Raw genomic sequence first — 57,671 nt, forward strand, 5'->3', positions numbered from 1 at the left:
TTTTTTTGTTTTTTATAAAAATGTTTTTTTTTTCCTTCATTAAAATATGGGTGCCCGCCCCCTTTTGGGGTTGCTTGCCACCAACACTATAAGCGTTGTTTATTTAATTAAATCCTCTGGTAAAAAAGCGCCAGGTAAAATCTCACTAACGGTTGTTTCTTTAATGTCACCATTCATGTTTGATAAATAAATGATCATGTTTGGATCACACAGTTCTGCAATTACTTGTCGGCAAGCGCCACAAGGAGGAACAGGTCTCTTTGTATCCGCAACAACTGCTAATGCAACAAATTCTCTTTCTCCCTTAGCATATGCACTAAACAATGCTGTACGCTCTCCACAATTACACATACTATATGCCGCATTTTCAATATTACAGCCATGAAAAACCTCGCCACTTTTAGTTAGCAATGCTGCACCAACGCCAAACTTTGAATAGGGAACATACGCCTTTTCTCTTGCAAGCTTCGCTTCATGAATTAACTGTTCTTTCTTCATATCTCGCTCACACCTTCGCATTTTTTAAAATTCATTATAGTTAGATACAATATTCTTTACTAGCTTAATAAATTTTGGTTTTGCGCGATTAGCCACTTCGACAACTTCCTCATGAGTAATCCCTTCAATTTCTTCACCGATTGCCATGTCTGTTATACATGAGATGCCAATAACTTTCATATCTGCATGACGGGCAACAATTACTTCAGGAACAGTTGACATCCCAACAACGTCTCCACCAAGCTTACGAAGCATGATCAACTCTGCACCTGACATATAAGTTGGCCCGGTTACTCCAGCATATACACCTTTTTGCAGATTAAGCTCAAGCTTAGATCCTATTTGCTCTACGTATGTAACCAGTTCTGGAGTGTAAGCATGGCTCATATCTGGAAAACGTGGTCCAAAACTTTCGATGTTAGGACCAATAAGTGGGTTATCTCCTGTCATGTTTAAATGATCCGTAATGATCATTAAGTCACCAGGTTGAAAGCTCTTGTTCATGCCGCCACATGCATTCGTAACTACCATTAGATCAACACCAAGTTCTTTCATAACTCGGACTGGGAAGGTTACTTCTTGCATTGAGTAACCTTCATAATAGTGAAAGCGTCCTTGCATGGCCACTACACGCTTACCATCTAAATCACCTATTACAAGCTGGCCTGCATGACCTACTACCGTAGAAACTGGAAAATGCGGTATATCACCATAAGGTATCTTTACAGCATTCTGAACTTCATCTGCCAGTTCACCTAACCCTGATCCTAAGATTAGACCAATTTCAGGTTTTACCTCGATCTTCTCCGCAATAAAAGCTGCTGACTCTTTGATTTTTTGATACATATCTTGCATATTAAACCACTCCATTCCCTTTTAATATGAACTAACTATCCTAGACCAACTAAAATTTATGAAAAAAGCTTAACCGCTTGGGTAAAGATTAGTCCGCCAAGGAAAATTCCGACTATCCCCATAATACCAGCCAAAACAGGTGGTGCAGGTAAAGGTAACTTTAAACTTTTAAATACAATTCCAATGATTACCCCAGCAACTAAACTTAATATAATCTCTTTCATTTTTAACAACCTCTTTTATTTTAGTATGTTGACGTTGACGTTTCGCCTTTAATAATAGAAACACCAGAACTAGCTCCTATGCGAGTAGCACCTGCAGCAATCATTGCTTGTGCATCGGCTAAACTTCTTACTCCACCTGAAGCTTTTACACCAACATTAGGACCAACGGCTTTTCTCATTAATGCAATGTCTTCTACTGTTGCGCCACCCGTAGAAAAACCAGTAGATGTCTTTACAAAGTCAGCGCCAGCTTGAACAGATAAACGACAAGCACGCTCAATTTCTTCCTTTGTTAAAAGACATGTTTCGAAAATAACCTTCGTCAAAGCTTTCCCTTTAGCTGCTTCTACGACAGCGCGAATATCTCGCTCTACTAATTCATCATCGCCTGCTTTTAATGCTGCAACATTAATGACCATATCAACCTCAGTCGCACCATTGTTAATTGCGTCATGAGTTTCAAAAGCTTTTGTTTCAGGCGTGTTTGCTCCTAAAGGAAAACCGATGACGGTACAAATATCAACTCCAGTATCTTTCAAAAGTTCTGCAGCTGTTTTAACCCATGTCGGATTTACGCATACAGAAGCAAAGTTGTACTCCTTAGCTTCCGCACATAGTGCCTCAATTTGTGCTTTAGTAGTATCTGCTTTTAATGCTGTGTGATCGATCATTTTTGCTAAATTTGTCATCGTTATATTATCCTCTCTTTTATAAAATTTCTTTGTAGATTAGTGATGGAGCTTTTACTTGATGTTCAACGATTGAATATGCTTCATAAATTCGCTTCTTAGCATCTCCAACATTTTCACTATTACTATGGATGGTCACTAGCGATTCACCAACTTTTACAAAATCACCGACTTTTTTATTTAAGACAAGACCAACCGCTAAATCAATGATGGAATCTTTCGTAGCACGACCGGCACCAAGAACCATTGCTGCTGTTCCAATTTTATCTGCAATAATTTCCGATACATATCCTTCCTTTTGCGCCTTTACTTCTATTATATAGGTTGCCGTTGGAAGTCTCAAAGGATCATCAATGACAGTTGCATCCCCACCTTGAGAAGCTAAAAATACTTTAAACGTTTCTAACGCCTTGCCATTTTCCATAACTTCTACTAACATTTGACGTGCTTCTTCTATCGTTTTTGCCTTTTGGGCAAGAACAACCATATGACTACCTAATACTAAACATAGCTCTTGTAAATCTTCAGGTCCTTTTCCGACTAATGTGTCGATGGCCTCTTTCACCTCAAGTGCGTTTCCAATTGCAAATCCAAGTGGTTGACTCATATCAGATATAACCGCCATTGTTCTTCGGCCAACACCATTTCCGATTTCAACCATCGCCTTTGCAAGATCAACTGCATCATCAAGTTCTTTCATAAAGGCACCGTTACCTGTTTTTACGTCTAACACTATTGCATCAGCTCCAGATGCAATTTTTTTACTCATGATCGAGCTAGCTATAAGTGGTATTGAATTAACCGTTGCTGTAACATCACGTAAACCGTATAACTTTTTGTCTGCTGGTGTTAAGTTTGCACTTTGTCCAATTACAGCGATTTTATTATCATTAACAAGTTTTATAAACTCTTCATTGCTTATTTCCACATGAAAGCCTGGAACAGCTTCTAGCTTATCAATCGTACCACCGGTGTGACCTAAACCTCTACCAGACATTTTTGCTACTGGTACACCCACGGCTGCTACAAGAGGTGCAAGTACAAGAGTCGTCGTGTCACCTACTCCACCAGTACTATGCTTATCAACTTTAATGCCTTTAATGCCCGATAAGTCAATTTGATCTCCCGAGTTCACCATCGCTTCAGTTAAATACACCCGCTCTTGTTGAGTCATTCCCTGAAAGAAGATAGCCATTGCAAAAGCTGACATTTGATAATCTGGAATCGTATTATTCGTGTAGCCCTCGATTAGAAATTGAATCTCTTCCATACTTAATTCATGTCCATCTCTTTTCTTTTCTATTACATCTACCATTCTCATCATTGACAACTCCCTACTTTATATTATTAGAATAACATTCCTGCAATCGATGCACTTAGTAGTGATGCTAACATCCCCGCGATTACAGCTCTAACACCTAATTTTGCGATATCTGGTCGGCGATTAGGAGCAAGGTTACCTAACCCACCTAGTAATATACCCATGGATGATACGTTAGCGAAGCCACATAATGCAAAACTTATAACTGCTACTGTTTTTGGTGAAAGTTGTTCAATTTGTGGTGCAAATGCATAGTAAGCTACAAATTCGTTTAAAATCAATTTTTGCCCAATATATCCACCTGCTTGAACTGCCTCTGACCAAGGTACTCCGATTGCAAAGGCAATTGGTGCGAATAAAACACCAAGAATCATTTCTAATGTTAGTCCTTCAAAGTTGAATACCCCACCAATTAATCCTAATAAACCATTTATTAGTGCAATTAGAGCAATAAACGCAAGTAACATCGCGCCGATATTCAGTGCTAATTGTAAACCAGTACTTGCTCCTCTGGCTGCTGCATCAATAACATTTACCGATTCAGTATCCTTCTCGAGATGTAAGTCGTCTGACGTCTGAGAATGTTCAGTTTCCGGGATCATAATTTTTGCAATGATTAACCCTGCTGGAGCTGCCATAAAGCTTGCTGCAAGTAAATATTCTAAAGGTACCCCAAGCAATGAATATCCAATTAACACAGACCCTGCTACTGACGCTAATCCCCCAGTCATTACAGCGAAAAGTTCTGACCTCGTCATTTTCTCTAAATACGGCTTTACAACTAAAGGTGCCTCTGTTTGTCCAACAAAAATGTTAGCTGCAGCCGATAGTGACTCAGCCTTACTTGTTCCTAATAATTTTGAAAGTCCACCACCTAAGAATTTAATGACAATTTGCATAATTCCTAAGTAATAAAGAACGGATATTAAAGCTGAAAAGAAAATAACAACCGGTAATACTTGAAATGCAAAAATAAAACCGACATTATCTGCAATGAAAACTCCTCCAAATAAGAAGTTAATTCCTTCGTTTGCATAATTGACAATTTCATTAACACCTAATGCTAGTTGTGCTAATTTTTCTTTCCCAAACTCCCACTTCAATACGATAAATGCGAATGATAGCTGAATTGCTAATCCACCTAAGACTGTTCTTGGTTTAATAGCCTTACGATTGCTTGAAAATAAAAACGCAAGAAAAAACACAGTAAAAATCCCAAAAATTCCCCATATGATGTTCATGTTAGCCACCTCTTGTTGTTTTAATTGATTAGTTTTTAACAAATTGAATCTAATGCTTTTGGAAACGATTTCATTTTTCCTATAAAATTAATAAATTTATGTTTGTAAAGATCATGATCGGTACAGAATTAATATACCAGACTTAAGGAACAAATGTAAACTACCAATTGAACATTTGTAAAAAATAATAAAAATGTTCAAAACTACGACAAAATTGTATCACAAATTTAAAGTGTGACAGCAATAATAAAAATAAAAAACGAGGCTATCCAAAAGGAAAGCATCAGTCACCAATGAAAGTTCACTTTCACCAACACGGATGTAATTAAAGGTGCACTGATACTTATGGGACAACCTCGCTAAGAAAATCATTTATCTAGTAAAAACTTTGCAGTATACTGATCCGTTACTAATACATTTGCATACTCACCTTTTAATGCACCGTAAATCCCTTCGATTTTATGGGCACCTCCAGCTACTAATACAGCAAACTCCTTTTGCTTTAGTTCCTCCAACTCAATTCCTAACGTTCGCGCATTCAATTGTTCATTACATATCTCACCATTACGGTCGAAAAAACGTGAACATATATCACCAACGGCCTTTGAGTGTATCGCGTTCATTTCATCGTCAGTAAAATAGCCTAGCTGGAATAATAATGACTCTGACTTTATTGGACCTATTGTGAAAACAGCAATATTCGCTTGTTTTCCAAGTTCTAATATTCGTTTTATGTGACGGTCCGCTTCCATTGCTTGCTTGACAACAACATGATCTACTATCGCAGGCAACGGCAGATGATGTGGCGCTGTATTAAAAGCTTTCCCAAATAAATAGAGAATTTCATTCATATGGGTGTTCGTTTCCGAGTGACTAACTCCACCCTTTAACTGAACAACTTTTACATCCTTTACTGCTTTCTGTTCTAATTCGACCGCAGTATGATATAATGTCGTCCCCCACGTCACACCAATGGTATCACCGTCTTTTACAACCTCGTGCAAAAACTTTGCTGCCATTTCACCGAGAAACGTTTTAATCACATGATCCTCATATTGGGGGATATGAGTGACAATTGCCTTTTTTAAATTGAACCTTTGTTCAAGTGCATACGATAAATTTTCGATATCCTCGGTAGGGTCAATTATTTTAATTTGGACGATCCCCTCTTCCTTAGCCAGTTGAAGAAGTCGCGAAACAGTTGGTCTTGAAACACCTAATTCCTTGGCAATATCATTTTGATTATAATCCAATAAATAGTAGAGCTTTGCCGCTTCTATAACCTTTAGTAACTTATCATGTTCCATATCATCACCTATGTTTTGAAATTATGTTCTATTGTAACAAACATTATTATCGTTTACATCTAGAAAATAACTCAATCGGTGAAATTTCGTTAAACAGTTTCCGATATTTTGTTCCGTCTAGTTGATTTACGTCGAAATAGTCGATTTAAGCCTTTTTTTACATCCTCAAATAATAAGTAAACTGAAGGTATGAGGATTAGTGTAATTAATGTTGCAAATAGTAAGCCTGATATAATCACAATGGCTAGCGGTGACTGATAGTTACTAGCTGTTCCTGATGAAATAGCAAGCGGCAGCATTCCAGCAACGGTTGTTAATGTTGTCATGAAAATTGGTCGTAAGCGATTTTTCCCGGCTTCTACAATCGCTTCACTCGTTTCATAACCTAAACCTCTTAGCTGTTTTGTACGATCTATTAACAATATCGCATTATTTAGCACAATCCCTATTAAAAACACCATTCCCATTCCTGACATAATACTTAATTCAGACTGGGTTATTAATAGACCAAACAAAGCTCCTGTAATTGTCATCGGGATAATCGACATAACGATAATCGGATGAATAAAGCTATTAAATTGAACTGTCATTACTAAATACACTAGAAAAACAGCAATTCCTAATATCATCATCATATCTTGTTGCAGCTCTTTTTGTTCTTCTAAGCTACCTCCCGTTTTAATTGTATAGCCAATTGGCGCCTCAAATTTGCTTAGTAACTCTTCAACATCGCGATTTATCGAACCTAAATCGCGACCTTCAATGTCAGCCATTACAGTAAGGATTCGTTCACCATCTTTTCTAGTAATTTCGGTAGGTACCTCTACTTTGGATAAGTCAATGAACTTCGCTAATTTTTTTGCCCCATTGATCGTTAAAATTTCTTGTTTTAGCAAGTCGTCCTTCTTATTGATGTTCACGTTCGTTGTTACGAATATCGGAGTTGTCTCCTCATCCTTTAACTCGCCAACTGGTAGTCGTACTGACCACTCTTGTAATTGCGCAAATAACATTAAAGGAGTAACCCCATCATCTTCCATTTGTTTCATTTTAAAAGTGATTTGTTCTTCTACCACTCTTTTTGTTGCAGATGAAGTAATGCCAACGATACCATCAACAGTCGCTAATTCATCCATGATATCTTTTGAGATAAGGCTAAGTGTTTCCAAATTGTCGCCTTTAATCTCAATTGCAACTGGAAGCGAAGGTCCTGAGAAATCGGCTGTGCCTACACTAATTATTGGATAATCTTCTTCTAAATCACGGATACTTTTATTCAATGCTTCATTAACTTCGCTTTGTTCCATCGTTGCACTTTCTTCTGGTGTCATATTAACAAGAAGATAGAACGCTCCAATATTATCCAAAATTAAATTATTATCAACATCATCTATCTTGGAGATCGTTTCATTAATTTTAACCGCAATTTCTTCACGTTCGGCAGGAGTTAAACCACTCTCGAGTTGAACCATTACTTCCGCATAACGATTAAGGACATCCGGCATCACTGTCATTGGTATTTTCGTCACAAGCAATATGGAACTAATAAATATTGCTGCAAATAGTGCTATCATTCCATAACGATTTCGTTTTTTCTTCGTTATCCAAGTAACTAACTTCCCGTACCTATTTATAATGGATCCTTCTTCCTTATCACCCTTCCTAGCCTTAAGTTTTAAGAAATTCTCACTTAACGTTGGAATTAACGTAAATGCAACTATTACGGAGCTGACTAAAGTAATAACGACAATCATTGAAAGAATAATCATAAATTGCCCCATCTCGCCACCAAGAAGTCCGATTGGAACAAAGACAACAATCGTTGTCAGCATTGACGCCAGGACCGCTGTTGCCACTTCTTTAACTCCAGCTAAAACAGCTTCTAGCTTCTTATAGCCCTCTTCTTTCTTACGATAGATTGACTCTAATATAACAATCGAAGAATCAACCATCATACCAATCCCTAGCCCTAATCCAATCAGCGTAAGCATGTTAAAGCTATAATCAAAGAAGTACATCGTTACAAATGTCAATAAAATCGATAATGGAATTGATAACCCAATTATGATTGTTGCACGTATATTCCTTAAAAATAAGATAAGAATGATTAGTGCAAATATCCCTCCAATAATTACGTTACTACTGACTCCATTGATCGAGTTCGTAACATAATCTGCTTGTGCGACTAATTCTTCAAACTGAAAATCTTTGACAAGACCTTCCGCTTTGATTTTTTCAATTTCCTTACGGACGGCTGCTGCCATCTCTACTTGAGTTACTTCTTTAACACGACCAATTTGCACAAAAATAAAGTCTCTCGTTCCATTATTCCAACCTACTGATGATTCCATAGTCTTTTCTTCATACACTTTTGCGACTTCATCGATTTTTTTCATACCTATAGCTGATTGCAATTCAATCTGCTTAATATCATCGACACTTGTAATTGAAGTCGTCCATCTGACAATTGGTTTCCCTACTTCGGACTCTAGTGTTGCCACTGAAGTATCAACATTTAACTGCTGAATGCTCTGAATGACTTGCTGATGAGGAAGTCCCGCTTCTTTTAGCTTTTCTAGATCCAACTCAACGATAATTTCTGTCTTTTCAATTCCCTCAAGACCAACTTCACGAACTTCTGGCAGTGCTTCGAGGCGTGGTTTAACAACTTTCTCGGCAAATTCAGACATCGCCTGCATTTGACCGTCGGTAATTGTCATATAAAACTCATAAGGCTGATCCGTAGATATTTGTTGCGCGGCAATGTAGTTAACTCCTGAGAGTTGATTTTCCAATCCTTTCACCGCTGATTCAATTTCTTTAAATACCTCTTCTCCTAACCCATCTTCAGCTTGAACCATAATGGAACTAACACCAATTAATGAAGAGCTAGTATATGTTTTTATACCCTTTATATTTTGTAATACTTGCTCAATTGGTTTTGTCACTTGCTCTTCAACGTCTATTGTCGCCATTTGCCCTGCATTTGCATAAATGACCGCTCCATCAAAAGAAATTGACGGAAAAAGCTCCCGATCAAGTTTGCCAGCAGAGTAAATACCAATCATAAAAATAAATAAAACCATTAATAAGACCAGTTTCTTTCTCGCAATCAAAAAACGTAATATACTCATTTGTTTCCCTCCCATTATTACAAACAATTTAATTATATACATAAAAGGAATATTTTAGGTGAATTAATTATTTTTTAATTGTTAAATTCCTGAAGTATCCCCTTCACAAACATAATCATATCGAAAGTAAAACTTTTCCATAATGATCCACAGGCTGATTTCAACTAGGTCTTGAGGCGTAGTTAACCTTAGTTGAATTTTAAGGATAAAAAAAACCACAATTAGAATTTTACTAAAAGTGGTTTTAATTTCTATTTAATTCAATGAATTTCATAATTCATTATTTTCGCTACTAAGTTCTAAATGTAGTTGCGTTAAAACCATTCGCCACTACATTTAGTTTGAAATAGCTCGATTAAGGTAATTATGAAATTCACTCAATTGATAAAGCATTTTTTCTTTTACAAAAAAATTCTAAGATAAACTGGTAACATTTTGAATATCTCGATCTTTCTTGAATTTCAAAATTTGTAAGACTGCTACTAATGCTATTAGTCCAGCACCGATCAAGTCGGTATGTCCATCTGGATAAATTAACAATAATCCTCCAATACCACCTATTAATCTTTCAATAACACTCATATGACGCAATAAATAACCAGTTACCGCCGAACCAATGGCGATCATTCCGATTAATGACGTCATAATTACGATTGTACCTTTTACAAACGTCGTGTCGATCAAAAATAAATCAGGTGATAGCACGAAAATATATGGAATTAGAAATGCTGCAATAGCCAGTTTTGATGCTTCAAAACCTGTTTTGATTGGTTTACCTCTTGATATCCCACAGGCGGCAAAAGCGGCAAGCGCCACAGGTGGTGTAATATCTGCCACAATTCCAAAATAAAAGGCGAACATATGGGCAGACAAGAGAATGGATGTTGTTATTTCAGTTGCTCCTGAATCAGTCAGAAGTAAAATAATCGCAGGTGCTGCCATCGTTGATGTAATGATATAGTTAGCTGTTGTTGGCGACCCCATTCCGAGAATAATCGAAGCAACCATTGTAAAGAACAAGGTTAACAATAAAATACCGTTTGATAAATCGATTAATCCATTGGCAAATTTTAAACCTAGTCCAGTCAGCGTCACAACTCCAACAATCATCCCTGCACACGCTGTTGCAGCAGCAACACCTAGAGCTGTCCGCGCCCCATTTTCAAGTGCTTCAAATATATCTTTAATAGATAAGCGTGTTTCTTTACGAATTGCTCCAACTATAATAACACTTAAAATTCCAAATAAAGCAGCTTTAATTGGTGAAGAGCCCGTCATTAGTAAACCGATAATGACAAAAATCGGAAGAAGTAAATAAAGCTTTTTCAGCACATCTTTTTTATTCGGTATTTCTTCGTTTGTCAGACCTCTAAGCCCAATTCGCTTTGCTTCTAAATGTACCATAATCCATATACCCGTAAAATAAAGAATTGCTGGAACAGCAGCGGCTTTGGCAATTTGCCAATACGAGATCCCCGTAAACTCTGCCATAAGAAAGGCAGCCGCCCCCATAATTGGCGGCATTAATTGTCCACCTGTAGATGCAGCAGCCTCGACCCCCCCTGCAAATTCTTTACTATATCCAGTTTTTTTCATCATCGGAATTGTAAAAGAACCTGATGTTACAACGTTAGCAACTGAACTTCCACTTATTGTTCCTTGTAAGGCACTAGAGAAAACGGCTACTTTAGCAGGACCACCAACTTGTTTACCTGCTATTAAAAGAGCAAGGTCGTTAAAATACTGACCAACTCCTGTTTTCACTAAAAAAGCACCGAATAGCAAAAATAAGAAAATAAATGTTGCTGATACAGCTAATGGTGTTCCTAAAATCCCATCTAATGTAAAATACATATGGCTGATCAAACGCTCGAGACTAACTCCTCGATGCTCTAAAAATCCCGGCATATAGCTACCATATAATGAATAAAGTAAAAATGTAACTGCTATTATAACAATCGGTAATCCAACGACACGTCTCGCTGCTTCTAGAACTAGTAGAATAGCAAGTCCACCAATGACCAAATCTATTGAATTATACATCCCGGCCCGTTGGACAAGATTGCTATATTCAAACGTCCAATAAAGACCAACAACTATACTTATAACAGATAGTATGCCATCATAGATGGGTAATTGATTTTTCTTTGCATTTTTTGTAAGCGGATAAAGTAAGAATATTAATGCGAGCGCAAATGTTAAATGAACCGATCGTTGCAGCTGTGATGCTAATGTTCCAAATATTGCCGTGTATAGTTGGAAACATGAAAAGGAAATTGCGCCACCCTTAATAATCCATTTTAATATCCCTGTAAAGTTTCGGAAATTAGATTCTTTATCGTATTTTGTTAGAAGCTCTTGTTGTTGAGCTTCCGCTTCTTTTGTAAGCTTCTCTTTCATGAATATCCCTCCTAACTTGTATAAAACAAAATTCAACTAACCATCAGTTAAAAGAGGAGAACTGGTGGTTAGTTCAATTTTTTATTAACTATATATATCTGAGTTTCTTAAAGCAAATTATCTATTACTCTATTAAACTGTAACTTAAGTTTGATATTAACTAAAAAATCCGAGCCAGGAAGTAGATTTACCACCTCGCTCGGACTTTTCAAAAAGAACAAGATAATTACTTTAAACCATTCTCTTTATAAAATCTTAACGCTCCAGGGTGAATATCTAAAAGTAACCCTTCAACTGCATTCTCTTTTGTAATACTTTCTGCTCTTTGGTTAATTGCAACTAAATGATTCGTATTTTCGAATAAGGCTTTTGTCACATCATATACAAAATCTTCTGGAAGGTCTTTTGAAACGGCTAACATCGCTTTTACAGCAACTGTTGTCGTTTCAGCAGTACCAGGGTATGTTTCGGCTGGAATCGTTTCTTTAAGATAGAAAGGATACTTAGCAATTAAAGCATCAATCATGTCAGCCTCAAGACTAATTAGTTTTACACCCTTTGTAGCTGATAATTCAGTAACTGCTGCTGTTGGAGCACCTGCAGTTACGAAGGCAGCATCTAAGTTACCATCTTGAATTTTAGAAACTGAGTCACCAAAAGAAAGATGTTCCGCTTTTAAATCATCGAACGTTAACCCATAAACCTCAAGCACTTGTAGCGCATTAGCTTCTACACCGCTACCTGGAGCACCTACAGAAACTTTCTTGCCTGCTAAGTCAGCAACACTTGAAATTGCACTATCAGCTGGAACAACGATATGAACCGTTTCATTGTATAAAGATGCAAGCCCTTGTAAGTTTTCAACTTTGGTGCCTTCAAACATAAATGTCCCATTAAATGCATAATCAGCAATATCACTTTGTACAAATGCTAATTCAACTTCTTTTGCACCTAGTAGACGCATGTTTTCGACAGATCCACCAGTTGTCTGTGCTGTTGCACTCACTTGAGTATTATCAGTAATAATTTTTGCGATACCACCACCAAGTGGGTAATATGTACCCGAAGTTCCACCAGTTGCAATCACTAATTGATTAGGTAAATATTCTCCAGTATCTTCTTTAGTGCCACAAGCAGTAGCAACTAACATAAGTACTAAGACTAATGTGAACGACAATAACTTTTTCATTTATTTAATCCCCCTAATTTGATTTGTACTCTGTATTATACAATAAATTAGTGAAATTAGTAACAAAAAACAACAAAAAAACCCTTCTTATTTTCAAAATATTTTTACAAAAGTGAAAAAACTGTCATTTTCGATCGCTTTTTTGATCCATTACGTTATCTATAGGTGAACCGTAAAACATGGGAGAAGGCCACGTATATCGTTTTCTATTTGAAAATCTTCATTCTCCAAATAATTGTTGATATTGCAACAGCTGATATTTCTTGTAAAACTCATCACTTATTTCATTTATTCCATTGTTCGCTGAGATGATTGGCCTGTCATTCTTTCTAACTTCATTTAGAAATTTCATAAATGGTGGTTGCTGAAGGGCATATTGGTCTAACACATAAGCACCAAGAAAAGACGAGTTCATGTAAAGTTCTGACTGTTTCTCTTGTTGAAAGTTGTCCCAGACAACAAAGGGTACAGAATACATTTTCTGATACTCTTCAATCGACCAATGTTTTGGATTTATATCATTAATATAGTTTGACTCTGTATATAGATCTCCTAATAGTGGTAAGTGGTCACCAAAAAAGACAATCACCGTCGGGTCTTCGATCTTTTCGAAGTAATCTACTAATAGCTTTAAGGAATCATCAGCATCTTTAACCCCAGTACTATATGTACTCATTTTTTTCTCTAATGTACTAGAGAAAGGCCCGGTAACCTTAATTCGATCTTCATCATATTGGTTTAGATCAAATGGACTGTGATTTTGCATCGTTACTGCAAAAATAAATAGCGGTTCCTCTGAGCTTTGGTGTTCTTTCATAATTCTCCTCGACATCTCCATATCTGCGATAAAACCTCTACGGTACTCCGGGTTAATAAAATTCTCAAGACTAAAAAATTGTTCAAATCCAAATTGTTCATAAACAACATCTCTTTGATAAAACCAGTCGAGATACGTATGAATTGCTACGGCTCTATAACCTTCCTCACTTAAAATTGAAGCAAGTGATGGCTGACTTCCCCTTATAAAATGTGCATACGCTAACGTTCCATGCGGTAAAAGATGCATGCTACTTCCTGTTAAAACCTCAAATTCAGTATTCGCTGTACTCCCACCGAAAACAGGTGCTAAGAGATTTCCAGATGTATAGTTTTGTTGTAGCTCCCTGAAAAATGGTAAAGGATCTTCATTGAATTTCACATTTGTCAGCCTCATCGGATCCCAAAAAGCCTCATTCATGATAAAAATAATGTTAGGCTTTTTTCCTAGACTTGACTCAACTTTAGAAAATTGTTCCCTTAATTCATTAATCGTAGTTTCTGAATAGCCATCCGGCTCATTAATTCTCATTTCTTTTATTGCCTGAATAAAACCACCTTGAACTCCATTAACTTGATAGCTTATACTCTGATGCCAGTGGACTTGTCCATTCATAGAATTAACGTAAAAAAGTATAATTAATAACATTGAAAGAAGCACCATCACTCCTCCCATTTTTGCTTCCAACTTCTGATTACTAAAAGCAAAAGGAACGAGAATAAAAAAGAGAGCAAGGAGAAATAAAAAAGTCACATCTCCTATTGAAACTAAATTAAAGTATTCTCCGATTTTTGCAGCTTCTTTTCCTAACGAGAAATCCCAAGGTAAAAATGGTTCTCCTTTCAAATTCAACTTAATCCTACTTATCGTAAAGAACGTTAACATACTAAGAGATAGTACCCATAAAGCAACACGAATGCGTCTCGTTAGTAATTTCAATACTAAGAAAAATAAATATAACAGTAGTAAATTGAAAAAGAATAAGATCGGTTTATCTCCAAGCCACTTAAAGACATCTATTATATTAGAGCGATGCCAAGCTTCAAGTAAAATAAGTAAACTCAAAAAGTAAAAGCATAATATGATCGGTCTTCTTTGAAACATGTCTTTACCCATGGACACTTCATCCTTACTAAAACATCATTGTCGTTATCCATCAGTATATGTGATTACCGAAGTTTTATAAGCTTCAGTGATGTTCAATTTCCTCTATACAGAACTTTCATGATTTACCACTCTCAACCCTGATGAAAATTTCGGCCGACTTCTTTCGCTTCGTAGTTATCCAGTTAAGTATAAGGGGCTCACTCAAGAACACTGCCAATTTTTTTACAGTACACTCAAATGGCTGCGAAAAACCTGCCGCAACCATTTCCCAAAATAGTCTCCTCTCTCTTCGCTGTAAAACTCTATCGAATTTTAGAGGCTCGTTCAAGGAAATCCAACGACATCTACTAAAAGTAAGTTTTATGTCATATTTTATTAACGATAAAAGTTAATGCTCACTACTTAATTTTTATACAAAAAAAGTCCCACTAACAGCGTTAGTAAAGACTTCTTTTTCCACCTAGACGGCTACTTTATTTTTTCCGCTTTCTTTCGCTTCATAAAGCAAGGCATCCGCTCGTTTAAAGAAATCACTTTTTTTCATTCCAAAATCATAGTTCTTTAAACCAATACTAACGGTCACTAGTCTGTTCTGAATTTCTTGGTGGTGCAATGCAGCAACCTTCACTCTAATCGCTTCAGTAATCTCATAGGCTTCATCAAAGCTCTTTTCCGTAAACAAAATAGCAAACTCCTCACCGCCATAGCGTGCAACAATATCGTGCTCTGATACACTTTTCAGTATCGTATCTGCGACACATTTCAAGACTGTATCCCCTACACTATGCCCAAAGTCATCATTAATTTTTTTAAAGTCGTCAATGTCCACTATGGCTAGTTGAAGTGGTAAATTGTACTTTTCACTTTGTTCCGCAAGATAGTCCATATATTCATGAAATGTCTTATGATTGTATAAGCCAGTTAAGGCATCTGTCTTAGATAATCTTTCCATCAATGCACTCTTTACAATAAGTTCCTTTTCCTTTTCTGACGTTTTCCTTAGAACTTCAATTACTTCGTTTCCTCTTTGGAGGATCGCTAAATATAGAGTGAAACCGGCACATAAAGAGAAAAAATAAGAAAAATACTCATACTCTGATGTAGCCATTCTAATCGGTGGAAATCCTATATGTACTACTGTCAGCCCAGTAAGATTTACAACAAAACTAAACACTAATTTACTCTTTTCAAAATATATTAATGCCACCACCATCGGTAATAGCAATGTTACTTGTAAACCTGGTACAGTCGGGTTTATCACAATATTTACGAGAGCGATTAGTGTCCCAGCAATAATCAATAATCTAGAATGATATGCCTTCTTAATTTTTATCAAATATTCGCAACCTAACATGATCAATAAATGCATGCTCATTTGGGGAATGACTTTCCATAAGAAAAATTTTAGAATATGTTCAGGAAAGTAAAAATAAGTAACAATTAATCCTACAAATTGGCCCAAAATCGAGATGCTCACCAACAACCAATAAAAATTGACAATTTTCTTTGACCATAGTTCATAATCAAATCCTGATAAATTATCTTTCTCCATGGGGTAGCCCCCCTTTCCGATAAAACTTTTAAATACCCTATATCTTTATTATACAGAAACAATAGGACAAAATGATAGATTGAAAGATAAAAAAACCTTACCTACAAGTCCGTAAGTAAGGTTCTCATTTAGATCAATGGCGTAGCCACTTCAAAATTTCTTATTTCTGTAGGAGTTAACGAGGAAGAATGAGTTAAAGGTCTAAAATTGAAACCTTTTTACAATTATTTCCGTACTAATTAGAGAAGTTGTAAAGAGGTGATGATATGAACATATTAGAAGTGAATATAGAACATGCTGGTTATCTCGAGAAAAAGAGCACTATTGAAGATATTTCTTTCGAGCTAGCTGAAAATGAACTTGTCGGGTTAATTGGACCAAATGGTGCTGGTAAAAGTACAATTTTAAAAGCGATTTTAGGCTTACTCGAAGAAATGAGAGGCAAAACCGTTATAAAAGGGAAATATGCTTATATCCCTGAACAACCTACTTATTATGAAGAATTAACTTTATGGGAACATATTACTCTAGTTAAAGCAGTGAGCGAGGATGATGATGATAACTTTTTCAATCGGGCCAATGAGTTAATAGCTATTTTTAGATTACAAGATGCAAAACACCATTTTCCTAGTTCCTTTTCAAAAGGAATGCAGCAAAAGCTAATGATTATTATTGCGATCTTGAATAAACCAAAGCTATATATTGTCGATGAACCTTTTATTGGCTTGGACCCTAAAGCAATCAAAGATTTTCTACTTATATTAGAAAAAGAGCGAAAACGCGGTGCTGCTATTTTAATGTGTACCCATGTGTTAGATACAGCTGAAAAAATATGTGATCGATTTTTACTTATGAACAATGGAAAAATGATTGCCAAAGGGACACTCTCAGAAATTAGAATACAAAGCGATACCGATGGCTCTTTAATGGATTGCTTCTATAAGTTTATGGAGAGAGACCAATGAACAATCCATATCAGTTGTTTTTGCATCGTGTAAAAAAAGAGTGGAATTACCATTATAGTGTATGGAAAACAGCTATTGATTGGATTGTCTGGTTGTATGTATTGCTTCCAATTTTGGCCGTTTTTTGTCATCAATATTATTTTATATGGAGTGGCCAAGCACAGTGGCTTCATTCCTTCCCTACTGAATTTAGCTGGTTTATCTTTTTCTTCCTTAGTACTAAAGGAACAGTGCGCTTATTCCTACAAGAGGCTGATTTACTTTTTTTAAGACAAAACAAGCATTGGCTTGAGACAGTGATGCGTTTTGGAATCACTTATTCTCTTTTCCTAAATGCACTTCAAATTCTTATTTTATCGGCAGTTTTCTTTCCAGTCTGGTATATCTACGAAGGAGCAACTTTCTCTAAAATTATTACATTCATCAGTTTTGTTTATTTCTTTCGGTTAAGTCTTCAATTTACAAAACAAATGCTTACTGTGACCTTTCAAAACTGGAAGTTGTTGCTCATAAATATCACGTTAATTCTGATATCATTTTTCATCTTTATAACCTATCTATTAGTATCATTACCTATCCAATTGATCATCAATGTCCTATTCATTATTGCTGTACTCATTCTTTATAAAGTGAGGCTGAACATGAAGTGGTGTTTCAACGAAGATTGCTTGAGAGAAACTCAAGAACGATTAAAATTAACTTCCCTTTTTATAGCAGCTAGTGGCTATAAGGTTGAAAAAGGTAAACAGAAGCGAAAAAAGCCATTGATCTTATTTTCGAATTCGGCGTACCTCTTTAGTAATCGAACAAATTCAAACCTAATTACTGAAACCTATATTAAGTTTGTCCTCCGAAATAAAGCGACAATGATCTTATTATTTCAAATAACTATGATATCTTTAATTGCTATTGTTCTTGTTCCATTCTCGGTTAAATGGTTGTTAGTATTCATTTGTTCCTTTAGTGTCAACCACCTTATTAAATCTAGTTGGAAAGAAGTAAAAGGGCATTCCTTTTTTAAGCTTTTACCACATGACGATCATGATATGGTTATCATTGCTGTAAAAAAAGCTATTTTTCTATTGGCATCACCTAGCATATTCCTGTTTGGTTTTTATACTGGGTGGTCTGTATTTTCTCCTTTCATCGGTTTATTAGTAGGGATTTTGATCGTGATTTTAAATTATATTCAAACGAAAAGAACCATATGGTTAGACTAGCTTATACTTTACGTCTGCAACAGAAGCACCTACTAACTTCTATATGAAAGTTAAACATTATGCTACCGAAAAATCCCGCTGAATATTCTCAGCGGGGATACTATTTATTCATTTCAGTAGCCAACCCCATGTCCATGATTGGTGACCGGATTAAGCCATCCAGTTCATAACTAAGATGAGACACCTATTTCGTTATATACACCTGTGTATGTTCAATAATCTCATTAAGCGTTGCTCCTGAAATTGAAGGCGTTTCAGCCTCTTTCATCGGACGAACAAAATAACCGTTTTCTTGTTGGACAACCTGTGTTGGTTCGATCTCTGGCGAATGTATCTTTACGCTAACATGATCATCCTCAACCGTCTTTGTAACCTTTACCGTTGCAACACCACCTATATCAGTGTAGTCAAAGTTCTGTCCTGAAAAGAAATTACCTAAAGAGTAAAAGACGACCGTTTCATGTCCGTTTTCAAGCTTAAGCGCTTCGATTGGCTGTAACACATGAGGATGATGACCAAACACAACATCAACACCTGCCTCAGCTAATTGCAAGGCTAACTCACGCTGCTCTTGATTAGGCTCTCGTTCATACTCGGCGCCCCAATGCATATGAACGACTAAAATATCGACTTTTTCACGAAGCTTTTTAACGTCTTTCGCAATTTTTTCCGAGTCAATTAAAGCGACAACATACTCGTGCCCTTTTGGCACCGGGATTCCATTTGTGCCATATGAATATGCGAGCACGCCAATAGAAATATCCTCTACTGTAACTATTCTATCAGTATCTCTATCTTCAGAGCTACGGTATTTACCGACGTATGCCATTCCTATTTCTTCATAGAAGTCAATCGCGCTTTCAACTGCACGTAACCCGCGGTCAAGAGTATGATTATTTGCGCCAACTAGCATATCTACACCTAAAGTCTGAAGATTACTGACAATCTCATGTGGACTATTAAACGAGGGGTATGTCGATAATCCTAGCTCAACACCACCTGGGATCGATTCCATATTTGCCATTAAGAAGTCTGGTGCTTCTAATAGGGCTGCAACTCGTTGTAACATTGGCAAGAAATCGTAACTTCCATCACTAGTTTTCGCTGGAGCATAGACCCGTTCATGCAGCAAGATATCTCCAATTGCTCCTATCGTAATTGTCGTTTCTTGTTTCTGTGTTTCGACAACTATTTCTTCCTCTTTTGCCTGTGTCTCAACGTCACTGGCTTCTGTTGACTGTCCCGTAATTTCCTCATTTTCTAAATCTTCTAGTTGCTGGCAACCTACAAAAAAAATTAACAGTAATGCTAAAAATAAACTTCTAAGTATTTTCACGAGTTCCCCCCTCAAAAAAACAAATGAACCATATATCGACATAATATCTATATTTCACCATAAAAACAATTATTAAATTTAGACACAAAATTATAAAACCCTTATCGGTAATCATACCATGATAAGGGTTTTTATAAATTTTGCCTTCAAATTAATACTGTACCTTTTGAATACGTTCTTCAATACTATAGGTAAATGGCTGCGGTAATGTGCGAATATAGTCAACAAGAGCATCGAGATCAACAGGTCCTGTTTCCCGGTTTGTGCCGTCTCGGAACACTGTAAAACTGTCTCCTCCTCCTGCAAGAAAGCTATTGGCTACTACTGAATATGTTTGATTTGGATCTAATTCTGATCCGTCTGGTAAAAAGATGCTCAACACTTTTTCTCCTCGAGGTTGAAGAGCATCCCAATGATAGGATAGCCCAGAAATTTGTAGCATCCTCGTAGTGTTCGGCTGCCATTGTTGATTGAGTAATTGACGAATTTGCTGTCCAGTTAGGTTCATTTTAACAAGTGTATTATTGAATGGTTGGACGGTATAGACGTTCCCCCATGTTACTTTTCCCATGTCAATATCGGCACGAATTCCGCCAGGGTTCATAAAAGCAAAATCAGTATTCATTGTTTGTCGTTGGGCGTCGGCAATTAAATTTCCTAAAGCTGATTCGCCGTGTTCGTTTTGTTGTGCCCGTAACCTAGTTTCTGCTGTTCCAACAATTCGGTTTACGATAGGTTCAACAAGCTGTTCATAATGAGCGATCCACTCTGTAAATTCTGGATCTGGGTCAATATCTTCTTGGAAAACGTTGACGATTTCAGCACTTTTACTAACAATATCTTTTGTCCTAGGATCAATTTCGATATCGACATCAGAGAATGCAGTAGCAAATGAATATGATTGGATTAACAGTTTGTTGTCAACAACTGTATTCATATACGCATGATTATGCCCACCGTAAATAATGTCGACTTCATCATCGACCCCGTTAGCGATATCCACCAATATTCCTCTTGCTTGTTCTCCATTCATATTTGAACTACCTGGATTGTGGGCAAGAACAACAATTGCTCTGACGCCTCGCCTTTTTAGTTCAGCAACTGCCTTATTGATTGCTTCAACTTCATTTATAAACTTAAGTCCCGCAACACCACTTGGAATGACAATATTAGGGGTATCCGTCGTTACCACGCCAATAAATCCAATGTCCATTCCATCGACTTTTATGATTTTATATGGCGGCAGAATTGGATTGCCTGTCTTTTCACTAATAACATTTGCCGCCAACCATGTAAAATCAGACCCACGAAAATCACCGGTCTCCTCATGTGCCCCACCATGAGCGATGCGAAGTAGTTCACCAGATCCACGATCAAATTCATGGTTACCTACAGCTCCAATATCAAAATTCATTTTATTTAAAAATTCGATTGTTGGTTCATCTCGTAATAAAGCCGAAATAGGTGGACTAGCCCCAATCATATCACCGGCATGTACATAAATTGTATTTTTATTTTCGGCTGCACGTTGCTTTAAATAGGCGGCTAAATAATCAACCCGACCTACAGGTCTACCATTTACGCGACGAGTTACATTTAATTGCCCGTGTAAATCGTTAATTCCCAGCAATTGAATTTGTTTAAAGCGAGGATTAGTCGTTTTCTTTTTTTCTTTCTTCTCTTTTGTTGGTCGCTTGTCTATATGACCATGTTCATTGTTAGAAAGACCTTGTTCATTCCAACGGTCTTCATTTTGTCTAGTTTGCCCGCGTAGTTCTCCTCCTTGTTCAATCCGGTTGTCTTCATCTCGTCTATGAAGCAGCCCCGTTTGCCCTTGTTTATTTTGGGCTGTATGCGTGTTATTAAACGGCTGCAAGTGGGCAGTATCAGAATCAAGAACATTTCTCTCTTGATCCATATAGCCTTGTTGCATATTTTGCGCTCCTTCATTTCCAACGTTGCAACCAATTAAGCTAACTAATAAGAGCATCACAAACGAAGTAATGAGTAATTTTTTCATCGTATTCCCTCCTTATAAAGTTATACGATGATATTTTTTCTTATAAATGAAATAGTTATCCAAATTTCAAAATGTTTATTTCCTATTAAATAAAACCCTATCGATGCTATGATAAAAATAATTTGATCGTACTAGTCTTTGAACGAAGAAAAACCTCACAACAGGGAGTTGAGGTTTTCTTCGTTAGAACTATTTTATCTATCTTTTTCTTTTTCTTTGCCTTTATTATTTTTTGGAACTGTTACTGTTGCTGTAACTTTGATTGTATTGCCAGCATAGTCTGTTGCTAAATACGTTACTGTATATACTCTACCATTACCGTTACCATTTCTAGATGCACGTAGACTAAATTCAGTATCATTCGTACCATAGTTTGCAGACTGAATGTCTTCAGAGGAATGCTCCTCATTTACAGTTATAGATTCAAGTACGACCGCGGCAATACCAGATAATTCATCATTACTATCAATCGTCACATTGATTGTTTCTAATTTATTATTCGGCGGTGATAATACCGGTTTATCAACTGTAATCGTTAGAGTTGGTGCCGTCTGATCTACTTTTACCTCAATTGAACTTACAGCTTCCTCATTGTTAAAGCTATCAACACTATAAAATTCGATCGAATGCACTCCATCTTCTGTGATCGTAATTGGCTGAGAATATGTTTGCCATGCTCCATCAGCAACTCGATAATATGTTTCCAGTACATCAGAGTCAGCATCAGTTGCTGTTAGTGTAATAGTTACATCAGATGTATACCAACCATTTTTACCTGATACGCCATTAACAGAGGCACTCGTTACTGGTGCTTCTGTATCTACTCGTGTAATTGTCAATTCTTTTTCAGCACTGTTTTGTGCTTCATCTACGACAGTAAGTTTTACTGTATTATCACCAAGGGCTAGACCTTCTACAGAAACATTAAAGGTACCATCTTGGTTAAGTGTAAGTGGGTACGTTCCTACCTCTTCACCTTGGCTATTTGTAATTTCATAACTAACAGTCAACTTTTCATTTACATCATAATCTAGACCAAAGACATTTTTTACCGTTGGCGCAAAATCAATATATTTATCATCAATTTGTCCAGAGAGTTCATAAGCCGCTGAATTTGTAGTGGCTAAATCAGCTGTTAAAATCTCTGGTGCTGAATATTTAATATACAGTGGTCCAGTCCAACCCGAGGTGACAATCGCTGTACCCAAAAAATTTAATGTCGTTATGTCAACTGTATAAACACCTTCTGGTACCATTGCTCTTGTTGAGCCTCCCCATGGTATATAAGTTCCATCGAAATTGTAAGTTTTTGGACCTACTGTTGTTGAAGCCTGATTTACTAACCAGCCAATATAACCATCTCCATAAAATCCACCATTTGGATTGGCAGCATCCCATAGCTCAATATATGTTCTTCGTTGCGCATTCCAGAATTCATAACGGAGGGTTGTGCTATCTAGCTTCCCATCACCGTTTGGTGAAAGATCATAGTGATCAAGCGTTAAGCTCTTTAATCCTGTTGGCGGAGCAAAGTTCGCTGCAAATGGTAAAATTAAGCTTGTTGCTCCATTTGTAATGTGTACATAGCCTAATATCTCAGTTGAAGCAGACCCAGCCGGAACATTTAATGTTACTTTTAACGTTTTCTCATCTGTTAGTGTGAAACTTGATTGATCAACGGTTACATGAGTACCCGCTAAATTTCCAGTAGCGGCTTTTGTCACCTGAACTGAAACATCATAATTACTTGCATATCCAGTTAAATTTTTAACAACTACATCTCTTGTAACTGTCGTAGCTGAACCTGTTGGAACATTTCCAAACGTAATAGTTCCTTTCACATTCTCATATGTTTTACCTGAAAATGCCGTTGTATCCTTTGCGTAAGCTAACGCTTCTGTTGTTGCCGCTTTTAACGGTTGAACTCTTCCCGGTCCCTGTGCAAATACATCAAATCTAGCTGTATCTAATTGTTTAGCAGTATTTGAGATAGCTACTTTAATATCAAATGGTGTCCAGCTCGGATGCTGTGATTTTAATAAGGCAGCAATTCCAGCTACATGTGGTGTAGCCATGCTAGTTCCAGTATAACGATCAAATGCTTCTGTATAATCTGCATCTGGAAAGTCTTTCTTGTACGCAGGAACAGTTGATAGGATATTCGTTCCAGGTGCTGTTACATCTGGCTTAATATCAAATACTGGATTAGACGGTCCACGCGAACTAGAGTTGTTAACCTCGTCACCAGGCGTTTTATCATAATTAAAACTAGCAAAACTAACTTGACCTTGACCTTCATTCGTATTCAACGCATTTACTAGAGCTAAGCCCTCTTCACGTGCCATATCAAAGGCCGGGATAAATGCTAACGAATCACCAAGTCCGATGTTTATATGTCCAGCAGCATTATTATAAATTATTATTGCCTTTGCACCTGCAGCTTTTGCAGCAGCAATTTTATCAACAAAAGGTGTTGTTCCTCGAGTAACTACTACCACTTTTCCTTCAACATCTTTTCCTACATAATCCTTCGGTTCACCCCAACCACCAATAGCAACTAAATCTAGTGATCCCTGAAGAATATTTTCTGCTTTTTGCCCTAATTTCCACCCCATTAGCTTTAGATTGCTTGTTATTGTAGATTCACCAACAATTGTAGTACCTTGAGCAGTGATGACATCTTCTGGAACAGTCGTATTTCCAACTGATATTGCAAACGCAGCTGTAGCAGGATTTCCAATCGTGCCACGACCTGATCCACTGTTACCTGTAGCAATGACAGCTGTTACCCCAGCAAGGGTTGCATTATTAATCGCAATTGAATCAGCTGCGATTTGGCTATTACTACTCCCACCTAATGAGAGATTAATAATATCCATTCCTTCTTCAACGGATTTATCGATACCAGCGATAATACCAGAAGTCGCTCCACTTCCGTATGCTCCTAAAACGCGATATGCATATAAATCGATTTTTGGAGCTAAACCAATCATTCCGTAAGCATTTTTACCTTGGGCTGCAATTGTTCCGGCCACATGCGTTCCATGTGTTGTATAGAATGAACTACCGTTTGCATTAAATTCCCCTCTATTAGAAGGTCGATCTAAAGGTGAAGTTTCATACGGATCATCAAACGCTCGTGCTCTTGCATAATCTGATCCCGTATGTGGAACGAAGTTAAATCCACCTTTGTATACCCCTTCAAAATCTGGATGATGATAGTCTATACCAGTATCTAGAACAGCTACTTTTACATTTTCTCCTTCATAACCCAAATCCCAAACAGCTGGGACATCTAAATGCGTAACACTATTAATATATTCAACTCCATCATTAGATACAGTTGGATTTGCTAAAGCAACTACTTCTAAATCAGGCTCGACTAGTAATACACCCTCTAATTCTAGCAATTTATGTACTTCACTAGCCTTCACTTTCACCGCCATACCATTAATTGCATGACTGTACGTAAAACCTTTTTTAGCTTTTACCCCTTTTTTACTTAAATCCTTCTCAAACTTTCTTTGTTGGTTATTAACTTTATCCTTTACTTTCTTCTCATCAGCTTTTGAGAAACCTTTACCTGCAACTTTCCTCTTACCTTTTTCAAAACCTACAGGTGGTTCAGAAAGTTGTACTATAACCGATATCTCTTCATCTCCGGTAAGGTTTTGTAAATCAGGATGTAATACAGGATCGTTACTTAAGGCAGCTTTTTGCTGTGCAATTAGGTCTTTCATTTGTACTAAAGCCTCATTACTTAACTGATCCTTTAGAGATAGTCCCCCACCATTTGTAGTTGCTGCTGCTCCAAATGCCGGAAAAATTAGTGTGAAAATAAGTGTAAATACTAGTAAACTATTGAACAATTTGCGGTAACCTTTTAAACTCATCTACAATTCCCCTTCCAAATTAACTAACTTAGCACTACACTTAACAAATTTCTTTAACCTCCTAATTCTTTTCTAAATAGTTTGATAATTTTGATTATATTAGTTTCCTACAATAATTGATATAAAAAACGATCGACAAATTTTACATTTTAAATTTGGTATATGCTAGTTGATCAGTACAATAAAATTCTCCTACTAAGTTTCATCTAGTTGAAAATCGTTTAACTAAACTAAATGCATTATTTTAGTTGCGCTAAATAATATTAAATAACTAAAAAATCCTTCTGCCAAGGCTTTTCTTGAACAGTAAGGATTTCTAGGAAAAACTATTTTTTTTGATTACTGTAACTAGTAGAGTCTTCGAGTTAATTTGGTTACAAAATTCCTAGCTTCTGCTGCTTTATCACTAATTGCTTACGATCTATTTCGTCTAAAACTTCTCTATTAAATTTGTTAATCACATATTGGGCATACGTTTTAATTTCAACCTTTATTTTATGATTACTATATTGATTAACTTCGATTAGTGTATCTAATATCGCTAAAAGAATTGATATATCTTGCTTTCCGTAATAACTAATTTGGTAAAAGGTTGTATATAGTAACTGCTCTGTACTTTCCTTTTTCTTTATTAATCGTGGCATTTGTTTCTCGTCAAAAAACAAAATATATCTACCACCATTATTTAAGGCCTCTGTTAAAGGTGTTCTTAAAAATCGAATACAATCAATGGCTGTATTGGGATCATTAATCCCTGGTGAGATAGCTCTCAAGGCGATCTCTACCATTTTTATCAAGCAAAATTCAATATCTTGAATTGATGTTCTCTCATCACCAATTGTTATAAAATCACTAACTTTCAGCTGAAAATCGTCATCTTTTTTATAATAAATTGTTAACAATTTACTTTTGTTTGTCACGTAGTGTCCTATATATTGATTTACTTCAATTAGCCAGTTTTTCTCTTTCGCTAATGAAAACAGACTTGGATAATCAATTAATTGGATATAACCATATTCTTTTCCGGTAATCTCTCTAACTTTATCAAATTCACGTGGTAGTTCTGGCTCTTCATCAACGGTCTTAGTTTTAAATTTTTTTAAAGCATCTTGCTCACGCTTAGTCGTTTTTAGCGCATCATTTGCTAGTTCGTATATAACGTTACTTACTTGAATTGATGTCGCGACGTTGTGAATAAAATAGGCGAAAAATGCAAGGCAAACAAAAGCTACTAATACTCCTACTGTAGCTGAAAGCACATGATCATCGACGGTTGCCTTTCTCATAAATAATAAAGAAAGAATCGAATAAATAAATCCACCTAAAAAAATTCCCAACACTCTCATTGTAGAAGATTTTGTAATGAAGCCTTTTAATATTCTTGGCGAAAACTGTGAGGAATACGTTGTCAAAACAACCATAATCGTTGAGAACGTAATCGTCGTCATCGTTACTAAGGCTGCAGCAATTGTCCCTAAGATGATTTGTGCTAATTCTACACTTGTCATTAAGTATCCAGGAAGATGTTTGTTCAGAAATTCATTTAACGATATATCTACATATATAACAAGAATTGATAAAAGCAATGATATAACACAATAAATACTTGGTATCAGCCATATATTATCCTTTACTTTCAAAAAAGTCTTTTTCACCTAAACTCCCCTTTCCTAATAAAAATTAGGAACATTAATACACCATTATTGCCCTTTCTAAAGCAAAAAATTCTACAACGACTATTTTTAATAGTAAGGATTGATTTTAAGCGGCAAATGCCTCTGTCACACATATAATTTTTTGAGTAGCATAATGTGGAGCAAAGAAACAAAAAAGGTACCCACCTTGAGGTACCTTAAGAAATTTCCTATTTAGATGCTGGTGCTAGAGAAGATTCAGGTGCTGTTACTTTGTCATAAAAATCAATAAACTTATCACGTTCATCACTTGCCCGGTAGGCCATTGCGACACGAGGGTGTTCATTAAGCGTACCAGAAATCATGTAAGGAATGATATATCCCCACTCCCACCTTTGACGCATTTCTAGCATATGCTTTTCAATCACTCCAAGAACAGGCTTTAATTCATAGCTCGGTTTTTGGATATGACTTACGAGTAGCTCTGTGTTACAGTTACCAGCCGCACGCCCCATACCGTAAACAGATGAATCAAGGAACGTAACTCCATTTCGTAGCGCCACTAACGTGTTCGCAAATGCTAACTGCATGTTATTATGTGTATGAATCCCAAGCTCTTTATTTGGGATCATCGCTTTAAACTTTTTCACTTGATGTTCAATATCTGCAGGATCTAGGCTACCAAAAGAGTCAACGATATAAACGACATCTACAGGGCATTCATTCACTAACTTAAAGGCCTCAATAAGTTGATGTTCTGGTACATTTGAGAGCGCCATGATGTTAAGAGATGTTTCATAGCCCATATCATGAAACATCTGAACAAGTTCTATCCCCTTATCTACTTCTCGAATATAACATGCCACTCGGATCATATCTAGAACACTTTCTTCACGTGGCAATATATCATTGGGATCTACTCGGCCAATATCCACAAGCGCAGATAATTTCGTAAACTTTTTTTCAGGGATAATTTCTTTTAGAAAGTGATCATCTAGAAATCTCCACGGATTAGGTTCCGTTGCATTAAGAAGCTTGGCTGAATTTTTATAGCCAATCTCCATGTATTCAACCCCTGCAGCACTAAGACCGTTATACAAGTCTTGAACAAATTCAACACTGAAGTCCCAATTATTTATTAATCCTCCATCACGAATGGTACAGTCCAAAATTTTACAATTATCTCCCACGGTAAAAACTCCCCCCTATTTTTAGTATTCACTGTTCCCTCAGAACACTTTCGTACTTTTAAGCGCTAAATTATCTTATAACGGTTTTATCATAAATTGTTCGCAATTGTCAATCTTTTTCCGGAAATAACTCATTATTTCTTAATAAGTATTATTGCCAGACAATAGGCAAAAAACAAAATCGGTAAAAAAACAGTTTAAATACTTGCCAGTTCATTAATGGAGGTAGATTAAGCCTATGAAGAAAGTCTTAGAGAACGATTTCTCTAAGACTTTTCAATGTACTTTATCAGAAATCTTAGTTGAAGCGCACCTACTCGTGAAGGACTTTTTAGATTATAAGCCTATTACCCTGTAATATCTCGTTTGTTATATCCTAAAAACCCGATTAATACGAAAAGAATAGCAATACCAGTTAGTGTTGACACTTTTAATAAGTCAAAGTCTTCTACTGGTAGTTTTGGAATATGGCCGAATGGTGATAATTTCCCCATCCACTCTGGAAATTGAAGAAACCCTCCTAAATAAACGACAAAGAACGAGTAACCTAAATACAACCAGGCGAAGCCTGTCATAGAAGGGAAAATTCCAATTAGTAACACCGCTACCGCAATCATCATCCACATTGCTGGTAAATAAACCATGGCTGCTTGAAAGATTGAAACAAATGATAGCGGGTCATCCATCGAGGCAGCTGCCGCTGACCACAATCCAACTACTGAAAGAAATAGCATGACAAATCCAAAGAACATAGACAAAAAATAATAGCTTCCCATCACTCGAGTTCGTGAAATGGCACGAGCAAGTATATGTTCAATATGACTCCGTTTTTCTTCCCCTTTTAACTTCAATATTATTAATAAAACTGGGACTGTACAAATCATTGAAATAATCGCCATCAGCATCGTAATATATTGCTCGGTTAACGATAAACCATCTACAGCCTGTAACATTTCTCTCATCATCTCAGAACTTTCCAAAAAGGTTTCTAAGTCACCTAATACAGAACCGTATGAAAGCCCTAATATAAACATTCCAATCGCCCAAGCGATAATTCCAGTCCGTTGCAGTCTAAAAGGAAGACCAATCGGACTTTGTAAAAATCGAGATGCATGTTTTCTACCTGGCTTTGCTGGTAATAATCCTGCATCTAAATCTCGAATTGAATTCAAGTAAAGCGCGATAGCAACTAAAACAAGTGATGCCCCAGCTGTAAGAATAATTGGCCACCAATAATTATTCACATACACTTCGGTTCTTAATATCCACCCTAGTGGTGAGAACAAAGAAAGAGCTTCACTACTGACATCACCGATCGCCCGAATTAGATAGGCGCCTAGTAACACAGTAAAGGAAAAACCAATCGTCCCTCTCGTATTTCCTGAAGCTTGAGCAAAAAGGGCAGTAACAGCAGTAAAGAAAATTCCCGTTGCCCCTAGCGCTGCTCCATATAAAAGTGAACCATGTAAATCAAGACTTTCAATTCCTATAGCAGACAATCCGATACCGACAATCAAAGCTAAAAGAACATTTGCACTGAACAGCACAATAACCGTTGCACTAAGATTTGATAATCGTCCAACAGGAAATGAACGAATTAACTCAATCCGTCCCTCCTCTTCATCGGCACGCGTATGACGTGTAACAAGTAAAATACTCATAATTGCCACTGCTATTGCGGTAAATAACAACATTTGATGGCCCATCATTGCACCTTCAGTGTAGTTATCCAACCCATAGCCAGGACCAACCATTGCTGTCATCGCAGGGTTACGCATCGTCTCTGCAACTGCCTGTCTCTCAATATCTGATTGATACAACCCCGTAAATGAGCTAGCAGTAATCACCGTAATAAATGCTATCGAAATTAACCAAATAGGTAGACGAATCCGATCGCGTCGAATAATGAAACGTGCAGTCTTACCAGTTTGATTAAATAGCTGTTTCCACATTAGGACTCACCTCCCACTCCTGTATGTGAATTGTCTCCATCTCCTTCATAATGACGCATAAATAAATCTTCTAATTTTGGTGGTGAACTTTCTAACCTAGCAAGGCCGAACTGAGTCACATACCTCATCACAGTATCTAATTCTTCTGGATCTACTTGGAAAGAAATCGCTTGATCTTTCTTTTCTATATTATGCACCCCTATTAGATCACCTAAAGCAGGTATCGGTTGCTTCGTTTCAACAAGTAAATTCGTTCTCGTTAAGTGACGTAGCTCATCTAACGTACCAGTTTCAATAATCTTCCCTTGACGAATAATCGCAACTTTGTCACATAATCTTTCTACTTCAGATAAGATATGACTTGAAAGTAGCACACTTTTTCCGGCACGTTTTGCATCCAACACACATTCTTGAAACACTTTTTCCATGAGCGGATCTAGTCCAGACGTTGGTTCATCCAAAATATACAAATCTGCATCCGATGAGAAAGCAGCTACTAATGCAACCTTTTGACGATTACCTTTTGAATAGGTGCGACATTTTTTCGTCGGATCTAAGTCAAATTTCCGAATTAATTCTTCACGGCGATTATTGTTCGTCGATCCCCTCATTTTCATAAACAAATCAATAACTTCTCCACCTGTTAAATTGGGCCAAAGGTTCACATCACCAGGTACATAAGATATTCTCTTATGTATTTCAACTGCATCTTTCCAAGCATCCATTCCAAAAATTTTTACTTCCCCTTCTGTCGCTTTCAAAATACCGAGTAAGATCCGAATTGTCGTTGATTTCCCTGCCCCATTTGGACCAATAAATCCATATACCTCCCCACTATTAACTTCTAAGTTCACACCATCTAATGCCATGAACTTACCAAATTTTTTCGTTACATCGACTGTTTTTAATATGGTCATTTAAAATCCTCCTCTTATTAATGATTTGTGTAGGACTTCACTTTTCTTCGTTTTTTATAAGTTATGAAATATTTACACTTATATATTTCATAATATACAAAATTATATACTTTGACAATAGATTTTGAACTATTTTATTTGTCTTATTTCAAATTTTTTATTAAACTAACTTTGAGGTGAAAGAAATGGATGGTTTCCAACGGCGAAGAGAACAAAAAAAACAGAGTATTTTAGAGGCAGCATTAGTCCTATTTATGAAACACGGCATCCAAAAAGTATCCATTGCTGAAATAGCGAAAGCGGCTAAGGTTTCTCAAGTGACGATCTATAATTATTTTGAAAGCAAACATAACCTAACTCATGATACTTTTATTTATTATGTTGATACAGCAATGGATGATTTCCGCAACGTTCTCGATGCAAAAATACCTTTTCCTGAAAAAATAAAGACGCTAATTTTTAAGAAAAAGGAGGCAGCTACTCAAATACACGATGAATTTTATCAATACATTATGAGTGAGTATACGAAAAATCATTATTTTGCAAAATCCTATACTGAAAAGGCTATCCCATACTTAAACGAATTAATCAGTGAAGGAAAAGGACAGGGGTATATCGATCCAAATTTATCTAATGAAGCAATTTCATTTTATTTAAACATGTTTACTGACTACCTCCAACGTGAAGAGGTCTATCAAAGTATATTACCGTTAACCGAGGACATAACTAATATTTTCTTTTATGGCTTAATTGGTAAAAGATAAATATCAAGAAAGTTGATCGACTAAAAAGGAATATATAGAAATTAACAATAAGCTCATTAAATAGGCGATTTTTATTAGCCATTTTGAAAATCCTAACTATCATCCTCTAGGAATAGTTAGGATTTTTTAAGATTTGGAAATGAGTTAGTATTGCAGCAAGTATGAGTTTGCATATCCCTTAGTTATGTAACAAGTTACATATTAACATAAAAAATATATCTAATCTCAACTTGACTTATTTACCAGCTACAACGCTCGATCCGCAAATCAAGAATTTTAATTAACGGTTGTACGTCATTAGCAGCTATCAACCTTTTTTATGACTTCTTGTAGTTTATTTAGATTAATACAAGTAGGTATCCCCTTGTTATCCCAATGATTTTTACAACCACAATAATCCAATAAAACACATTGAGCAGGTATCCCGATATCTTTTAACATCCAACCACCTGAAATGAGGTTAAGTACACAAGCTACCCCAATTACTCCAGTATTTTCAGCAAATAAAGCATCCTTTCTACCATTTGACGATATCGACGATTCATGTGGAACTACCATCACCTGAAAACCCAATTTTTCTCCTAGTTTACTTAACTGCTTAACTTGGCATTTACTAGAACAACCTTTGCACTTAAATTTGTTCCCATAAGCTTCTGACTGACATTTTAACTTACTGGGTGAAGTTATGCATATTGGTAATAACAGAATTTTTTTAGCGGTGTTTTTAAAGTCATTCATAAAGACTCTATTCATTATTTCTGCGCCAACCATGTTTAGATGATATTCAACCCGTCTACGGTTACAAAATATCATATCCTCACGCCAATATTTTTTGTTTTTTGGATCATCTAAATAGTCAACCACATTAACGGAGTATTTACCAAGGACTTCCGCACTGCGCTCCTCAAACCAATTTGCAAAGGTCCATACAGACTTTAAAATCTCACTGGTGAATTTATTTGGTAGAGTACTTAAATAGCCTTCCCATCTCCGAAGCCTTTTTACTTCATTACTAAATTCTCCCGTTGCCTCTAACCAGAGGATTAGCTTGTTGTACTGCTGTAAATTTTGAACTGGTGGTGTACTATCATTATGTGGACTCGGTGATAAAAATACGGTAGACATTACACCCTTTAAGACATTCATCCCAGGCTTTAGCCTATCATTCTTCTGCCTTATTTCTGAAACCCTACTTAATAGCTGATGTTGTATTTTTTTTAGCTTTAAAGCAGATTTACCATATACTCTCCCAAGGGTTCCTAGGATAAGCAGTTCCAATATGGTCTCATCTTGATGTTGACTAGTATTAACATGAGCATGATAGGAGTCAACTATTGGTGTAAGTGATATTCTTCCTTCTTTTAGCACTTCATCAGTAAAAATAGTAATGTTATTGTAGTATTGATCAGAGTTGACTTGACTGTTTTCCATTAGTGAATAGGTAATTACATTCATTTTAAATCCCCCCTTTTTTTAAGCCTTATCACCTTCTTCTAATAAGTCTTTACTCAAAAAACTCCTAATTATTAGATGATTTCTCTGTAATTTAGCGTCTCTCACTTTCGATCCCATTTTATCATAAATATTTCCATTTTTTAGTTTGTAAATTGAACAATTTATGATTTTAGTAATCATCTATTTCGTAGCGATCTTGTGAATGGCGTTTCACGATTTTCTGGTTGTTTAAAAACCAAGTAGGACCATTATGTTCCCGATAGCTATCGTCAGGTACGGTTTTCACGATAATAGCAATATTTAATTCCTTCTTGTCGCTAATTATCCAAGCAATGTATGGAGGAAGGATAAGAGGGACAAAAAGAATCATAGTAGTAACATTGAACAATTTTTTCAAAGAGATACGCTCCAGAATTAATATCTATAAATAATGTACATTTCATAGCAATTTGCTTTATGGTAATTCTAAGTCAAATAACGACTTACTCCTATCAATATGGTTGATACTCCAATAATGATCGAAGGTAGTCTAAGTATGGCTCTATTATTGAGCGAAAGGTATTGTAAAAATGGTCAATAAACGTGTGGACAAAAGAATAATATTACCGAGTAGAGTAGCTATTTTTATCGTTCTATTTTTAAGTATAACCCTTTTAGCTTTTACAATTTCCACGGAAAAGGATGACATCCAAATGAAATCATGGTTGTGGGACACTTCTCTCATCACTGCAAAGGCTGATGTCGATGAAATCAAACTATTTCTAGAAGATAAAAAGATTGATACATTATTTTTGCAGATCGACCCTGGAGTCCCATACGATCACTATCGACTTTTTATTACGGAGTTAGCTGAAATGGGAATTGCTGTTCATGCACTAGATGGTTCACCAGATTGGAATCAAGCGGACCATGATCGCTTCGTGCGTTGGGTATCGGCTTATCAAGATACGACAGAGTCTATAGCTCAATTCCAAGGAATCCATTTAGATATCGAGCCCTACTTACAGAGTGATTGGCTCGAAAATCAAGAAGAAGCTATTCTTACCTATCAAAAATCAATTAAAAGAATGGTAATGGGAGCGCAAGAACTTCAACTTCCGTTTGGTGTAGACATTCCATTTTGGTTTGATGAAATTCAATTCAATAATCAATTTGGTTCTGGAGTACTTGCGAAGTGGATTATCCAGGAAACAGACGAAATTACTATTATGGCTTATCGAAATCAAGCGCATGGCGCCAATGGAATAATTGAAATCATTCAAGAGGAAATAGCTTGGGCAGATGAACTTGGCAAACAAATCGTTATTGCCTTAGAAACGGTTGAACTGCTAGAAGCGCACACCAGTTTTTTTGATCTCGGCACTGAAGTGTTGGAGAAAGAGCGTAGAGACGTACATAAGCAATACCGTAACCGTAGCTCCTATGGAGGCTTTGCTATACATCATCTTATGAGCTGGATGAGGTTAGATGAGGCGGAAAACTGACTTTCGGATATAATCGCAGAAGAGGCTTGACTCAATAGTCATTGTATAATGACCTTTTGCCTCAGCCTCTTCTTTACACGATATAAAGCTCTTTCCACTTATTTAAAAACGACGCGCAAGCCTCATTTGGGTGATCAACGACTTCCGCTGTATTTCCGAACTGTTCTACTTTACCATTCAGGATAACTGCTAAACTCTTCGTTAAATGTTTAATTTCTAACAAATCATGGCTAACTAAAAAGGTAGTTGTGCCAGTATCCTTTAGTATTTCTTTAAAGTCCTGAATGAGCTGTGCCTTCGTCGGGAAATCGAGAGCCGAAAACGGTTCATCAAGAAAGAGAACCTCTGGAGCCAGTATTAAAGCTCGGGCAAGATTTACTCGCTGGGCTTCTCCTCCGGATAATGACCTAGCATTCTTTTTGGCCAGATGAGCAATGTTAAATTTAGTTAACCAATAGCTCACTTTCTCATCAATAACATTTTTGTTTTCTTTTCTAAGCTTTAATCCTAGAGCGACATTTTGATAAACCGTCATATCAAACAACAGAGATTGTTGTAAGGCAACCGCGAACTTTCTCCTAAGCAGTAACGAGAGTGTATTCGCGCGTTTTTCTTCGCCTTTATACAGAACTTGGCCTTCAGTTGGTGCCTCCAAAAATGACAATATTTTTAATAACGTACTCTTCCCAGCACCATTGGGACCAATTACTCCTACTAAATCCCCTTCTTGTAAAGAAAAAGTAGGAATATCCAAAAGAGTATGCTTGTTTGAGAAGACCTTTACATCTTTTAGTTCTAGTATCTTCATACTCGCTGCTTCCTTTGTTGTAATGACGTTAAGATAAATGTGATGATAAATGCTAAAGTCATTAAAATAAGTGAAAGGGCAATAGCGACATCAAAATTCCCTTTCGATACTTCCATTACCATTGATGTTGTTAAAATACGAGTGTCGCCTTTGATATTTCCACCAACCATCATCGCAGCACCTACCTCAGCTAGAACTCGTCCGAGCCCCGCCATGATTGCCGCCAAAATGGCTAATTTAGTTTCTCTTAAAAGCAAGCAGAGCCTTTGAAATTTCGTTGCTCCTAGTGCTTTAATTTGTATGAGCATTTTACTATCAATCTGGCCAAAGGCTGCTGATGTTAGCCCAATAATGATTGGTAGGGATACAATAATTTGCGCAATAATGATTGCATGGGTTGTATAAAGCAAACCTAAATGCCCTAGTGGACCGGACCGCCATAATAACATCGTAATGTAAAGTCCTGCTACAACTGGTGGTAAACCCATTCCGATATTCACAAAAACAAGAACGAGCTTTTTACCTGGAAATGAACGTAACCCTAATAAAACTCCTAAAGGAAGACCAACAACTGTACTTATAAAAATAGCTGTTAAACAAACCCGTAATGTCGTATAGGTGATTTGCAGTATCTCACGATCACCACTTATTATCATTTCGATTGCTTTTACTATTCCTTCAAATAAGAAGTTCATTATGCAACACTCACTTAAAAGTTATTCTGTATATGGGACAAACAGTGGTTGACCATATAATTCAACACCAAAATCTCTAACAATTGCTTGAGCTTCTTCACTTACCATAAATTCTACAAAAAGTAGTCCAGCTTCACCGTTAACTAGCGAATGCTTTTGTGTTTTTACTTGCATCACGTGATAGATGTTTAACAAGACATCGTCACCTTCGACTAAAATTTTCATATCGTCAAAGTTTTTCGCATGCGCTAAGTACGTGGCTCGATCGGTTAATACATAGCCTTCTTTTTCGGCACTTAGGCGAAGTGTATTTCCCATTCCCTGGCCAGTCTCTAAATACCAACTTTCATTTACAGGATTAAGTTCTGCTGTTGCCCAAAGGTTTAACTCCGTTTTGTGAGTACCAGAGTCATCTCCTCTAGATACAAATGTTGCTTTTGTTTCATAGATTTTTTGAAGAGCTGTCACAACACTAGCACCATAGATACTGGCTGGATCCGTTTTGGGACCAACGATAATAAATTCGTTATACATAACTCTTTTTCTGTTAATTACGTGTTGGCTTTCTACTAATTTCATTTCAGCTACAGGAGCATGCGTTAACAAAGCATCGGCCTCACCTTGTTCTCCCATTGCTAGTGCCTGGCCTGTTCCAACTGCAATTGTTTTCACTTTTATACTATACTTTTCTTCAAAAAGTGGAATCAGCACATCTAAAAGTCCGCTATCTTGTGTACTTGTAGTTGTCGCTAAGATCATCTCCGTTGAAGCTTGGGTATCACTTGGAACATTATCCTTTGCTGGTTCATTTTTTGTACAAGCTACCACCATTAACAGAAATAGTGCAACAATACTTAACATGAACTTACGATTAACCCTCATGAGTAGCCGCCCCTAACTATATGTTTTGTATTTTATCTCACCTAAACCTTTAAGCATGTACCCTGGTATCTGAGCAATACTCTGCTTAAATTGTTTCGAACAAATAAGTTCATATAAGCTTTTAAGTTCGTTTTCATTTTCATTAGTCCAACGAAACACGAGATCAAATTGTTCCTCAGTGACAGGGATAAAATCTAATCCTAATTGTTCAGCTGCAGACCTAATCCCAAATCCTACATCAGCACTTCCCCTACTAATGTGAGAAGCCGTCGCCAAGTGGTTCCATTCTTCATTTTCATAGCCTTTAACTTGATTAGGTTTTATTTCTTGTTCCGCCAAGAAAGCATCTAATAAGAAGCGCGTCCCCGAACCTTTTTGGCGATTAACAAAGACGATCTCTTTCCGTGTTAAGTCCTTAAAAGAAGTAACCTTTTTAGGATTTCCTTTTGCCACTATAAAACCTTGCTCTCTCGAAGCTAGTCCAATCACTGATATTCGCTCATGAATAAAGAACTGTTTAATAAAAGGAATATTATACTCTTTTGACGTTGGATCTAGAAGATGAACTGCGGCAACATCGGCAACTCCTCGATACAACATCATTAGACCCTCAAGGCTACCAATATACGTTGGTTGGAGTTGCATACTCGTTTGTTGACTCACATACTTTGTTAATTGCTCTACTAGAAAATCGTGACTTCCAGTTAACCGAACTGTTGTATTAAGTGAAGGTTGAGAATTAACAACATTTGTACTATTACTCTGATAAGCTTGGGAGCTACTTTTAAACCTTTCTAGTTCTTCGGGATTAATTCGCATTTTATTGCCAACTTTAAAAGCATTTAACTCGCCTCTTTTTATAAGCTCGTAAACGGTATGTTTCGATATTTTAAATAGTTTTGCGATATCGTCAGGTGTATATGTCGTTTCGCTCATAATCATTCACCCCTCCATTCTTAAAAAAGACCTTAGGCGTCAGAAAAAATCAATTTCTATGATAGATTTCGTTTAGTTTTGTTAAGTTTTGTTTAGTTCCATTAAGTTTTATTTGATTTTAACACATTTAATAATCTCTATCTATGCATTTTTTCACGATAAGATGCATTTAACAAAGGAGCTTTGTTACTATCTTCATCGTTTGATTTGCTTAACTTAATGAATTTCATAATTCTATATTATCGCCATTTTGATACTATATGCAGTTGCGTAAAACCACTCGCAACTACATATACATATAGTTTGATATGGCTCATTTTTGGTAATTATGAAATTCACTCAACTAGTGAACGCAAAAAAAAATGACTCATATGTATCTTACCTCAGGCAATATAGTTAGTTCTATATTGTCCTTGAGGTGACAGATTGAGTCATCCTTGTATTAATGAGATCTACGTATTATTTTTTTAAACCATCTTGTACAGCTAACCAGAACATCTCATTTTCTTGGCCCATACGCCACATTGAAATTCCTGCAAGCTTATAACTATTTACATAACTTGTTTTTACCGATAGACTATCAAAATTTTCAAAGAAAACTGTACGGTTATCGCCATTTGCATCTACATAATTGAAATAAGGCGTACGCTCTAAACTATTCCACTTAATCTCGGGATTATGTGTAGCAATAAGTTGATCAATTTGTTTTAAAGTAAGAGCTCGGTTGCCCGTATTTTTTGAAATGTTCCAATCATACCCATATGCAGGTAAACCGAGTAGAATTTTATTCGAAGCAATATGAGCAGTAGCGTAGTTTAATACGCCGTTCATCCAATTATACCCTGCAACTGGACCAGGGTTCCCCCATGAACCATGCTGATCATAGGACATCACTTGAATATAATCAACATTACTTTTTCCTAAGAATTCAAAATCAAATGTACCACTCCAAGCCCATGTCGGACAATCACATGTTTTTGCTGGAACAGATACCATTACAGGATAACCTTCCTTATGAAAAGCATCTGTCATTTCTGTGACAAAGCGATTAAATAATGAACGGTCAGAAGCATACATATTTTCAAAGTTAAGGTTTGCTCCTTTATACCCATGTTCTTTAACGTATGAGACCATGTTTGAAATAACTGTTTCTTGTAATAAAGAGTTAGTGAAAATCGCTCTTGTTAAGTTTGGATCGAAGTGATTTTGGAATGTCGCATACGTGAAAACGTCATTCCCTTTTGAAAAATCAAGAGCTTCATGTGGAATAAAGCCAGTAATGCTACCATCATAATTTACATCAAGACTTGCAGTTGCAATTGTATTCAAATACTCATGCTTTGCAGTTAATGACTGATAAGAGATTAAGTCGTTATTCCAATACTTTGTGTAAAATCCAAGGATCATTAAATCTTGGACTGGATTTTTTTCGTCTTTTAGCTCTTCATCTACTTCACTTCCAGCAACGATTAACAATACTTGTCCAACAAAAATCATGTCAGAGGTTAAGTTATTTAATTCTTTAATTTCAGCAACACTAACACCGTATGTTAAAGAAATTAACCAAAGCGTATCTCCAGGTTTAACTACGTGATAAATAGGTTCTTGTACGTCTTTTGAAGGTGCGGTTTCTACTGGAATTTCTTCAATTGGATCTTCGTTGATCGGTTCTTGTGGAATCTCTTTTTTCGGTTCTTCGTTGACTGGTTCCTCTTCTGTTGGTTTTTCTTCTTTAATTTGTTCAGAGTCTTTAAGAACTAATTCATTCTTGACTACATTTAACCGGTTTTGCAAATCATCCTTACTTGCTCGAATTGGTTTGCCATTCCCTAAACTATCAATCTCTTTTTGAGCAAGGTTTACATATTCCCACGTGCGATGTAGCTCTGCTCTTTCCACTGCAGCAGTTGCTGTTTCCAAGCTACTACTTTGGTTTGGTTTTTTCGCCTCTACAACCATAGATAGAGGTGCTAAAGACAATACCAATATAAGTGTAAGGAACAGTGCTATTACCTTCTTAAACTTCATCATAATAATCTCTCCTCATGAATTTTTATGCAGTTCTGTATCTACATTTTAATTGATAGAATAAGAGATTATTAGCTGTAAATATTGGATAAAAATTTTAGGTATAGGCAAAAAAATCCTGCCAACAGTATTACTACTGCAGGAAGGATTTTTTATTACACTGATTATTTTTTAAGAGTAATCGAAAGCTTCGTACACATTACTATTTTCTTTTTGGATATATTACCCAAGATAAAAACTATTAAGCAAATACCGCTTTATAATACTTGGATAAATCTCTATCTTCCCCATTCATGAAGTTAACCTTTTCAATAATTACACCATTTCTCAGAAAAATGACTTGGTCAGAAACTGCTTCCGCCACTGCAATATTGTGTGTCGAAAAGAGGATGCTTTGCCCGTTATTTTTTAAGCAAATAATGATCTCTTGAAATGTTTTGATCCAGTGGGGATCTAAACCATTTGTTGGCTCATCTAGTAAAAGAAGCTTTGGCTTTGATACCATTGCTTGTGCAAGTAAGAGTCTTTGTCTCATCCCCTTTGACAGCTTAGAGATAAGTTGGCTCTTTTTGTCCCATAACCCAACAATTTCTAGCGTTTCTTTCACATACTTAGTTGATTTTTTTAAAGAAGCATAAAAGCTTAAGTATTCAAAGACAGATAGAGCTTCTTGAAAGTGAAAATCATCTGGCATATACCCTAACTGTTTCGCATAGTTCATTCGTTCTTTACGCCATAGTAACCCATTGATTCGAATAGTTCCGGTGATAGGTTGCGTTAATCCGGTAACCATTTTTATGATTGTACTTTTTCCAGCCCCATTTCCACCGCACAAGGCGATAATATTTGATTTATTCATCGTGAGAGAAAAGGGGTCAACAATCCTAGTAGATCCATACGACTTACTAACATTATCAATTTCTAAAAGCGCTTGATTACCCATGTTTTCTCCCCCTCTCAGTAATATAAACGGCAAAAATCATAAAAAAACAAACCCAAATAAAACACAAAAGAGCGAAATATAGTGATCCAAAACTTGAATTTGCCCATTCTACCCACCTAATATATTCAGGACCAAATACTGCTCCACCACCTAACTGAACAATCATAAAAATTCTCGTAAATTCAGCTGGATTTAATAAGGTAACGATTTGTAGTATCACCTTTAGTGTCTGGTATTGTAACGTACTTAATGTCGAGATCATAATGATTGGCCAAGCTAATACAAAAATGATCCAGATACTAACACTCATCGTCAACGCTTGCCACCTATTTTCTGAAACTGTCCCAATAAATATGGCTAACGCTAAAAAAATCACTATTAGTAATGTAGAGAATATAAGTAAAAAGAGTCCAATACTACTATTGAAAGCTGCCCCAAATAGGAGACCAATAATCCCTGTTATTCCAAAGCCAAACGAAACAATTGCAATGATAACGAAGAATATTCCTAGATATTTTCCTATGAGCCAATTACTACTCGAGAGTGGATAGGAAAGCAGTAAGTGCCAATTCCCATCTTCTTTTTCCGTTGTTACAGAGAAAGAACCTAGCATTAAAGTCATCAAAGGCAGGAAATAAAGGAGTAAGTTCATCATCGTTCCAGTCATAGTCGTGTATTGTCCAATTCCAGCTTCAACGTCTGCATTGATAAATAATAAGGCGATGGAAAGTAATGAGAATGTAATTACAAATGTATAAGACCAGGGATTACGAAAACCTAATTTCAGTTCTTTTTTTGCAATCGTGAGAATGTTCACTATTCCAACTCCTTTGAAAACTACATTTACATAGGAGGATGACTCATAAGTTCTGCTCACCAAGTAGTTACTACTTCTAACTAGAGCTATAAAAGTATCACACCCTTATAGTACTTGAGCTGACACATACTAATGAGTCACCTTCTTTATTAGAAATTAATGTCCTGTTTTCTTTTCATGAGACTTTTCTTCTTCATGGTTTTCTTTATCATGCTCATCTTCTTCACCATGTCCATGTCCATCTCCATGATGACCTTCTATCATACCGCTCTTCCAGTGGTGCGTTTCTAGGTTTGCAAATGTAAGTACCTGACCTATTTGGTGCGCTGCTACAAACTCATTGGCTGCATTTTCTGAAGCAAAAGAATACACTCCATAATCCATTGGAGTTGGAGTTTGAAAATCAGGTGAGTAGACAAAAGTAGCTTCTTGCAAAACAATCCATTCACCTGAGTTAAAATCACGAACATAACGAACGTTTACGTTTTCCATCCCATGTTCATGACTCCATTCAACCATACATCCTAGATCATCAAATGGTAAGTATCGCCCATCATTTAACACGATCTGAGTAGCATGGAAGTCTTCTGAAACTAACATATTACAATGCTCACAGCGATCAACCCCATACTGAATTGCCCCAGGTAAATGTATTTCATCTTTCGTACCACAAGCTGTTGCTGTTATTCCTATTAAAAGCATGATGATCATTAATGTGAAGATGTTCTTTTTCATATCCTTCTCCCTCCAATTATTAGTAAAATCGACCCAAAAGCTAAACTCACATACATTAACACATCATATGGTGACGCACTTTTACTTACTAAAACTGGCTTTGAGTATGCTTCCATCAAAGGAGCTGTATCCTTTAAAATTTTAGTATCATCCATATCAAATAGTAGCTGTAAAAAAAGCATTCCAGGTGATTGCGCTAAAAGTTGATATGGTGGTTGCTTGTCTACTAAATTAAGGAAAATAGGGTCTGCTTGAAAAGCTAACTCACTAACACCATTCCCCGTAAAATCTAACCCGGTATGGGTGTCCCAATAATTTAATCTAACAATGTTTTGATTACTATCGGTGGTTCTCGCTTGAATAACGTTTGTAAAAAAGTCGTTATGAATAATTGCGTTATTCATTGAACTTTCGATCTGGAATCCAACAAAGTTCGCCTGTAACTTATTTTCAGAAATATTATTATTACTTGAGCGGTCTACAGATATCCCTATTATATTTTCTGCTAGTAAATTCCCCTTGAAAATTGATTCATTTACGTCATAAATCATTAAACCTTGTGAGTGAACATGGTAATTTTGTTTAACAAAAGTATTATTTATAATCTTCAAATTTGCAGAATTCATTGCCAAAGTTCCTGTAATATTATTGCTTGCATAATTATTATTCAATTCCGTGCCATCTGCAGACATTAGATGAAACCCATAACGAGAATGAGTAACATTGTTATTTTCAATAATGTTACGTAAGCTACTTACGATATAATATCCATCCAACTGATTGATCAGAGTATTATTTCGAAGAATATTATCATGAGAACCATATAAATCAATTCCATTCCCTAGTTGATTGTCTGTGCTCGTAGCAGGTTCAGGTAAGTTATGCTGATGATTACGTTCAATATGTGAGTTTTCAATAACATTTCTACTTGACTGATTTAACTTTATTCCTATACCTAAATTGATTATTTTAAGTTTATTTAACCTATTATCGTTTCCATCAATAACTATGGCTGGTGAATGACTATTTTGTTGAACCGTAATTCCAGTAATAGAAACAAGATCAGATAATATCTGTATAGCACTTTCATCAGAGTGATTGATGATACTTACTCCTTCAGCTATGATCTCAAGTGGTTTCGTAACAATTACTACTTCTTCATAAGTACCTTCTGGAATGATAATCTTCTCGCCTGGCTCCGCTTGGATAATTAATTCAGAAATCGATACATTAGCTGCAGTAGGAGAGCTTAAACAAATAGTTGAGATAAGTATTATCATAAAAAATAGGAGAATTTTATTCCAACCTAATACGCATCTATCATTCACTAATAAGTCACCTCCTTACATAAGAATAGTTATTAGCTTTCGGTTTTAAAAATATGTAAAATAACCCGAAAGAAAGAGATGTCTATAAAGCCAAATCTCTTTCTTTCGGGTTGATGCTTTATTCAACTTGGTGTAGCCATTCAGCTATTAGTTCTGCCTCTTCATCTGAAACGAGACCACCTGGCATCGAGCCCTGCCCATGCTTAATAATATTTTCGATTTCTTCAACAGTATAACGTTCACTAATTCCTTCTAAAGATGGACCAGAAGCGCCTTCTAAATTAGCACCATGACACGCTAGACAAGACTGACGATAAGAATTGATTGCTTGTGCATTTGGTTCGGCTTCATCAATTTCTTCTGGAATATCCAAGGCACCTACAGCAGAGTAAGGAACAAATTGCATCTCATGTGGAGTTCCATGTGCAGGCATTTCATTTATCAGTGAACCGTCCTCAGTATCCCAAATTTGAATGCCCCCTGCGATACTTCCACCTAATTGATATGGATAACGATTATTGTCCATCGCATGATTAAGTGTCCATAACTCTCTTCCATCAGGACTTACACCTGTATGTGCTGGTATAGATGTACCTGTCACATTCCATACTTGTTCATAAGTTTCGGTGTTATATTTATAAATCTGATCACCAAAAGTAGTAAAATATACGAATTGACCATCAGGACTAAATGACAAGTGGATCGGTGATTGTTCCGTTTCAATTGTATGAACAACCTCTAGTGTTTCAACATCAATAACAGGTACTATATTTTCATTCATAACAGCCGCCCATGCATACTTACCATCAGGAGATAAATTCACACCATGGACCATACCACCAAAAGTTAGCTCTTTTACAACTTCAAGTGCTTCCCAATCGATGGCAAAAACTCTACCACCATCATGAACAGAAACAAATAAGTAAGGGCTATCAATAACTTCACCGTTCCAATACATGATTGGAGAAATATAATCATTGCCCATTCCAGTTGTGATATCTTTTACCTTTTGCCTAGTTTCGGTATCAATAACCGATACTGTATCAGCATATTGATTGGCTACAAAAAGATATTTATTGTCAGGTGATAGCGCAGCATGGTGGCCCCCTAGCCCCGCCTCAGATCGCCAAAGCTCATTAAATGTTTTAGGATCATACGCTATGACTTCAGATGGTTCATCATAATCGTACCAGTTAACGGTATACATTACTTCAAAATCATTAGAAAAAACCATAGCATGTACATCATGTAGATTTGGGTAATAAGGTTGAGTACGTTCGAGTTTCGGTCCTTCCACTTCAATAGCTGTTAACATTTTGTGGTATTTTGCATCCGCCACCCATATTTTATTACTTGTACCACCTCCAATAAAAGCAATACTATCGCTACCTAGCTTTCCTCCTGCCAATCTTTGAGCTAGTTCTTCTTCGGTTTCCTCTTTTTGGACAGCTGGTTTTTCATTGGTAGCTTGTCCTTCTTCATCTTCATTTGGAGCAACATTACAGGAGCTTAATAAAACCCCAAGTGCTAATATCAATATAAATTTTTTTAGTGAAAATGCAGGACGTTTCTTCAATTGTCTCAACTCCATTTCGTTTCAAAATCAATAAACAGCTAAAGTTATTATTTTATAAAAACTAGAATTTATTCTCCAAAGGACTTATAAGTTAGAGGATTTCCCTCAACTAAGGCTCCAAACAGTGAAGTTATTTTCCAATCTTTAAATTTTTTTATTAAAACTATTGAAATCTGAATAATATATGTTAATCTAAGAGTGCATTCTTTTGGAAAACTAATATATTCAAAATATAACGTATTCCATGCAGATAATTTTTGACCACTTCTATTATGAAGTTAAGGCCATACGGACAGCCGGGTCAAATGCCGACTGGCAACTTAGTTGCCTTATTGATTGAGTTAAAAGCTCAAATTTTATAAGTTGGTTACTTTACAACCAGTGCATATGCACACAACTTGTGAAACGATCAATAAGAGTGATAAAAGTATTTATTTGCTATATAGACTCTGATCTCGTAACGATATATTTTGAATATTTAAGAGCCTCCTATCAAAAGTTCTAGGACTTTCGTGTGTTCGTATATTTCTGACTTTTGTTATAAGTATACTGATGCTTTTTAATATTGACGATTATATCTAAGCAAGTGTTGTGCGCAATTATGCGTTTGCACTTGCTTTTTTGTTTGTTTTAAAAATTTTTTTTGAGGGGATAGGTTAATACTAATATTTTAAAGTCCCTCAACTCTGCAAAATTCATTAGTAAGGAGAGATAAGAATGGGAAAAGCACTTATTATTGGTTGTGGTGGAGTGGCAGCAGTAGCCGTCCATAAATGCGTTCAAAACAGCGAGGTATTTGAAGAGATTTGTATCGCAAGTCGTACAAAATCTAAATGCGATGACTTAAAAGCGAAATTAGACGGCGGAAAAACGAAAATTACAACAGCGCAAGTTGATGCAAATAATGTTGATGAGTTAATTGCTTTAATTGAAGAGGTAAAACCAGATATCGTAATGAACTTAGCTTTACCATATCAAGATTTAACGATTATGGATGCTTGTCTTGCAACTAAGACACACTATATGGATACAGCAAACTATGAACCAGAAGATACGGCGAAATTTGAATATAAATGGCAATGGGATTACCGCGAGCGCTTTGAAAAAGCTGGAATTACAGCATTATTAGGTAGCGGTTTCGATCCAGGTGTAACAGGGGTATTTTCTGCTTATGCACTTAAACATTATTTTGATGAAATTGAATATATCGATATTCTAGATTGCAATGGTGGAGACCACGGCTATCCGTTCGCAACGAATTTTAACCCAGAAATAAATATTCGTGAGGTTTCTGCAAATGGACGTTACTACGAGAACGGTAAGTGGATTGAAACAAAACCAATGGAAATCAAACGTGTCTACAACTTCCCTGAAGTTGGCGAAAAAGATATGTACTTACTGTACCATGAAGAGTTAGAATCTCTTGCTGTTAACATTCCTGGAGTGAAGCGCATTCGGTTCTTTATGACATTTGGTCAAAGCTACCTCACGCACTTAAAGTGTCTAGAAAACGTCGGTATGACTTCGATTGAACCAATTGAATACGAAGGAAAGCAAATCATTCCACTTCAATTCTTGAAGGCTGTTTTACCTGATCCTGCTTCATTAGGTCCAAGAACTGTCGGAAAGACAAACATTGGATGTATCTTTAAAGGGAAAAAAGACGGAAAAGAGAAAACATATTATGTTTATAATGTTTGTGACCATCAGGAATGTTTTAGAGAAGTAGGTTCACAAGCAATTTCTTATACAACTGGTGTTCCTGCAATGATCGGTGCAATGATGATTATGAAGGGATTATGGAATAAACCAGGCGTCTTCAATATTGAGGAGTTTGATCCAGATCCATTCATGGATGCATTGAACAAATGGGGTCTACCATGGCAAGAAGACTTTAGCCCAGTGCTTGTCGATTCAGAAGACTCTGTTGAAAAAACTGAGCTGGAGTTTGTTCGTTAAGATGCGGTTCGAAGAGTTACCAACACCATGTTATGTAGTAGATGAAGATCTTTTAGAGAAAAACCTTAAAGTTCTAAATGGGGTTATCGAACGAACAGGCTGCAAAATTATTTTGGCACAAAAAGCATTTTCCATGTTTGCGATGTATCCTCTCATTGGAAAATATTTAAATGGCACGACAGCGAGCGGAATATATGAAGCTCGTCTAGGTTACGAGGAAATGGGCAAAGAAAATCATGTCTTTGCCCCTGCCTATCGTGATGATGAAATAGATGAAATAATCTCGATTTGTGATCATATTATCTTTAATTCCTTCTCACAGTTAGAAAAGTTCAAAGAGAAAGCACTTCAAGCTGGTAGAAAAGTCGGCTTGCGAATTAACCCTGAATGCTCAACCCAAGGTGGACATGACATTTATGATCCTTGTGCAATCGGTTCGCGCTTCGGTGTAACGAAAGCGCACTTTCGACCTGAATTACTTGATGGCGTTTCAGGTTTACATTTTCACACTCTTTGTCAGCAAAACTCTGACGATTTAGAAAAAACGCTTAATGCAGTTGAAGAAAAATTCGGTCCATATTTATCACAAATGGAATGGATTAACTTTGGTGGCGGTCATCATATTACAAGAGAAGATTATGATATCCCATTATTAGAAAAATGTATTAAACGAATGCAAGATAACTATGGTTTACAAGTTTATCTCGAGCCAGGGGAAGCCGTTGCGCTTAATGCCGGCTACCTGATTACAACCGTCCTTGATACGATTGAAAACGGAATCGAAATTGCAATTCTTGACACTTCAGCATCATGTCATATGCCTGATGTGCTTGAAATGCCTTATCGCCCACCTCTTTTTGGATCAGGAGAAGCAGGAGAGAAACCATTTACATACCGACTTGGTGGACAAACCTGTATGGCAGGCGATGTAATCGGAGATTATTCATTTGACCAGCCACTTAAACATGGCGATCGACTAGTTTTTGGTGATATGGCCATCTACTCGATGGTGAAGAACACCACGTTTAACGGCATGCCATTACCAACTATTGCTGTTAAAGGTAAAGACGGGGATTGCTATATTGCTCATCAGTTCGGATATCAAGATTTTAAGATGAGACTTGCATAGGGAGGGGACAGGAAACTGTCCCTTTTTTACGTTGTTTGGGACGAGGTACCTGTCACCTTATCCCATTGATCTTTGAAAGTAATAGTAAAAGTTGAACCTTCCCCAATCTTACTATCGACCTTAATTGTTCCTTTCATAATCTCAATTATTCTATACACAACCATCATTCCTAAACCTGTTCCTTTTCCTTCTTTTGTAGAGAAGTAAGGTTCTCCTAATCGAGTCAACTGTTCTTTTGACATACCAATGCCTGTATCGCTTATGAAAATAAAAAGCTCGTTTGTATTGCTTTTTACACCTGTTTTAATTAACAAATCACCACCGTTTGGCATTGCCTCGATACAATTTTTTATAATGTTAATTAATGATTGTAGAAATAACGAACGGTCTCCCATTACAGTTAGATTTTCAGTAAAGTGAGTTGAAACGTTTACTGAACTCATGTTAGCTAATGGCGTTAATATCTCAATACATTTTTCCAATACTTCCCTCAAATACAATTCTTCTTCTTTTTTAATTTCAGGTTTGGCAAAAGTAAGAAAGTCTTTTACTACCTTTTCTGCTCGATCTATTTCTTGAATAGAAAGGTTAAAAAACTTTTTATCGGAAGGATCTATGTTACGCTCACTTAATAACTGCATAAAGCCTCTACTAGTGGTAAGGGGGTTACGAATTTCATGCGATATACATGCTGCAAGTTGAGTAACAACCTCAAGCCTTTCTGTTTTTATTACTTTTTGCTTCAGTGTAAAGTTCTGTTTTAAAGTTTCAGCAATATATGATATAAAAAACATGCCGATCGCTTGGATAATTAAATAATCAACAAGTAGGGAAACCTTAATAGTACCAGTAAATAACCACACCACAAAAAATGTATATACGGATGAAAATATTGACAAACCGAATGCAAAGAGTACACGGTTTATAAAAGACATTGAATTAAACTTTTCAGATAGAAAGAAAGACAAGATTAAAATCGTAAATGATATAGTCAGATTAGATAATATACCTGGACCACCTAAAATAACATGAAAAACATTTGTAACCAAAAACAGAGAAACTGCAACAATTGGTCCACCTGTTAAGCTCCCTAACAAAAAGGGGATTTGTCTTAAATCAAAAGTATAATAATTCCCATAACTAATCGGAAGGACTGTACAAAGGATGATCGCTAGCCCAGTAGTAATAAAAATCCCAATTTTTTGTTGCTTTAAAGATGCAGCTCCTAATCCATCTATATATAATTGAAAAATAAATAAACAAGTAATAATAAACAAAATATTAATTAAAAGTTCGTAACTTAGAACTGTCATTGAAATACCCTCGAAATCATAAATTTGTTTTCTAACATAATGCCTGCAAAGTTATTCTAACATTTTCAATCACAAATAAACAGAGGGACAAGGGGTCAGTGATCTGTACCCCTTGTCCCTTAATAATATCTAATAACTTGGCCTTCGTAGACGCCTTCAACACTTAAATGCTGACCACCCTTTAGGGAGAGTTCAACAACTTTAGATAAGAGGTTTTCTTCAATAATTGAAGCTAAATGTAATACTCTCACGATCCCCACCTCTGTTAACTCAGCTTCTTCACGTGATTTTAAATTAAAATACTGAACTGCTTTTCTAACTAAATCTTTCAATGCTTCGATATCGTCTTCTTTAAATTCGTTTGTATTAGTTATTGCTTCATTTACAAAATCATTTAAACTTTTCGACATAAAAACTTCTCCTTTGCTTTGATAATGGGACAAGGGACCTGTGTCCCTATGGATTACAAACATTGCAATATGTTGGATCGGCATGTTTATTTCCATTTGGGTATTTAACTTCTTTTTGTCGCTTGCACTGTTTACACTCATAAACTTGTAGCAAAGTCATGTTAGTAGGAAAGCCACATAGTTGACATGGTAAGCCTTTTTTAATTTCAATTACCTCAAAGCCTGGTGTCTGGCAATTAGGGCATAGCGAGTTCATTTTTGATACTAGATCAAGTGTCGCTAGCTTAATATTGTTCATTCGAGTAGGATTGTACATTGCTCGCATATCAGTTTCGATGAAGACGGTTTGCTGAGATTTTGTAAAAAAAGCTACCGAGTCTCTCAATTGATCGCTATCCGTAATCCCTTTAATTATTTCATTTGGATCTGTTGTGGTAGCATTCTTTTTTACGATTACACCATGCTCAGGAAAGCCAATAGACTTGGCAAAAGCAGCGGCTTCCTCAAAGCTAGCTACTTCTTTTTGTGCATAGTTTGTATCACTGTTTGCTATATAACCGGTTATTTCTAGTTCGAGATCTCGATCTACTAAGAGGATTAGCTCTCGATTAAAGGGAGCAAATGAAAAAACCGGGTGTGGGCCAAACGATCCCTCACTAGCAATCCCAATGTTCAAACCAGTTTGAAGCATTGCTACTTCCACCTTTTTCCTTGCGGCCTCAAGTTGATCACCGGTTCTCTCAACTTCATTTGTAAATGTTCCAAAAACATCTGAATTAAACTCAACAGGTACGACTATTTTTAGTCCTAGCTCACTTTCCAATATAGGAGCAATTACTTGCTCTTTCTTATGCATCGTTGCAAGGACCGCTTTACGCCCACTAAATAATTTTTTCACTTTATTATCCAAAGGATGATCTCCTTTCAAAAAGTCGCATCAATAAATAGTTTTTCTATTCCCGGTCAACTAAACAAGTTTCAACGATTACAGAACCACCAATAAATGTAGGTTACATTAAGCCATAAAGCTTTAAAATTACAGACTGCAACCTATCCCTATTTTAATCTTAAGATTCGTCAATCAAAATTTCTTCTGATCGTAGCCAATCAATTATCCTAGTTTTATTTATGTCATATTTGTACTGATAATATTGCTGTTGAATATCTGGATTTTCTGCCAATACATCCTTAAATCTTCGAAATACACCTCTATTTCTAGAGAGGGCATCGTACAACTCGGATTTAATTTTATCAGAAGCAACCGTTTCAACGAATTCTTCCATGTCTGTAAAACCCTCATGAGAGTCTGTTTGAGGCACTCTAAAATAGATTTCGCCAAATCCTTCCTCAACTTCTTCCATTACTTCATCATACTCGTTTCTAACCATAAAGCTCGATAAAAATGCAACTTCGTTTGTTTCGATATTAAGAAAATATTCATGATCCATTTGACTATCATCATAGCAATCAATCAGTTCTTCCAAAGTTTCTTTTGAGATTTTCATTTTTGTTTTCTCCTCTCAACAATCGTTATTTTTATTATAGACAATTGTACCCTTATTTTTCAGTAGCAATTGTGGATATCTAAAATATATTACACATTTTAAAATTTACACTTTCTTTATAGTGTTTAGGTGACTATTGTCACTTACTGGATGATCATTGTGATTTAAAATGAAATTATCAACGAAGGGGAGGTTGAAAGAATGGCGATCAAAAAATTAGATAAAAAGCAAGGTGAGGAAGCAACAACTTTAGTTGGAACAGCTATAGGGGTTGGTTTTGTCGGGGTAGTCATTTTAATTAGTTATCTTACTCTATACGGATTTTATATGGTTAGAGTGTAGAAGGGGGATGGGGAAAAATGCATAAATCAGAAAAAATATGGCTAACAATTAGTTTTGGTATGATCATGATGTTTATGATTGCGACGGGGTACCAAGCGTTTGCGCTAGGAATGACACCTCCAGGGGGAGTGGAAACAATCGATCCACAGAGAGTCGACCAGATCGCACCGTTTGATAATCCAGGAATTACGCAGATAGGTGATAATGAATATGAAGTAGTGATGACAGTACAACTCTATAGTTTTACTCCAAACACATTTGAAATTCCGGCAGGTTCCACGGTTCATTTTAAATTAACATCAAAGGACGTTGTCCATGGATTTCAAATTGTAGATACAAATGTAAACGGGATGGTTGTACCTGGGCATATCTTAAATGTTACGCAAAAGTTTGATAAACCTGGTGAGTATTTAGTGTTATGTAATGAGTATTGTGGGATTGGTCACCAGTATATGGCGACAACGATTACTGTTAAATAAAGGGGGGAATTACATTGGAACTTATGAGCGCACAAACGTTAAAAGATAAAACAAATGAAGTGTTAGGAGTAAATCCTGAGGATGCAAAATTAACGAAATCATTTTTATTAGTATCATTTGTCGCATTACTTCTCGGGGGACTTTTCGGCCTATTACAAGGGATAAATCGTGCAGGACTATTAGAATTACCAACGTGGCTTAACTATTATCAAGTTCTTACTGCTCACGGACTGTTGTTGATCGTAGTATTTTCGGGGTTCTTTATGATTGGATATTTTTACTCAGGTCTTTCACATACATTAGGTGGTCTTCTACCTAAAGTTCGAAGACTTGGTTGGATCGGTTTTGGATTAGCGATGTTCGGTACGGTATTAGTTGTCATAATGGTGCTCATGAACGAAGCATCCGTCTTATTCACCTTCTATCCACCGATGAAGGCAAACCCAATCTTTTACTTCGGCTTAGTATTTGTTGTGCTGGGGATTTGGGCATGCTGCTTTGGAGCTTATATCCAAGTAGCAAACTGGAGAAAGAGGCATAAAGGTCAACATCTTCCAATCCTTTCATTCTTTGCAACAGGCGCATTTGTTTTACTGTTCGCTTGTACACTATTTGTTGCCGTAGAAGTTTTATTCTTAATCCTTCCTTGGTCACTTGGTTGGGTTGATACAATCAACGTGATGTTAGCAAGGACGCTGTTCTGGGCGTTTGGACATACAGCGGTTAATATTTGGTATATGACAGCAGTATCTGCTTGGTATGTCATTGTACCAAGAGTGATCGGTGGAAAGCTTTGGAATGATACTTTAACACGGGTAGTTGTTATTGCGCTTGTGATTATGAATATTACTGGGGGCTTCCATCACCAAATCGTTGACCCAGGGATTTCAGATACAATCAAATATATGCATGTATTTATGAGTTTAGCGATTGGTTTTCCTTCATTAATGACGGCATATGCACTATTTGTTGTCATGGAACGTACTGCTAGAAGAAAAGGTGGTAAAGGTATTCTTGGTTGGCTGAAGGTATTACCGTGGGGCGATGTTCGTTTCTTAGCTCCGTTTATTGCAATGCTTGCGTTTGCTCCGGCTGGTGCAGGAGGTATTGCTCAAACAACGTTCCAATTAAATTCAGTTGTTCATAACACGATGTGGGTAGTTGGACATTTCCACTTAACTCTAGGTATGTCTGTAGCGATGACTTTCTTTGGAATTAGTTACTGGTTAATACCATTTCTTTCAGGACGTGTATTAACACCAGCGATGAATAAATTGGGTGTCATTCAAACAATCATCTGGTCAGGTGCGATGATCCTAATGGCATTCGCAATGCACACGGCAGGATTATTCGGTTCACCAAGAAGAACTTCTTACACAACATATGGAGATCACGCAGCAGCACTTGGATGGGATCCGTACATGATGTTAATCGGTATCGGTGCCGTACTCTTATTAATTGGGGTCCTTATCCAATTCTACGCAGTAATCAATCTTATGTTCTTTGCACCAAAAGGTCAGACAGAATTCCCAATTGCAGAAAAGGAACCAGGTGACGTTTCTGGGTATTGGACAGAACGTTGGGGAGTATGGGTTGTACTAATGATTATTGTTGTAGCAATGGCCTATGTTGTCCCGATCGTTGACATGATTGTGAACGCACCGCCAGGGTCACCGCCATTTAGAACTTGGTAGCTAGTTAAGTAGAGGGATAGTTCGTAATCTACGGCTATCTCTTTACTCTTAGTTTGATACTTTTAAAGTTAGGAAGTGACCTACATGAATAAAACTAAGCATAATACAATTGCTATCATTGTTGTTTTATTATTCGGATGTCTCTTGTTTTATGTAGGAACAGATGGATTTCGTGCATTTACAGCAGAAACGGCAAGGTTTAATCAATTAATGAAAGATCAACCTCAATTTCCAGATGTAACGTTAGTGGATAGTAATGGTCGAATTTATTCTTTTTCTGAATTTGAAAATAAATATGTATTTATTACATTTATGTATACAGCTTGCACAACGGTCTGCTGGCAACTAGAGGCGAACATGGGGCACGTGTACGACCGTATTCCTAAGCAATATGTTGGGGAAGATATCATCTTTTTAAGTATTAGTTTTGATCCTGAGAAAGACGATCCGGCTACATTAGATCGATATAAAGACTATTTTGATAGTGATGGAGAAACATGGAGAATGGCAACAATTCCAGACCAAAGTCAGCTAGATAATTTGTTAAAAGAGTTTGGGGTAATCGTCATTCCTAATGATAATGGACACTTCACCCATAATTCAGCGTTTTATCTCGTTAATCGACAAGGGACGCTTACAAACATTATGGATTTTACAAACGTAGAAGAAGCTACAAATACAGTTACTACAATACTTGAAAATGACAAGGGGGAATAAGCTATGGAACAATTTAAGATAGGTTTGGCCTTATTTATTTTCTTAGCTATTCCTCCAGTTGCTACTTTTATGGAGTCGGTTATGGTCATTCATATGCATATGCAAATGCCAATGCTAATTATCGCAGGTTTATTAATGACACCTTTCTTTCAACAACGATTTCCTCGTTTTTTTGAAAAGTGGAATCAAAATGGGATACCAGGGATTTTATTGTTCATCATCATTATGGGTTACTGGTTATTACCAAGAACGATGGATGAAGCACTAACATTACAAAGTGTGGAAGTGTTTAAATTTATCAGTTTACCATTTTTAGCTGGGGTTCCATTACGTGACAGCTGGAAAAAGCTTAGTGATTTTCGAAGAAATGCAGTCATCACTTTTTTTACTATCGTATTTTTAGGGATGGGTTTACTTTATATTCTAACTCCCGATCAGTTATGTAATAATTACTTGCTTATTGAGCAACTAGCTCTAGGTTGGTCGTTTCTATTAACAGCAGTTGGTATGATTATTTACCTCTTGTATTTAGCTTTTGTTGATCCTTCACAATACGAGTAATTCGAGTCTGCCAATATCGGAAAAGAATTGTTTGAAGTACTTCTTAGAGGAGGCAAAAAATGAATAAACAAAATATACTTTCCTCGCAGAAGTGTGGGGAAACAACGCGTTCGAACTTTGATAGACAAAAGGCATTAACTTTAATTGCTGACTTAAAATCGTTAGTAAAACTCCCTGTTTTAATTGCCAATGTTCTACCGGTATTTACAGGTTTTTGGTTAGCGTTGTATTTTTCAAATGTCTCCTTTTTGGAATACTTTGATATGTTCTTGTTAACAATCATCGGAAGCACATTGGTTATGGCTGGTGCACTTGTTCTTAATAACTGGTACGATGTCGATATTGACTCAATCATGGCAAGGACGAAAAAACGCCCGACGGTAACAGGTAATATTCCTCTAAGAGTTGTATTGATTATAGGAATTATTCTTTCTCTTCTCGGATTTATGCTCTTACTTTTTACAACCGTTGAAGCAACAATCTATGCATTTATCGGGTGGTTTACTTATGTTTTTCTATATACGATGTGGTCAAAACGTAAGTATACATTAAATACAGTGATAGGCAGTGTTTCAGGTGCGGTTACGCCATTAATTGGCTGGACGGCTATAGCATCTAGTTTCCATACCGTTCCTATTATATTATTTTCAATCTTGTTTATTTGGCAAATGCCGCATACATTTGCAATAGCCATGAGGAAATATGAAGAATATAAAGCAGCGGGTGTTGCGATGCTTCCAGTTGTTCATGGATTTAAAATAACAAAAAGGCAAATGGTTGTTTATGTTGCATGTTTATTACCTTTACCGATTTATTTAGTTGATCTGGGTACACCCTTTATTGTTATTGCAACAATGCTTAATCTAATCTGGCTAGGAATATGTATTATTGGCTTATTTATGAGAGATGATGAAAAGTACGCTTATATTAACTTTCTTTACTCAGTCAATTATATTACGATCATATTTCTCCTGATGATATTGATGACATTATTTCGAAACTAGTTCGATATCGCTTTTATTATATATATCAATTAATCTGTTAATATCTTGAATGACCTTTCGGTTTGTCCCTAATTGGAGATTTGATTGTATTAGATCCAAAATATAAATTTGTTCTTGATATTTATTATGCAATACATTTACCTCTTTTGAACTTAATTTATGATTTTCATTTTCGAATAACAATTTTAATAATCGGTTTTTAATTTCAAGCTGCTTATTAACGCTTTTTTGTAAATTTATTCTTGTATCTTCATCTAAAAATAATATCTTCCTCATATATAAGCCCCTTCAAAAAAAACTAAATCCTTACTGATAGTATTCTACTAACAGCAAGGATTTTCCTTTTATTAAGATAAGACTCCTTCAAAAAACTCTTCAGCGCTCGAATAAAGTTCCTAAACATTCCATAATTAAACTGACTACTTATAGTATACTATTTTTACCAACTATTCTGAGGTGAGATTATGTGGAATATATCAAAAGAAGCAAAAGAAAAGTTTTTGAAATGCAACCTTCTCCCTATTCATGAATCGGACAGCGATTGGGAGTTAGCTATAAGAGAAGCAAAAGAAGAAAATGAAGATCTCTTTTCCCGTTTAAAAGAGGAACTTGAAGAAGTAAAGGAAGAATTACTACAGGTCTTGCC

At 36.3% G+C, this 57,671-nt stretch carries 49 protein-coding genes (1 of these 49 cut by a window edge); 13 read left to right on the plus strand and 36 right to left on the minus strand.

The features are described from left to right. Nucleotides 1–99: 99 nt before the first annotated feature. The 12 genes from ACK4M9_RS01410 to ACK4M9_RS01465 form a co-directional block, all read right to left on the minus strand. Complete coding sequence (locus tag ACK4M9_RS01410; RefSeq protein ID WP_409847046.1) at nt 100–498, minus strand: cytidine deaminase; 399 nt, start codon at nt 496–498, stop codon at nt 100–102. Between the two features lie 24 nt (nt 499–522). Continuing rightward, nucleotides 523–1,353 (minus strand): purine-nucleoside phosphorylase, encoded by an 831-nt coding sequence (locus ACK4M9_RS01415; RefSeq protein WP_409847049.1) that lies wholly within the window; start codon nt 1,351–1,353, stop codon nt 523–525. Nucleotides 1,354–1,409: 56 nt separating this feature from the next. Continuing rightward, nucleotides 1,410–1,577 (minus strand): XapX domain-containing protein, encoded by a 168-nt coding sequence (locus tag ACK4M9_RS01420; protein ID WP_409847052.1) that lies wholly within the window; start codon nt 1,575–1,577, stop codon nt 1,410–1,412. A gap of 20 nt (nt 1,578–1,597) precedes the next feature. Beyond that, entirely contained in the window at nt 1,598–2,266 is a 669-nt protein-coding gene (deoC, locus tag ACK4M9_RS01425; RefSeq protein ID WP_409847054.1) for a deoxyribose-phosphate aldolase, read from the minus strand. Between the two features lie 19 nt (nt 2,267–2,285). Next, a complete protein-coding gene (locus tag ACK4M9_RS01430; protein WP_409847366.1) occupies nt 2,286–3,587 on the minus strand; it encodes a pyrimidine-nucleoside phosphorylase in 1,302 nt (433 codons plus the stop codon). Nucleotides 3,588–3,613: 26 nt separating this feature from the next. Beyond that, nucleotides 3,614–4,828 carry a NupC/NupG family nucleoside CNT transporter gene (locus tag ACK4M9_RS01435; protein ID WP_409847056.1) on the minus strand — a complete coding sequence of 405 codons (1,215 nt, stop codon included), beginning with the start codon at nt 4,826–4,828 and terminating at the stop codon, nt 3,614–3,616. 368 nt (nt 4,829–5,196) lie between these two features. Continuing rightward, a complete protein-coding gene (gene deoR / locus ACK4M9_RS01440; protein WP_409847059.1) occupies nt 5,197–6,135 on the minus strand; it encodes a DNA-binding transcriptional repressor DeoR in 939 nt (312 codons plus the stop codon). An 89-nt stretch (nt 6,136–6,224) separates the two neighbouring features. Continuing rightward, complete coding sequence (locus tag ACK4M9_RS01445; RefSeq protein ID WP_409847061.1) at nt 6,225–9,269, minus strand: efflux RND transporter permease subunit; 3,045 nt, start codon at nt 9,267–9,269, stop codon at nt 6,225–6,227. Between the two features lie 414 nt (nt 9,270–9,683). Further along, entirely contained in the window at nt 9,684–11,669 is a 1,986-nt protein-coding gene (locus ACK4M9_RS01450) for a TRAP transporter permease (RefSeq protein ID WP_409847064.1), read from the minus strand. A 226-nt stretch (nt 11,670–11,895) separates the two neighbouring features. Further along, nucleotides 11,896–12,858 (minus strand): TAXI family TRAP transporter solute-binding subunit, encoded by a 963-nt coding sequence (locus ACK4M9_RS01455; RefSeq protein ID WP_409847067.1) that lies wholly within the window; start codon nt 12,856–12,858, stop codon nt 11,896–11,898. 220 nt (nt 12,859–13,078) lie between these two features. Next, nucleotides 13,079–14,791, minus strand: coding sequence for an LTA synthase family protein (locus ACK4M9_RS01460; protein ID WP_409847070.1), 1,713 nt, complete (start codon nt 14,789–14,791; stop codon nt 13,079–13,081). 451 nt (nt 14,792–15,242) lie between these two features. Continuing rightward, a complete protein-coding gene (locus tag ACK4M9_RS01465; protein WP_409847072.1) occupies nt 15,243–16,334 on the minus strand; it encodes a GGDEF domain-containing protein in 1,092 nt (363 codons plus the stop codon). 266 nt (nt 16,335–16,600) lie between these two features. On the opposite strand from ACK4M9_RS01465, the gene ACK4M9_RS01470 reads away from it, so the two are divergent. Both ACK4M9_RS01470 and ACK4M9_RS01475 read left to right on the plus strand, forming a co-directional pair. Continuing rightward, nucleotides 16,601–17,299: an ABC transporter ATP-binding protein gene (locus tag ACK4M9_RS01470; RefSeq protein ID WP_409847075.1), complete on the plus strand. Its 699-nt coding sequence runs from the start codon at nt 16,601–16,603 to the stop codon at nt 17,297–17,299. Continuing rightward, nucleotides 17,296–18,519, plus strand: a complete 1,224-nt coding sequence (locus ACK4M9_RS01475; protein WP_409847077.1) for an ABC transporter permease — start codon at nt 17,296–17,298, stop codon at nt 18,517–18,519. Before ACK4M9_RS01470 ends, ACK4M9_RS01475 begins: the two co-directional genes overlap by 4 nt. Before the next feature lie 184 nt (nt 18,520–18,703). Here ACK4M9_RS01475 and ACK4M9_RS01480 read toward each other — a convergent pair whose 3' ends face one another. From ACK4M9_RS01480 to ACK4M9_RS01510, 7 genes are all read right to left on the minus strand, one after another. Beyond that, nucleotides 18,704–19,855, minus strand: a complete 1,152-nt coding sequence (locus tag ACK4M9_RS01480) for a CapA family protein (protein ID WP_409847080.1) — start codon at nt 19,853–19,855, stop codon at nt 18,704–18,706. A gap of 151 nt (nt 19,856–20,006) precedes the next feature. Next, nucleotides 20,007–21,875: a bifunctional metallophosphatase/5'-nucleotidase gene (locus ACK4M9_RS01485; RefSeq protein ID WP_409847082.1), complete on the minus strand. Its 1,869-nt coding sequence runs from the start codon at nt 21,873–21,875 to the stop codon at nt 20,007–20,009. 194 nt (nt 21,876–22,069) lie between these two features. After that, nucleotides 22,070–25,768, minus strand: a complete 3,699-nt coding sequence (locus tag ACK4M9_RS01490; protein ID WP_409847085.1) for a S8 family serine peptidase — start codon at nt 25,766–25,768, stop codon at nt 22,070–22,072. Between the two features lie 374 nt (nt 25,769–26,142). After that, nucleotides 26,143–27,423, minus strand: a complete 1,281-nt coding sequence (locus ACK4M9_RS01495) for a DUF2254 domain-containing protein (RefSeq protein WP_409847087.1) — start codon at nt 27,421–27,423, stop codon at nt 26,143–26,145. Nucleotides 27,424–27,632: 209 nt separating this feature from the next. Further along, nucleotides 27,633–28,592 carry an aldolase catalytic domain-containing protein gene (locus ACK4M9_RS01500; protein ID WP_409847089.1) on the minus strand — a complete coding sequence of 320 codons (960 nt, stop codon included), beginning with the start codon at nt 28,590–28,592 and terminating at the stop codon, nt 27,633–27,635. Between the two features lie 347 nt (nt 28,593–28,939). Further along, nucleotides 28,940–30,544 (minus strand): ABC transporter permease, encoded by a 1,605-nt coding sequence (locus ACK4M9_RS01505; protein WP_409847092.1) that lies wholly within the window; start codon nt 30,542–30,544, stop codon nt 28,940–28,942. After that, nucleotides 30,544–31,461, minus strand: a complete 918-nt coding sequence (locus ACK4M9_RS01510) for an ABC transporter ATP-binding protein (RefSeq protein WP_409847095.1) — start codon at nt 31,459–31,461, stop codon at nt 30,544–30,546. The genes ACK4M9_RS01505 and ACK4M9_RS01510 overlap by 1 nt, the downstream gene beginning before the upstream one ends. Before the next feature lie 185 nt (nt 31,462–31,646). On the opposite strand from ACK4M9_RS01510, the gene ACK4M9_RS01515 reads away from it, so the two are divergent. Beyond that, nucleotides 31,647–32,225: a TetR/AcrR family transcriptional regulator gene (locus ACK4M9_RS01515; protein WP_409847098.1), complete on the plus strand. Its 579-nt coding sequence runs from the start codon at nt 31,647–31,649 to the stop codon at nt 32,223–32,225. A 297-nt stretch (nt 32,226–32,522) separates the two neighbouring features. On the opposite strand, the gene ACK4M9_RS01520 is transcribed toward ACK4M9_RS01515, so the two are convergent. Both ACK4M9_RS01520 and ACK4M9_RS01525 read right to left on the minus strand, forming a co-directional pair. Continuing rightward, nucleotides 32,523–33,680: a DUF116 domain-containing protein gene (locus tag ACK4M9_RS01520; RefSeq protein ID WP_409847100.1), complete on the minus strand. Its 1,158-nt coding sequence runs from the start codon at nt 33,678–33,680 to the stop codon at nt 32,523–32,525. A 169-nt stretch (nt 33,681–33,849) separates the two neighbouring features. Further along, nucleotides 33,850–34,077 carry a hypothetical protein gene (locus ACK4M9_RS01525; RefSeq protein ID WP_409847101.1) on the minus strand — a complete coding sequence of 76 codons (228 nt, stop codon included), beginning with the start codon at nt 34,075–34,077 and terminating at the stop codon, nt 33,850–33,852. A gap of 295 nt (nt 34,078–34,372) precedes the next feature. Here ACK4M9_RS01525 and ACK4M9_RS01530 point away from each other — a divergent pair, with 295 nt between their 5' ends. Beyond that, nucleotides 34,373–35,164 carry an amidase gene (locus ACK4M9_RS01530; protein ID WP_409847104.1) on the plus strand — a complete coding sequence of 264 codons (792 nt, stop codon included), beginning with the start codon at nt 34,373–34,375 and terminating at the stop codon, nt 35,162–35,164. A gap of 73 nt (nt 35,165–35,237) precedes the next feature. Here the strand turns inward: ACK4M9_RS01530 and ACK4M9_RS01535 are convergent, their stop codons facing one another. The 10 genes from ACK4M9_RS01535 to ACK4M9_RS01580 form a co-directional block, all read right to left on the minus strand. Then, complete coding sequence (locus ACK4M9_RS01535) at nt 35,238–35,972, minus strand: ABC transporter ATP-binding protein (protein ID WP_409847106.1); 735 nt, start codon at nt 35,970–35,972, stop codon at nt 35,238–35,240. Next, nucleotides 35,969–36,667 (minus strand): ABC transporter permease, encoded by a 699-nt coding sequence (locus ACK4M9_RS01540; protein ID WP_409847109.1) that lies wholly within the window; start codon nt 36,665–36,667, stop codon nt 35,969–35,971. The genes ACK4M9_RS01535 and ACK4M9_RS01540 overlap by 4 nt, the downstream gene beginning before the upstream one ends. A gap of 21 nt (nt 36,668–36,688) precedes the next feature. Then, nucleotides 36,689–37,549, minus strand: a complete 861-nt coding sequence (locus ACK4M9_RS01545; RefSeq protein WP_409847112.1) for an ABC transporter substrate-binding protein — start codon at nt 37,547–37,549, stop codon at nt 36,689–36,691. Nucleotides 37,550–37,561: 12 nt separating this feature from the next. After that, nucleotides 37,562–38,485 carry a substrate-binding domain-containing protein gene (locus ACK4M9_RS01550; protein WP_409847115.1) on the minus strand — a complete coding sequence of 308 codons (924 nt, stop codon included), beginning with the start codon at nt 38,483–38,485 and terminating at the stop codon, nt 37,562–37,564. A gap of 459 nt (nt 38,486–38,944) precedes the next feature. Beyond that, nucleotides 38,945–40,516, minus strand: coding sequence for a glycosyl hydrolase family 18 protein (locus tag ACK4M9_RS01555; protein WP_409847117.1), 1,572 nt, complete (start codon nt 40,514–40,516; stop codon nt 38,945–38,947). A gap of 238 nt (nt 40,517–40,754) precedes the next feature. Further along, nucleotides 40,755–41,456, minus strand: a complete 702-nt coding sequence (locus ACK4M9_RS01560) for an ABC transporter ATP-binding protein (RefSeq protein ID WP_409847120.1) — start codon at nt 41,454–41,456, stop codon at nt 40,755–40,757. Next, nucleotides 41,449–42,273 carry an ABC transporter permease gene (locus ACK4M9_RS01565; RefSeq protein ID WP_409847122.1) on the minus strand — a complete coding sequence of 275 codons (825 nt, stop codon included), beginning with the start codon at nt 42,271–42,273 and terminating at the stop codon, nt 41,449–41,451. Before ACK4M9_RS01565 ends, ACK4M9_RS01560 begins: the two co-directional genes overlap by 8 nt. A 156-nt stretch (nt 42,274–42,429) precedes the next feature. Further along, nucleotides 42,430–43,008: a nitrous oxide reductase accessory protein NosL gene (locus ACK4M9_RS01570; RefSeq protein WP_409847125.1), complete on the minus strand. Its 579-nt coding sequence runs from the start codon at nt 43,006–43,008 to the stop codon at nt 42,430–42,432. Then, the gene (locus ACK4M9_RS01575; protein WP_409847127.1) at nt 43,005–44,336 is read right to left on the minus strand and encodes a right-handed parallel beta-helix repeat-containing protein; all 1,332 of its coding nucleotides are present in this window, start codon (nt 44,334–44,336) and stop codon (nt 43,005–43,007) included. Before ACK4M9_RS01575 ends, ACK4M9_RS01570 begins: the two co-directional genes overlap by 4 nt. A 118-nt stretch (nt 44,337–44,454) precedes the next feature. Continuing rightward, nucleotides 44,455–45,912, minus strand: a complete 1,458-nt coding sequence (locus ACK4M9_RS01580; protein WP_409847130.1) for a c-type cytochrome — start codon at nt 45,910–45,912, stop codon at nt 44,455–44,457. Nucleotides 45,913–46,629: 717 nt separating this feature from the next. Here ACK4M9_RS01580 and ACK4M9_RS01585 point away from each other — a divergent pair. Together ACK4M9_RS01585 and nspC are read left to right on the plus strand one after the other, a co-directional pair. Beyond that, complete coding sequence (locus ACK4M9_RS01585; RefSeq protein WP_409847133.1) at nt 46,630–47,871, plus strand: saccharopine dehydrogenase family protein; 1,242 nt, start codon at nt 46,630–46,632, stop codon at nt 47,869–47,871. Nucleotide 47,872: 1 nt separating this feature from the next. Continuing rightward, nucleotides 47,873–49,000 carry a carboxynorspermidine decarboxylase gene (gene nspC / locus ACK4M9_RS01590; protein WP_409847135.1) on the plus strand — a complete coding sequence of 376 codons (1,128 nt, stop codon included), beginning with the start codon at nt 47,873–47,875 and terminating at the stop codon, nt 48,998–49,000. A gap of 26 nt (nt 49,001–49,026) precedes the next feature. Here nspC and ACK4M9_RS01595 read toward each other — a convergent pair whose 3' ends face one another. From ACK4M9_RS01595 to ACK4M9_RS01610, 4 genes are all read right to left on the minus strand, one after another. Continuing rightward, nucleotides 49,027–50,313 (minus strand): ATP-binding protein, encoded by a 1,287-nt coding sequence (locus ACK4M9_RS01595; protein WP_409847138.1) that lies wholly within the window; start codon nt 50,311–50,313, stop codon nt 49,027–49,029. 119 nt (nt 50,314–50,432) lie between these two features. Continuing rightward, on the minus strand, nt 50,433–50,723 hold the full coding sequence (locus ACK4M9_RS01600) for a DUF6407 family protein (protein ID WP_409847141.1): 291 nt from the start codon (nt 50,721–50,723) through the stop codon (nt 50,433–50,435). A gap of 46 nt (nt 50,724–50,769) precedes the next feature. Next, complete coding sequence (locus ACK4M9_RS01605) at nt 50,770–51,633, minus strand: DUF6671 family protein (RefSeq protein ID WP_409847144.1); 864 nt, start codon at nt 51,631–51,633, stop codon at nt 50,770–50,772. 157 nt (nt 51,634–51,790) lie between these two features. Beyond that, nucleotides 51,791–52,228 (minus strand): UPF0158 family protein, encoded by a 438-nt coding sequence (locus ACK4M9_RS01610; protein ID WP_409847147.1) that lies wholly within the window; start codon nt 52,226–52,228, stop codon nt 51,791–51,793. A 201-nt stretch (nt 52,229–52,429) separates the two neighbouring features. Here ACK4M9_RS01610 and ACK4M9_RS01615 point away from each other — a divergent pair, with 201 nt between their 5' ends. The 6 genes from ACK4M9_RS01615 to cyoE all read left to right on the plus strand — a co-directional run bounded on the left by ACK4M9_RS01615 (nt 52,430) and on the right by cyoE (nt 57,025). Then, nucleotides 52,430–52,570, plus strand: coding sequence for a hypothetical protein (locus ACK4M9_RS01615; RefSeq protein ID WP_409847150.1), 141 nt, complete (start codon nt 52,430–52,432; stop codon nt 52,568–52,570). A 17-nt stretch (nt 52,571–52,587) separates the two neighbouring features. Then, a complete protein-coding gene (locus ACK4M9_RS01620; RefSeq protein ID WP_409847153.1) occupies nt 52,588–53,049 on the plus strand; it encodes a cytochrome c oxidase subunit II in 462 nt (153 codons plus the stop codon). Nucleotides 53,050–53,072: 23 nt separating this feature from the next. Further along, nucleotides 53,073–54,743: a cbb3-type cytochrome c oxidase subunit I gene (locus ACK4M9_RS01625; protein ID WP_409847368.1), complete on the plus strand. Its 1,671-nt coding sequence runs from the start codon at nt 53,073–53,075 to the stop codon at nt 54,741–54,743. Between the two features lie 84 nt (nt 54,744–54,827). Then, nucleotides 54,828–55,460 carry an SCO family protein gene (locus ACK4M9_RS01630; RefSeq protein ID WP_409847154.1) on the plus strand — a complete coding sequence of 211 codons (633 nt, stop codon included), beginning with the start codon at nt 54,828–54,830 and terminating at the stop codon, nt 55,458–55,460. 3 nt (nt 55,461–55,463) lie between these two features. Continuing rightward, the gene (locus tag ACK4M9_RS01635) at nt 55,464–56,021 is read left to right on the plus strand and encodes a hypothetical protein (protein WP_409847156.1); all 558 of its coding nucleotides are present in this window, start codon (nt 55,464–55,466) and stop codon (nt 56,019–56,021) included. Nucleotides 56,022–56,080: 59 nt separating this feature from the next. Then, nucleotides 56,081–57,025 carry a heme o synthase gene (gene cyoE / locus ACK4M9_RS01640; protein WP_409847158.1) on the plus strand — a complete coding sequence of 315 codons (945 nt, stop codon included), beginning with the start codon at nt 56,081–56,083 and terminating at the stop codon, nt 57,023–57,025. Here the strand turns inward: cyoE and ACK4M9_RS01645 are convergent. After that, complete coding sequence (locus ACK4M9_RS01645) at nt 57,011–57,301, minus strand: hypothetical protein (RefSeq protein ID WP_409847160.1); 291 nt, start codon at nt 57,299–57,301, stop codon at nt 57,011–57,013. The two genes, cyoE and ACK4M9_RS01645, sit on opposite strands and share 15 nt — an antisense overlap. A gap of 188 nt (nt 57,302–57,489) precedes the next feature. Here ACK4M9_RS01645 and ACK4M9_RS01650 point away from each other — a divergent pair, with 188 nt between their 5' ends. Continuing rightward, a protein-coding gene (locus ACK4M9_RS01650) for a DUF4085 family protein (RefSeq protein WP_409847162.1) crosses the window boundary here: on the plus strand, nt 57,490–57,671 show its 5' end (the start). The gene runs 1,015 nt beyond the window's last position; the window shows 182 of its 1,197 coding nt (coding positions 1–182); the start codon lies at nt 57,490–57,492; its stop codon lies beyond the right edge, outside the window.

Source organism: Anaerobacillus sp. (assembly GCF_046314235.1).
Lineage (GTDB): Bacteria > Bacillota > Bacilli > Bacillales > Anaerobacillaceae > Anaerobacillus.

What these genes read in the sequence shown, in the direction of transcription:
- ACK4M9_RS01475 (WP_409847077.1), top strand. Translation starts at nt 17,296, where the DNA reads ATGAACAATCCATATCAGTTGTTTTTGCATCGTGTAAAAAAAGAGTGG.
- ACK4M9_RS01470 (WP_409847075.1), top strand. Translation starts at nt 16,601, where the DNA reads ATGAACATATTAGAAGTGAATATAGAACATGCTGGTTATCTCGAGAAA.
- cyoE (WP_409847158.1), top strand. Translation starts at nt 56,081, where the DNA reads ATGAATAAACAAAATATACTTTCCTCGCAGAAGTGTGGGGAAACAACG.
- ACK4M9_RS01450 (WP_409847064.1), bottom strand. Translation starts at nt 11,669, where the DNA reads ATGAAAGAGAAGCTTACAAAAGAAGCGGAAGCTCAACAACAAGAGCTT.
- ACK4M9_RS01445 (WP_409847061.1), bottom strand. Translation starts at nt 9,269, where the DNA reads ATGAGTATATTACGTTTTTTGATTGCGAGAAAGAAACTGGTCTTATTA.
- deoR (WP_409847059.1), bottom strand. Translation starts at nt 6,135, where the DNA reads ATGGAACATGATAAGTTACTAAAGGTTATAGAAGCGGCAAAGCTCTAC.
- ACK4M9_RS01625 (WP_409847368.1), top strand. Translation starts at nt 53,073, where the DNA reads ATGAGCGCACAAACGTTAAAAGATAAAACAAATGAAGTGTTAGGAGTA.
- ACK4M9_RS01595 (WP_409847138.1), bottom strand. Translation starts at nt 50,313, where the DNA reads ATGACAGTTCTAAGTTACGAACTTTTAATTAATATTTTGTTTATTATT.
- ACK4M9_RS01490 (WP_409847085.1), bottom strand. Translation starts at nt 25,768, where the DNA reads ATGAGTTTAAAAGGTTACCGCAAATTGTTCAATAGTTTACTAGTATTT.
- ACK4M9_RS01645 (WP_409847160.1), bottom strand. Translation starts at nt 57,301, where the DNA reads ATGAGGAAGATATTATTTTTAGATGAAGATACAAGAATAAATTTACAA.
- ACK4M9_RS01410 (WP_409847046.1), bottom strand. Translation starts at nt 498, where the DNA reads ATGAAGAAAGAACAGTTAATTCATGAAGCGAAGCTTGCAAGAGAAAAG.
- deoC (WP_409847054.1), bottom strand. Translation starts at nt 2,266, where the DNA reads ATGACAAATTTAGCAAAAATGATCGATCACACAGCATTAAAAGCAGAT.
- ACK4M9_RS01415 (WP_409847049.1), bottom strand. Translation starts at nt 1,353, where the DNA reads ATGCAAGATATGTATCAAAAAATCAAAGAGTCAGCAGCTTTTATTGCG.
- ACK4M9_RS01635 (WP_409847156.1), top strand. Translation starts at nt 55,464, where the DNA reads ATGGAACAATTTAAGATAGGTTTGGCCTTATTTATTTTCTTAGCTATT.
- ACK4M9_RS01620 (WP_409847153.1), top strand. Translation starts at nt 52,588, where the DNA reads ATGCATAAATCAGAAAAAATATGGCTAACAATTAGTTTTGGTATGATC.
- ACK4M9_RS01435 (WP_409847056.1), bottom strand. Translation starts at nt 4,828, where the DNA reads ATGAACATCATATGGGGAATTTTTGGGATTTTTACTGTGTTTTTTCTT.
- ACK4M9_RS01615 (WP_409847150.1), top strand. Translation starts at nt 52,430, where the DNA reads ATGGCGATCAAAAAATTAGATAAAAAGCAAGGTGAGGAAGCAACAACT.
- ACK4M9_RS01585 (WP_409847133.1), top strand. Translation starts at nt 46,630, where the DNA reads ATGGGAAAAGCACTTATTATTGGTTGTGGTGGAGTGGCAGCAGTAGCC.
- ACK4M9_RS01510 (WP_409847095.1), bottom strand. Translation starts at nt 31,461, where the DNA reads ATGACCATATTAAAAACAGTCGATGTAACGAAAAAATTTGGTAAGTTC.
- ACK4M9_RS01600 (WP_409847141.1), bottom strand. Translation starts at nt 50,723, where the DNA reads ATGTCGAAAAGTTTAAATGATTTTGTAAATGAAGCAATAACTAATACA.
- ACK4M9_RS01515 (WP_409847098.1), top strand. Translation starts at nt 31,647, where the DNA reads ATGGATGGTTTCCAACGGCGAAGAGAACAAAAAAAACAGAGTATTTTA.
- nspC (WP_409847135.1), top strand. Translation starts at nt 47,873, where the DNA reads ATGCGGTTCGAAGAGTTACCAACACCATGTTATGTAGTAGATGAAGAT.
- ACK4M9_RS01570 (WP_409847125.1), bottom strand. Translation starts at nt 43,008, where the DNA reads ATGAAAAAGAACATCTTCACATTAATGATCATCATGCTTTTAATAGGA.
- ACK4M9_RS01540 (WP_409847109.1), bottom strand. Translation starts at nt 36,667, where the DNA reads ATGAACTTCTTATTTGAAGGAATAGTAAAAGCAATCGAAATGATAATA.
- ACK4M9_RS01550 (WP_409847115.1), bottom strand. Translation starts at nt 38,485, where the DNA reads ATGAGCGAAACGACATATACACCTGACGATATCGCAAAACTATTTAAA.
- ACK4M9_RS01455 (WP_409847067.1), bottom strand. Translation starts at nt 12,858, where the DNA reads ATGAAAAAGTTATTGTCGTTCACATTAGTCTTAGTACTTATGTTAGTT.
- ACK4M9_RS01535 (WP_409847106.1), bottom strand. Translation starts at nt 35,972, where the DNA reads ATGAAGATACTAGAACTAAAAGATGTAAAGGTCTTCTCAAACAAGCAT.
- ACK4M9_RS01465 (WP_409847072.1), bottom strand. Translation starts at nt 16,334, where the DNA reads ATGGAGAAAGATAATTTATCAGGATTTGATTATGAACTATGGTCAAAG.
- ACK4M9_RS01430 (WP_409847366.1), bottom strand. Translation starts at nt 3,587, where the DNA reads ATGAGAATGGTAGATGTAATAGAAAAGAAAAGAGATGGACATGAATTA.
- ACK4M9_RS01485 (WP_409847082.1), bottom strand. Translation starts at nt 21,875, where the DNA reads ATGAAAAAATTACTCATTACTTCGTTTGTGATGCTCTTATTAGTTAGC.
- ACK4M9_RS01505 (WP_409847092.1), bottom strand. Translation starts at nt 30,544, where the DNA reads ATGTGGAAACAGCTATTTAATCAAACTGGTAAGACTGCACGTTTCATT.
- ACK4M9_RS01560 (WP_409847120.1), bottom strand. Translation starts at nt 41,456, where the DNA reads ATGGGTAATCAAGCGCTTTTAGAAATTGATAATGTTAGTAAGTCGTAT.
- ACK4M9_RS01630 (WP_409847154.1), top strand. Translation starts at nt 54,828, where the DNA reads ATGAATAAAACTAAGCATAATACAATTGCTATCATTGTTGTTTTATTA.
- ACK4M9_RS01530 (WP_409847104.1), top strand. Translation starts at nt 34,373, where the DNA reads ATGAAATCATGGTTGTGGGACACTTCTCTCATCACTGCAAAGGCTGAT.
- ACK4M9_RS01520 (WP_409847100.1), bottom strand. Translation starts at nt 33,680, where the DNA reads ATGAATGTAATTACCTATTCACTAATGGAAAACAGTCAAGTCAACTCT.
- ACK4M9_RS01555 (WP_409847117.1), bottom strand. Translation starts at nt 40,516, where the DNA reads ATGATGAAGTTTAAGAAGGTAATAGCACTGTTCCTTACACTTATATTG.
- ACK4M9_RS01610 (WP_409847147.1), bottom strand. Translation starts at nt 52,228, where the DNA reads ATGAAAATCTCAAAAGAAACTTTGGAAGAACTGATTGATTGCTATGAT.
- ACK4M9_RS01460 (WP_409847070.1), bottom strand. Translation starts at nt 14,791, where the DNA reads ATGGGTAAAGACATGTTTCAAAGAAGACCGATCATATTATGCTTTTAC.
- ACK4M9_RS01420 (WP_409847052.1), bottom strand. Translation starts at nt 1,577, where the DNA reads ATGAAAGAGATTATATTAAGTTTAGTTGCTGGGGTAATCATTGGAATT.
- ACK4M9_RS01545 (WP_409847112.1), bottom strand. Translation starts at nt 37,549, where the DNA reads ATGAGGGTTAATCGTAAGTTCATGTTAAGTATTGTTGCACTATTTCTG.